This window comes from Mesorhizobium sp. B4-1-3, from assembly GCF_006439355.1.
Classification (GTDB): Bacteria; Pseudomonadota; Alphaproteobacteria; order Rhizobiales; family Rhizobiaceae; genus Mesorhizobium.
This window is the reverse complement of sequence record NZ_VFTG01000003.1, coordinates 338,997-396,094: the sequence shown is the minus strand read 5'-3', so window position 1 is coordinate 396,094 and position 57,098 is coordinate 338,997. Positions and strand designations below refer to the sequence as shown.

General features: G+C 64.2%; 51 protein-coding genes and 1 tRNA gene (2 of these 52 cut by a window edge). 31 read left to right on the top strand and 21 right to left on the bottom strand.

What is annotated here, in order from left to right; genetic code table 11:
• The 11 genes from nuoL to FJW06_RS06690 all read left to right on the top strand — a co-directional run.
• On the top strand, nt 1-603 hold the 3' portion of the coding sequence (nuoL, locus tag FJW06_RS06740) for an NADH-quinone oxidoreductase subunit L (RefSeq protein WP_140749754.1). The gene continues 1,371 nt to the left of window position 1, outside the view; the window shows 603 of its 1,974 coding nt (coding positions 1,372-1,974); the start codon falls outside the window, past its left edge; it ends in the stop codon at nt 601-603.
• Entirely contained in the window at nt 603-2,108 is a 1,506-nt protein-coding gene (locus tag FJW06_RS06735; RefSeq protein WP_140749750.1) for an NADH-quinone oxidoreductase subunit M, read from the top strand. Before nuoL ends, FJW06_RS06735 begins: the two co-directional genes overlap by 1 nt.
• A gap of 14 nt (nt 2,109-2,122) precedes the next feature.
• Entirely contained in the window at nt 2,123-3,559 is a 1,437-nt protein-coding gene (nuoN, locus tag FJW06_RS06730) for an NADH-quinone oxidoreductase subunit NuoN (protein WP_140749746.1), read from the top strand.
• A gap of 4 nt (nt 3,560-3,563) precedes the next feature.
• Nucleotides 3,564-4,385: a biotin--[acetyl-CoA-carboxylase] ligase gene (locus FJW06_RS06725; RefSeq protein WP_140749742.1), complete on the top strand. Its 822-nt coding sequence runs from the start codon at nt 3,564-3,566 to the stop codon at nt 4,383-4,385.
• A 96-nt stretch (nt 4,386-4,481) separates the two neighbouring features.
• Nucleotides 4,482-6,152, top strand: coding sequence for a ribonuclease J (locus FJW06_RS06720; RefSeq protein ID WP_140749739.1), 1,671 nt, complete (start codon nt 4,482-4,484; stop codon nt 6,150-6,152).
• Nucleotides 6,153-6,261: 109 nt separating this feature from the next.
• A complete protein-coding gene (gene mce, locus FJW06_RS06715) occupies nt 6,262-6,666 on the top strand; it encodes a methylmalonyl-CoA epimerase (protein ID WP_140749736.1) in 405 nt (134 codons plus the stop codon).
• A complete protein-coding gene (locus tag FJW06_RS06710; RefSeq protein WP_140749733.1) occupies nt 6,663-6,947 on the top strand; it encodes a DUF1467 family protein in 285 nt (94 codons plus the stop codon). Before mce ends, FJW06_RS06710 begins: the two co-directional genes overlap by 4 nt.
• A 573-nt stretch (nt 6,948-7,520) precedes the next feature.
• Nucleotides 7,521-8,849 carry a proline--tRNA ligase gene (proS, locus tag FJW06_RS06705; RefSeq protein ID WP_140749730.1) on the top strand — a complete coding sequence of 443 codons (1,329 nt, stop codon included), beginning with the start codon at nt 7,521-7,523 and terminating at the stop codon, nt 8,847-8,849.
• Entirely contained in the window at nt 8,846-10,132 is a 1,287-nt protein-coding gene (locus tag FJW06_RS06700; protein WP_140749727.1) for a lipoprotein-releasing ABC transporter permease subunit, read from the top strand. Before proS ends, FJW06_RS06700 begins: the two co-directional genes overlap by 4 nt.
• Complete coding sequence (locus tag FJW06_RS06695) at nt 10,129-10,812, top strand: ABC transporter ATP-binding protein (protein ID WP_041007626.1); 684 nt, start codon at nt 10,129-10,131, stop codon at nt 10,810-10,812. Before FJW06_RS06700 ends, FJW06_RS06695 begins: the two co-directional genes overlap by 4 nt.
• Nucleotides 10,813-11,335: 523 nt before the next feature.
• Nucleotides 11,336-12,586 carry a site-2 protease family protein gene (locus tag FJW06_RS06690; RefSeq protein ID WP_140749724.1) on the top strand — a complete coding sequence of 417 codons (1,251 nt, stop codon included), beginning with the start codon at nt 11,336-11,338 and terminating at the stop codon, nt 12,584-12,586.
• Nucleotides 12,587-12,740: 154 nt separating this feature from the next.
• Here the strand turns inward: FJW06_RS06690 and lipB are convergent, their stop codons facing one another.
• Nucleotides 12,741-13,481 (bottom strand): lipoyl(octanoyl) transferase LipB, encoded by a 741-nt coding sequence (lipB, locus tag FJW06_RS06685; RefSeq protein ID WP_140749721.1) that lies wholly within the window; start codon nt 13,479-13,481, stop codon nt 12,741-12,743.
• Between the two features lie 234 nt (nt 13,482-13,715).
• Between lipB and FJW06_RS06680 the strand changes: the two genes are divergently transcribed.
• A tRNA-Leu gene (locus tag FJW06_RS06680) sits at nt 13,716-13,800 on the top strand.
• A 147-nt stretch (nt 13,801-13,947) separates the two neighbouring features.
• Here the strand turns inward: FJW06_RS06680 and sucD are convergent.
• The 5 genes from sucD to FJW06_RS06655 all read right to left on the bottom strand — a co-directional run bounded on the left by sucD (nt 13,948) and on the right by FJW06_RS06655 (nt 18,976).
• Entirely contained in the window at nt 13,948-14,847 is a 900-nt protein-coding gene (gene sucD, locus FJW06_RS06675) for a succinate--CoA ligase subunit alpha (RefSeq protein WP_140749718.1), read from the bottom strand.
• A gap of 13 nt (nt 14,848-14,860) precedes the next feature.
• Complete coding sequence (locus tag FJW06_RS06670; protein WP_140749715.1) at nt 14,861-16,048, bottom strand: malate--CoA ligase subunit beta; 1,188 nt, start codon at nt 16,046-16,048, stop codon at nt 14,861-14,863.
• A 19-nt stretch (nt 16,049-16,067) separates the two neighbouring features.
• Complete coding sequence (locus FJW06_RS06665) at nt 16,068-17,030, bottom strand: CoA ester lyase (RefSeq protein ID WP_140749712.1); 963 nt, start codon at nt 17,028-17,030, stop codon at nt 16,068-16,070.
• Nucleotides 17,031-17,040: 10 nt separating this feature from the next.
• Complete coding sequence (locus tag FJW06_RS06660; RefSeq protein WP_140749709.1) at nt 17,041-18,231, bottom strand: aminotransferase class V-fold PLP-dependent enzyme; 1,191 nt, start codon at nt 18,229-18,231, stop codon at nt 17,041-17,043.
• A gap of 121 nt (nt 18,232-18,352) precedes the next feature.
• Complete coding sequence (locus FJW06_RS06655; protein ID WP_140749899.1) at nt 18,353-18,976, bottom strand: response regulator transcription factor; 624 nt, start codon at nt 18,974-18,976, stop codon at nt 18,353-18,355.
• Nucleotides 18,977-19,384: 408 nt separating this feature from the next.
• On the opposite strand from FJW06_RS06655, the gene mgtE reads away from it, so the two are divergent.
• Both mgtE and FJW06_RS06645 read left to right on the top strand, forming a co-directional pair.
• On the top strand, nt 19,385-20,803 hold the full coding sequence (mgtE, locus tag FJW06_RS06650) for a magnesium transporter (protein ID WP_140749706.1): 1,419 nt from the start codon (nt 19,385-19,387) through the stop codon (nt 20,801-20,803).
• A gap of 143 nt (nt 20,804-20,946) precedes the next feature.
• The gene (locus FJW06_RS06645) at nt 20,947-21,333 is read left to right on the top strand and encodes a MerR family DNA-binding transcriptional regulator (RefSeq protein WP_027168973.1); all 387 of its coding nucleotides are present in this window, start codon (nt 20,947-20,949) and stop codon (nt 21,331-21,333) included.
• 12 nt (nt 21,334-21,345) lie between these two features.
• On the opposite strand, the gene FJW06_RS06640 is transcribed toward FJW06_RS06645, so the two are convergent.
• A complete protein-coding gene (locus tag FJW06_RS06640; protein WP_140749703.1) occupies nt 21,346-21,825 on the bottom strand; it encodes an isoprenylcysteine carboxylmethyltransferase family protein in 480 nt (159 codons plus the stop codon).
• A complete protein-coding gene (locus FJW06_RS06635; RefSeq protein WP_140749700.1) occupies nt 21,822-22,823 on the bottom strand; it encodes a DUF1624 domain-containing protein in 1,002 nt (333 codons plus the stop codon). Before FJW06_RS06635 ends, FJW06_RS06640 begins: the two co-directional genes overlap by 4 nt.
• Nucleotides 22,824-23,052: 229 nt before the next feature.
• On the opposite strand from FJW06_RS06635, the gene FJW06_RS06630 reads away from it, so the two are divergent.
• Nucleotides 23,053-24,255, top strand: a complete 1,203-nt coding sequence (locus FJW06_RS06630; protein WP_140749697.1) for an MFS transporter — start codon at nt 23,053-23,055, stop codon at nt 24,253-24,255.
• Here the strand turns inward: FJW06_RS06630 and FJW06_RS06625 are convergent.
• Nucleotides 24,224-25,414 carry an aromatic ring-hydroxylating dioxygenase subunit alpha gene (locus tag FJW06_RS06625; protein ID WP_140749694.1) on the bottom strand — a complete coding sequence of 397 codons (1,191 nt, stop codon included), beginning with the start codon at nt 25,412-25,414 and terminating at the stop codon, nt 24,224-24,226. The two genes, FJW06_RS06630 and FJW06_RS06625, sit on opposite strands and share 32 nt — an antisense overlap.
• Nucleotides 25,415-25,517: 103 nt before the next feature.
• Between FJW06_RS06625 and FJW06_RS06620 the strand changes: the two genes are divergently transcribed.
• The 3 genes from FJW06_RS06620 (at nt 25,518) to cobO (ending at nt 27,505) form a co-directional block, all read left to right on the top strand.
• A complete protein-coding gene (locus FJW06_RS06620) occupies nt 25,518-26,204 on the top strand; it encodes a gamma-glutamylcyclotransferase (protein WP_140749691.1) in 687 nt (228 codons plus the stop codon).
• A 124-nt stretch (nt 26,205-26,328) separates the two neighbouring features.
• Nucleotides 26,329-26,874, top strand: coding sequence for a bifunctional adenosylcobinamide kinase/adenosylcobinamide-phosphate guanylyltransferase (gene cobU, locus FJW06_RS06615; protein ID WP_140749688.1), 546 nt, complete (start codon nt 26,329-26,331; stop codon nt 26,872-26,874).
• Nucleotide 26,875: 1 nt separating this feature from the next.
• The gene (gene cobO, locus FJW06_RS06610) at nt 26,876-27,505 is read left to right on the top strand and encodes a cob(I)yrinic acid a,c-diamide adenosyltransferase (RefSeq protein ID WP_140749685.1); all 630 of its coding nucleotides are present in this window, start codon (nt 26,876-26,878) and stop codon (nt 27,503-27,505) included.
• Here cobO and cbiB read toward each other — a convergent pair.
• Nucleotides 27,502-28,491, bottom strand: a complete 990-nt coding sequence (cbiB, locus tag FJW06_RS06605) for an adenosylcobinamide-phosphate synthase CbiB (RefSeq protein ID WP_140749682.1) — start codon at nt 28,489-28,491, stop codon at nt 27,502-27,504. The two genes, cobO and cbiB, sit on opposite strands and share 4 nt — an antisense overlap.
• On the opposite strand from cbiB, the gene cobD reads away from it, so the two are divergent.
• Together cobD and FJW06_RS06595 are read left to right on the top strand one after the other, a co-directional pair.
• Nucleotides 28,490-29,530, top strand: a complete 1,041-nt coding sequence (gene cobD / locus FJW06_RS06600; protein WP_140749679.1) for a threonine-phosphate decarboxylase CobD — start codon at nt 28,490-28,492, stop codon at nt 29,528-29,530. The genes cbiB and cobD overlap by 2 nt on opposite strands.
• Nucleotides 29,531-29,604: 74 nt before the next feature.
• Nucleotides 29,605-30,114 (top strand): tyrosine phosphatase family protein, encoded by a 510-nt coding sequence (locus FJW06_RS06595; RefSeq protein ID WP_140749676.1) that lies wholly within the window; start codon nt 29,605-29,607, stop codon nt 30,112-30,114.
• A gap of 18 nt (nt 30,115-30,132) precedes the next feature.
• Here FJW06_RS06595 and FJW06_RS06590 read toward each other — a convergent pair whose 3' ends face one another.
• Both FJW06_RS06590 and FJW06_RS06585 read right to left on the bottom strand, forming a co-directional pair.
• Entirely contained in the window at nt 30,133-30,930 is a 798-nt protein-coding gene (locus FJW06_RS06590) for a creatininase family protein (protein ID WP_140749673.1), read from the bottom strand.
• A 59-nt stretch (nt 30,931-30,989) separates the two neighbouring features.
• Nucleotides 30,990-31,373, bottom strand: a complete 384-nt coding sequence (locus tag FJW06_RS06585; RefSeq protein WP_140749670.1) for a RidA family protein — start codon at nt 31,371-31,373, stop codon at nt 30,990-30,992.
• Between the two features lie 252 nt (nt 31,374-31,625).
• Here FJW06_RS06585 and FJW06_RS06580 point away from each other — a divergent pair, with 252 nt between their 5' ends.
• Genes FJW06_RS06580 through FJW06_RS06550 form a run of 7 tightly spaced genes read left to right on the top strand, consistent with a single transcriptional unit; the run spans nt 31,626 to nt 38,213 of the window.
• Nucleotides 31,626-32,630, top strand: coding sequence for an ABC transporter substrate-binding protein (locus tag FJW06_RS06580; RefSeq protein ID WP_140749667.1), 1,005 nt, complete (start codon nt 31,626-31,628; stop codon nt 32,628-32,630).
• 14 nt (nt 32,631-32,644) lie between these two features.
• The gene (locus FJW06_RS06575; protein WP_140749664.1) at nt 32,645-33,466 is read left to right on the top strand and encodes an ABC transporter ATP-binding protein; all 822 of its coding nucleotides are present in this window, start codon (nt 32,645-32,647) and stop codon (nt 33,464-33,466) included.
• Nucleotides 33,453-34,304, top strand: coding sequence for an ABC transporter permease (locus FJW06_RS06570; RefSeq protein ID WP_140749661.1), 852 nt, complete (start codon nt 33,453-33,455; stop codon nt 34,302-34,304). Before FJW06_RS06575 ends, FJW06_RS06570 begins: the two co-directional genes overlap by 14 nt.
• A 36-nt stretch (nt 34,305-34,340) precedes the next feature.
• Nucleotides 34,341-35,642, top strand: a complete 1,302-nt coding sequence (locus FJW06_RS06565; RefSeq protein WP_140749658.1) for a cytosine deaminase — start codon at nt 34,341-34,343, stop codon at nt 35,640-35,642.
• Nucleotides 35,642-37,045 (top strand): FAD-binding oxidoreductase, encoded by a 1,404-nt coding sequence (locus FJW06_RS06560; protein WP_140749896.1) that lies wholly within the window; start codon nt 35,642-35,644, stop codon nt 37,043-37,045. The genes FJW06_RS06565 and FJW06_RS06560 overlap by 1 nt, the downstream gene beginning before the upstream one ends.
• A complete protein-coding gene (locus FJW06_RS06555; protein ID WP_181178162.1) occupies nt 37,045-37,626 on the top strand; it encodes an NAD(P)H-dependent oxidoreductase in 582 nt (193 codons plus the stop codon). The genes FJW06_RS06560 and FJW06_RS06555 overlap by 1 nt, the downstream gene beginning before the upstream one ends.
• Nucleotides 37,626-38,213, top strand: coding sequence for an NAD(P)H-dependent oxidoreductase (locus FJW06_RS06550; protein WP_140749652.1), 588 nt, complete (start codon nt 37,626-37,628; stop codon nt 38,211-38,213). Before FJW06_RS06555 ends, FJW06_RS06550 begins: the two co-directional genes overlap by 1 nt.
• 144 nt (nt 38,214-38,357) lie before the next feature.
• Here FJW06_RS06550 and FJW06_RS06545 read toward each other — a convergent pair whose 3' ends face one another.
• The 4 genes from FJW06_RS06545 to FJW06_RS06530 form a co-directional block, all read right to left on the bottom strand.
• On the bottom strand, nt 38,358-40,805 hold the full coding sequence (locus tag FJW06_RS06545) for an FAD-dependent oxidoreductase (RefSeq protein ID WP_140749649.1): 2,448 nt from the start codon (nt 40,803-40,805) through the stop codon (nt 38,358-38,360).
• Nucleotides 40,802-41,983 (bottom strand): pyridoxal phosphate-dependent aminotransferase, encoded by a 1,182-nt coding sequence (locus FJW06_RS06540; protein ID WP_140749646.1) that lies wholly within the window; start codon nt 41,981-41,983, stop codon nt 40,802-40,804. The genes FJW06_RS06545 and FJW06_RS06540 overlap by 4 nt, the downstream gene beginning before the upstream one ends.
• Nucleotides 41,983-44,436 (bottom strand): FAD-dependent oxidoreductase, encoded by a 2,454-nt coding sequence (locus tag FJW06_RS06535; RefSeq protein WP_140749643.1) that lies wholly within the window; start codon nt 44,434-44,436, stop codon nt 41,983-41,985. The genes FJW06_RS06540 and FJW06_RS06535 overlap by 1 nt, the downstream gene beginning before the upstream one ends.
• Nucleotides 44,437-44,536: 100 nt before the next feature.
• Nucleotides 44,537-45,124: an XRE family transcriptional regulator gene (locus FJW06_RS06530; protein ID WP_246674545.1), complete on the bottom strand. Its 588-nt coding sequence runs from the start codon at nt 45,122-45,124 to the stop codon at nt 44,537-44,539.
• Between the two features lie 235 nt (nt 45,125-45,359).
• On the opposite strand from FJW06_RS06530, the gene FJW06_RS06525 reads away from it, so the two are divergent.
• The gene (locus FJW06_RS06525; protein ID WP_140749640.1) at nt 45,360-46,064 is read left to right on the top strand and encodes a nitroreductase; all 705 of its coding nucleotides are present in this window, start codon (nt 45,360-45,362) and stop codon (nt 46,062-46,064) included.
• 27 nt (nt 46,065-46,091) lie between these two features.
• On the opposite strand, the gene FJW06_RS06520 is transcribed toward FJW06_RS06525, so the two are convergent.
• From FJW06_RS06520 to FJW06_RS06500, 5 genes are all read right to left on the bottom strand, one after another.
• A complete protein-coding gene (locus tag FJW06_RS06520; RefSeq protein ID WP_246674544.1) occupies nt 46,092-47,513 on the bottom strand; it encodes an MFS transporter in 1,422 nt (473 codons plus the stop codon).
• A gap of 183 nt (nt 47,514-47,696) precedes the next feature.
• Nucleotides 47,697-48,284 carry a sarcosine oxidase subunit gamma gene (locus FJW06_RS06515; protein WP_140749890.1) on the bottom strand — a complete coding sequence of 196 codons (588 nt, stop codon included), beginning with the start codon at nt 48,282-48,284 and terminating at the stop codon, nt 47,697-47,699.
• A 7-nt stretch (nt 48,285-48,291) separates the two neighbouring features.
• Nucleotides 48,292-51,285 (bottom strand): sarcosine oxidase subunit alpha, encoded by a 2,994-nt coding sequence (locus FJW06_RS06510; protein ID WP_140749634.1) that lies wholly within the window; start codon nt 51,283-51,285, stop codon nt 48,292-48,294.
• On the bottom strand, nt 51,282-51,575 hold the full coding sequence (locus FJW06_RS06505; protein WP_140749631.1) for a sarcosine oxidase subunit delta: 294 nt from the start codon (nt 51,573-51,575) through the stop codon (nt 51,282-51,284). Before FJW06_RS06505 ends, FJW06_RS06510 begins: the two co-directional genes overlap by 4 nt.
• A 71-nt stretch (nt 51,576-51,646) precedes the next feature.
• Nucleotides 51,647-52,906, bottom strand: coding sequence for a sarcosine oxidase subunit beta (locus tag FJW06_RS06500; RefSeq protein ID WP_140749628.1), 1,260 nt, complete (start codon nt 52,904-52,906; stop codon nt 51,647-51,649).
• 193 nt (nt 52,907-53,099) lie between these two features.
• Here FJW06_RS06500 and FJW06_RS06495 point away from each other — a divergent pair, with 193 nt between their 5' ends.
• The 3 genes from FJW06_RS06495 to FJW06_RS06485 all read left to right on the top strand — a co-directional run.
• Entirely contained in the window at nt 53,100-55,589 is a 2,490-nt protein-coding gene (locus FJW06_RS06495; RefSeq protein ID WP_140749626.1) for a mechanosensitive ion channel family protein, read from the top strand.
• A 187-nt stretch (nt 55,590-55,776) separates the two neighbouring features.
• A complete protein-coding gene (locus FJW06_RS06490) occupies nt 55,777-56,040 on the top strand; it encodes a hypothetical protein (protein WP_140749623.1) in 264 nt (87 codons plus the stop codon).
• Between the two features lie 259 nt (nt 56,041-56,299).
• A protein-coding gene (locus FJW06_RS06485) for a UbiA family prenyltransferase (RefSeq protein WP_140749620.1) crosses the window boundary here: on the top strand, nt 56,300-57,098 show its 5' portion. It continues 635 nt past the right edge of the window; 799 of the gene's 1,434 nt are visible here — the first part of the coding sequence; the start codon lies at nt 56,300-56,302; the stop codon falls past the right edge of the window.

The following is a 57,098-nucleotide window of genomic DNA, read 5'->3' as shown; positions in this document are numbered from 1 at the left end:
TTCATGACCTTCCACGGCGAGCCGCGCGCCAGCCACGAAGTCATGCATCATGTCCACGAATCGCCGCCGGTGATGCTGGTGCCGCTCTACGTGCTCGCCGCCGGCGCGCTGTTTGCGGGCGTCATCTTCCACGGCGCCTTCATCGGCGAGGGCTATGCCGAATTCTGGAAGGCGTCGCTGTTCACGCTGCCGGACAACCACATCCTGCACGAGATCCACGAGCTGCCGCTCTGGGTGGAACTGGCGCCCTTCGTCGCCATGGTGATCGGTCTGCTCGTCGCCTGGCAGTTCTATATCCGCAAGCCGGAGATGCCGAAGGAACTGGCGGCGCAGCATCGCGGGCTCTATGCCTTCCTGCTCAACAAGTGGTACTTCGACGAGCTCTACGACTTCCTTTTCGTGCAGCCGGCAAAACGCCTCGGCAGGTTCCTGTGGAAGACCGGTGACGGCGCCATCATCGACGGCCTCGGCCCGGACGGTATCTCGGCGCGCGTCGTCGACGTCACCAACCGCGTCGTCAAGCTGCAGACCGGTTATCTCTACCACTATGCCTTCGCCATGCTGATCGGCGTGGCCGCTCTCGTCACCTGGATGATGCTCTGATGACCGACTGGCCAATCCTCTCGCTGGTCACCTTCCTGCCGCTGGTTGGTGTTCTGCTCATCCTGTTCATCAGCGACGACAGCGAAAACGCGCGCCGCAACATCCGCGCCATCGCCTTCATCACGACGGCGTTCACTTTCGTCGTCTCGCTGTTCATCTGGACGGGCTTCGACAATTCGCAGGCCGGCTTCCAGTTCGTCGAAAAGCACGCCTGGCTGGATTCCGGCATCTCCTACCATATGGGCGTCGACGGCATCTCGATGCTGTTCGTCATCCTGACGACCTTCCTGATGCCGCTCTGCATCCTCGCCTCGTGGGACGCGATCGAGAAGCGGGTCAAGGCCTATATGATCGCCTTCCTGATCCTCGAGACGCTGATGATCGGCGTGTTCTGCGCGCTCGACATCGTCTTGTTCTATGTCTTCTTCGAGGCCGGCCTGATCCCGATGTTCATCATCATCGGCGTCTGGGGCGGCAAGCGGCGCGTCTATGCCTCGTTCAAGTTCTTCCTCTATACGCTCGCCGGCTCGGTGCTGATGCTGCTCGCCATCATGGCGATGTTCTTCCAGTCGGGCACCACCGACATCACGACGCTGCTGACGCATCACTTCCCGGCCAACATGCAAACCTGGCTGTGGCTCGCCTTCTTCGCCTCCTTCGCGGTGAAGATGCCGATGTGGCCGGTGCACACCTGGCTGCCCGACGCGCACGTCGAGGCGCCGACCGCGGGCTCCGTCATCCTGGCCGGCATCCTGCTGAAGATGGGCGGGTACGGCTTTCTGCGCTTCTCGCTGCCGATGTTCCCGGAAGCGTCGGCGATGTTCGCGCCGCTGGTGTTCACGCTCTCCGTCGTTGCCATCATCTACACCTCGCTGGTGGCGCTGATGCAGGAGGACATGAAGAAGCTGATCGCCTATTCGTCGGTCGCCCATATGGGCTTCGTCACCATGGGCATCTTCGCGATGAACCAGGAAGGCGTGCAGGGCGCGATCTTCCAGATGCTCAGCCACGGCCTGGTCTCGGGCGCACTGTTCCTGTGCGTCGGCGTCATCTACGACCGCATGCACACGCGCGAGATCGACGCCTATGGCGGGCTGGTCAACAACATGCCGAAATACGCCACCGTGTTCATGATCTTCACCATGGCCAATGTCGGCCTTCCAGGCACCAGCGGCTTCATCGGCGAATTCCTGACCATGCTCGGCGTCTTCCGGGTCAACACATGGGTGGCGTTCTTCGCCGCAACCGGCGTCATCCTGTCGGCGGCTTACGCGCTGTGGCTCTATCGCCGTGTGATCTTCGGCGCGCTGACCAAGGACAGCCTGAAGAATCTGTTGGATCTGTCGCCGCGCGAGAAGGCGATCATTTACCCGCTGGTGGTGCTGGTCATCTTCTTCGGCGTCTACCCTGCGCCGGTGTTCGATGCGACGGCCCAATCGGTCAAGACGCTCGTCACCAACGTGACCGCATCCATCAATTCCGCGCAGACCGCGGCGGCGAACTGACTGGGGAATAGACTATGACGCCGGACCTTCTCTCCAGCCTTTCGCTCTCGACGCCGGAGCTTATCCTCGCCGTGGGCGCGCTGGTGCTCCTGATGATCGGGGCCTATTCGCGCTCGAACAGCACCATGACCGTGGCCGGCCTTGCCGTCCTCGTGCTGGTGGTGGCCGGCCTGTGGCTTGCCTTCTCCGGCGGGCAGGGCGCTGCCTATGGCGGCGCCTTCGTGCAGGATTCCTTCGGCGCCTTCATGAAGATGCTGGCGCTGATCGGCTCGGCGGTGACGCTGATCATGTCGATGCGCTTTGCGCGCCAAGAACATTTCGACAAGTTCGAGTTCCCGGTGCTTATCCTGCTCTGCACGCTCGGCATGATGCTGATGATCTCGGCCAACGGCATGATCGGACTCTATCTCGGGCTCGAGCTGCAGTCGCTGGCGATCTACGTGCTGGCGGCCATCAACCGCGACAATCTGCGCTCGACCGAGGCGGGCCTGAAATATTTTGTCCTCGGCGCGCTGTCGTCGGGTATGCTGCTCTACGGCATCAGCCTCGTCTACGGCTACACCGGCAACACCGGTTTCCAAGAGATCGCGACGGCGCTTGGCAGCGGCGAGCGCCAGCTCGGCCTCATCTTCGGCTTGGTGTTCGTGCTCGCAGGCCTCGCCTTCAAGATCTCGGCCGTGCCGTTCCACATGTGGACGCCGGATGTCTATGAAGGCGCGCCGACGCCGATCACGGCCTTCCTGGCCGCCGCGCCGAAAATGGCGGCGATGGCGCTGATCGTGCGCGTCACCATGGGCGCCTTCAAGCCGGTCTCCTCGGACTGGCAGCAGATCATCGTCTTCATCTCGATCGCCTCGATGGCGCTGGGCTCGTTCGCCGCAATCGGGCAGACCAACATCAAGCGGCTGATGGCCTATTCCTCGATCGGCCATATGGGCTACGCGCTGGTCGGCCTTGCCGCCAACAGCCAGGCCGGCGTGCGCGGCGTCGTCATCTACATGCTGATCTATCTGGTGATGACGCTCGGCACCTTCGCCTTCATCCTCGCCATGCGGCGCAAGGAAGGCAATGTCGAGCAGATCAGCGATCTTGCCGGCCTGGCCTCGACCAATCCGATCATGGCCACCATCCTCACCATCCTGATGTTCTCGCTGGCCGGCATTCCGCCGCTCGCCGGCTTCTGGGGGAAGTGGTACGTGTTCCTCGCCGCCATCAACGCGCATCTCTATGCGCTGGCGATCATCGGCGTTCTGGCTTCGGTGGTGGGCGCCTATTATTACCTGCGCATCATCAAGATCATGTGGTTCGACGAGCCGGTCGGCGGCTTCGTGCCGATGGCGAGCGAGTTGCGCCTGGTGCTCGGCGTCAGCGGCGCCTTCGTGCTGTTCTACGTGCTGATCGGCGGACCGATCGGCAATTATGCCGAAGCCGCCGCCAAGACCTTCTTCTGACGGGATGGCGTTTCGACTGGCTCCAACCGCGGCGTCGGAGGGGTTCCGGCTCGAGGCGCATGACAGCGTCGGTTCCACCAACGCGCTGGCCTTGGAGCACGCGCGCGCCGGAGATCCCGGCAAGCTCTGGGTCGTATCGAAAAAGCAGGAAAGCGGCCGCGGCCGGCGTGGCCGTGCCTGGGCCACACCCGAAGGCAATCTCGCGGCGACGCTGCTCCTGGTTCCCGGCGGCGAACTGCGGCTCGCCGCGACGCTCGGCTTCGTCGCGGGGCTGGCGCTGGCCGATGCGCTCGACGCCGTCGTGCCGAAGGGCCGGATCGCCGTCGCCTTGGACGGCGCGAGCCAGGGCCGCAACCGCTTCGAATTGAAATGGCCGAATGACGTGCTGGCGTCGGGCGCCAAGCTTGCCGGCATCCTGTTGGAGTCGACGATGCTCGAAGGCAGCCGCTTTGCCGTCGCCATCGGCATCGGGGTCAATGTCGTGGCTTATCCTGAGGATTTGCCTTATCCGGCGACGTCGCTGCAGGCGCTGGGCGCCACTTGCGATGCCGCAACGCTGTTCCTGGCGCTCTCGGACGCCTGGAGCGAGAATGCCCGGATGTGGGATGATGGGCGCGGGCTCGATGCCGTCAGAAAGCGCTGGCTTGACCGCGCGGCGGGGCTCGGCGGCGAGGTTGCTGTCAGAATTGACGGCAATGTGGTGCGCGGCGTCTTCGAAACCATTGACGAGGACTGCCGTTTTGTGATCCGCGACGATCAGGGATCGGTTTTGACGATTGCGGCCGGCGACGTGCATTTCGGCGCGGTCGCCTCGGCCCGGGCATAATTTTGTTTTTGTGCAATTCCGGACGGAAAGCGGTGACACGCTTTTCCCGGAATTGCGCCAACGGCTTGGCCAAAGCGGCCAGGAAGGAAAGAATTGATGGCGAATAGAGAAAACGCCGAGCTCGTCTTCGCGCCGCTGGGCGGCGTCGGCGAGATCGGCATGAACTTCGCCCTTTACGGCTATGGGCCCGCCGACGCACGCGAATGGATCATCGTCGATGTAGGCGTGACCTTCCCCGACAGCGCACATCCCGGCGTCGATCTGATCCTGCCCGATACGCGCTTCATCGAGGAGAATATCGACGGGCTGCGCGGCATCGTCATCACCCACGCGCATGAGGACCATTACGGCGCGCTGCTCGACATCTGGCCGAAGCTCAAAGCGCCGGTCTGGATGACGCCTTTCACCGCCGGCCTGCTCGAGGCCAAGCGGCAGGGCGAACAGGGCGCGCCGAAGATCCCGGCGTCGATCTACCGGGCCGGCGAGAAATTCACCATCGGACCTTTCGAGATCGAGGCCATTCCGGTGGCGCATTCGATTCCCGAGCCGATGTCACTGGCGATCACCACGCCCGCCGGCACCGTCATCCACACCGGCGACTGGAAAATAGACCCGGCGCCGACAGTCGGCCCGAAGACCGACGAGGCACGCTTCCGCGCCTATGGCGACAAGGGCGTGCTGGCGCTGATCTGCGATTCCACCAACGCGCTGAGGGAAGGGGAGTCGCCGTCGGAAGTCGCTGTCGGCGAGGGCCTCAAGGACGTCATCGAGAGCGCGAAGGGACGCGTCGCGGTCACCACCTTCTCCTCCAATGTCGGGCGCATCGTCTCGATCGCCAGGGCGGCGCGCGATGCCGGCCGGCAATGCCTCGTGCTCGGCCGTTCGTTGAAGCGTGTCATCGATGTGGCGGGCGAACTCGGCTACATGGACGGCCTGCCAGAGTTCATCGCCGAGGAAGATTATGGCTATATCCCGCGCGAGAACCTGGTGATCATCTGCACCGGCAGCCAGGGCGAGCCGCTGGCCGCACTTGCAAAGCTTTCACGCGACGAGATGAAGTCGGTGGCGCTGACGGCCGGCGATACGGTGGTGTTTTCCTCGCGCACCATTCCCGGCAACGAAAAGGGAATTCTCGAGATCAAGAACCGGCTGATCGATCTCGGCATGAAGATCATCGAGGACGGCGACGCGCTGGTGCATGTCTCCGGCCACCCGCGCCGCAGCGAATTGCGCAAGATGTATGAATGGGTCCGGCCGCAAATCGGCGTTCCCGTGCATGGCGAGGCGGCGCATCTGGTGGCGCAGGGCTCGCTGATGTCGATGTCGGGCATCGGCCAGGTGGCGCAGGTGCGCGACGGCGATATGCTGAGGCTGTGGCCCGGCCCGGCGACGATCATCGATCAGGTGCCATTCGGCCGGCTCTACAAGGACGGCCTGTTGATCGGCACCGACCAGGCGATGGGCATACGCGACCGCCGCAAGCTTTCCTTCGCCGGCCATGTCGCGGTCAATGTCGTGCTCGACGACAAATATGAGCTTGCCGGCGACCCTGATCTGGTGGCGATCGGCGTCGCCGAAGCGGACGCCCGCGGCGAGACGCTGGAGGACCTGATGCTCGATGCCGCAATCGGCGCGGTGGACTCCATTCCGCGCCAGCGCCGAAAAGACCTCGACCTGGTGCAGGAAGCGGTGCGCCGCGCCGTGCGCGCCGCCGCCAACGAAGCCTGGGGCAAGAAGCCGCTGGTGACGGTGTTCGTCACGCGGTGACGAATGAGGGAATAGGGGAGTAAGGCAGCAGGGGAGTAGGGAAGAACGAGCAGTTGCCTGTTTTTCCTCTATTCCCCTACTCCCTTACTCCCCTAAAGCGGAGCGCTTGATGCTTGGACGCCTGAACCATGTCGCGCTTGCCGTGCCGGATCTGGCCGCGGCGGCGGCGGCCTATCGCGATACGCTGGGCGCGCGAGTGGGCGAGCCGCAGGCGTTGCCGGAACATGGCGTGACCGTGGTGTTCGTCGATGTCGGCAACACCAAGATCGAGTTGCTGGAGCCGCTGGGCGACACGTCGCCCATCGCCGCGTTCCTCGAGAAGAACCCTTCGGGCGGCATGCATCACGTCTGCTATGAGGTCGACGATATTCTGGCTGCCCGCGATCATTTAAAGCAAAGCGGCGCGCGCGTGCTTGGCGACGGCAATCCGAAGATCGGCGCGCATGGCAAGCCCGTGTTGTTCCTGCATCCGAAGGATTTCTTCGGCACGCTGGTTGAACTGGAGCAGGTATGAACTGGATCCTGTTCGCGGCGCTGTTCTTCGTCACCTGGTGGCTGGTGCTGTTCGTTGTTCTGCCGTTCAGCCTGCGCACGCAAGACGACGACCAGGATGTCACGCTGGGCACCGTTTCCAGCGCGCCGCGCGGCCCACATATGCTGCGCGCTTTCATCCGCGCGACAATCGTGACGGTGGTCGTGATGGGCATTCTCTACAGTCTGACGATGGGGCTGGGATTCAGCTTCGACGATATCATGCGGATCATGCCGGACTTTAGTCCGAATACCCATCACTGACGCTGAAGATACAGTCTCGGCAAGTATTGAGCCCCACACGCGCGCCAAAGTTGAATTCGGAAGCCGGCTTCCGAATTCGGCCGCTATCCATGGCTGAAGCTGTTCGGCAGATGGTTGCGCTAAGCAGATGATTGCACAAAAAAAATGCAAGGCACGAGGCCTTGCAATTTAAACGCGTCCGATCCGTTTCCGGTGTCCGGCGGCAGCGAGTTACCGCGCCTAGATCGCATCCTCCCAAGACTTTGACCGCGTAGGAGAGCAGATTTTTCTCCGCCCTCTCGGTTATCGGCGCACACTAGACCAAGGCAGGTGAAAATGTCACGAAGAATTTTGCCTCGAAACAGGCAATATCGTGCTGCACTGCACAATAGTGCGGCAGGGCTTGCTTGTGAATCGATCAAAAAGCCATTTGCGGCACTTTGCAGCCAAAATCGCCTTTTTGGTAAGGTGCAGAAGGCCCGATACTTTGGGGCACTCGGGTTTCCATTCGGCCATGAAATGGCTATGAAGCCCGGGCAAGCAGCCTGAGGCGCGCCGATTCCCGCGCCGCCATCTTCATTCACGGACCAGTCCATGCGTTTGTCGCGCTACTTCCTGCCCATTCTCAAAGAAAATCCCCGCGAGGCCGAGATCGTCTCGCACCGGCTGATGCTGCGCGCCGGCATGATCCGCCAGCAGGGGCAGGGCAGCTTCTCGTGGCTGCCATTGGGCAAACGCGTGCTGGACAAGGTCTGCCAGATCATCCGCGAGGAGCAGAACCGCGCCGGCGCGCTGGAAATCCTGATGCCCACCATCCAGTCGGCGGATCTGTGGCGCGAGAGCGGCCGTTACAACGACTACGGCAAGGAGATGCTGCGTATCAAGGACCGCCAGGACCGCGACATGCTCTATGGCCCGACCAACGAAGAGATGGTCACCGAGATCTTCCGCGCTTACGTCAAGTCCTACAAGGACCTGCCGCTCAACCTCTACCACATCCAGTGGAAGTTCCGCGACGAGGTGCGTCCACGCTTCGGCGTCATGCGCTCACGCGAATTCCTGATGAAGGACGCCTATTCCTTCGATCTCGATTTCGAGGGCGCGAAGGCCGCCTACAATCGCATGTTCGTCTCCTATCTCAGGACGTTCACGCGCATGGGCCTGCAGGCCATTCCAATGCGCGCCGACACCGGTCCGATCGGTGGCGATCTCAGCCATGAGTTCATCATCCTGGCCGAAACCGGCGAGAGCCAGGTGTTCTGCGACCGCGCCTATCTTACGCTCGACGTGCCGGGCGCGGACACCAACTTCTCCAACGATGCCGAAATCGGCGACATCGTGAAGACGTGGACGACGCCTTACGCCGCCACCGACGAAATGCATGACGAAGCGGCCTGGGAGAAAGTCGCCGAAGGCGACCGGCTCTCGGCTCGCGGCATCGAAGTCGGCCATATCTTCCATTTCGGCGAGAAGTACTCCAAGCCGATGAACGCCAAGGTGACCGGTCCCGACGGCAAGGACCATTATGCATCCGGCGGCTCCTACGGCATCGGCCCGTCGCGCCTGGTCGCGGCAATCATCGAGGCGAGCCATGACGAGAACGGCATCATCTGGCCGGAAGCGGTGGCGCCTTTCGATATCGGCCTGATCAACATGAAGGTCGGCGACGGCGAATGCGACCGCGTCTGCGCCGAGCTCTATGCGGCGCTCAACGCAGCCGGCAAGGACGTGCTCTATGACGACACCGACCAGCGTCCCGGCGGCAAATTCGCCACCGCCGATCTGATCGGCCTGCCTTGGCAGGTGATCGTCGGTCCGCGCGGCGTGGCCGCCGGCGAGGTCGAGATCAAGAACCGCAAATCGGGCGAGCGCACGACGCTGCCGATCGCCGAGGCCAAGAAGCGGCTGGGTATCGCCGCATGAGCGAGGCGGTGGCAGCGGCCAGATCAGCGGCGGGCGCTTTCTCTGGCTTCGAGCGCATGGTGGCGTGGCGCTATCTGCGCTCGCGCCGCAAGGAGACGGTGATCTCGGTCATCGCCTCGATCTCCTTTCTCGGCATCATGCTGGGCGTCGCGACGCTGATCGTCGTCATGGCCGTGATGAACGGGTTCCGCGCCGAGTTGCTCACCCGCATCCTCGGCGTCAACGGCCACCTCATCGTGCAGCCGCTCGATTCGCCACTGGAGGACTACGCCCAGGTCGCGAGCAGGATCAACGGCGTCGCGGGCGTCAAATACGCTATTCCGCTGATCGACGGCCAGGTGCTGGCGCAAGGCAATGTCGGCGGCGGCACGGGCGCCTTGGTGCGCGGCATCCGCGGCGAGGACCTCGGCAAGATTTCGATCGTCGCCAGCAACATCAAGCAGGGCACGCTTGACGGTTTCGACACCGGCGAGGGTGTGGCGATCGGCAAGCGCATGGCCGAAAGCCTCGGGCTGGGGCTCGGCGACACCATCACGCTGATCTCGCCGGACGGCGACGTGACGCCGCTCGGCACCACGCCACGCATGAAGGGGTACAAAGTGGCGGCGATCTTCGAGGTCGGCATGTCGGAATATGACAGCTCGATCGTCTATATGCCGTTTTCGGAAGCGCAGCTCTATTTCAATATGGACGGTCGCGCGCAGACCATCGAGATCTATGTCGACAATCCCGACAATGTCGACGCGCTGAAGCCGCTGGTCGAGCAGGCGGCGCAGCGGCCGGTCGATCTCGTCGACTGGCGCCAGCGCAACGAGACCTTCTTCTCGGCGCTGCAGGTCGAGCGCAACGTCATGTTCATGATCCTGACGCTGATCGTACTGGTGGCGGCGCTCAACATCATTTCCGGCCTCATCATGCTGGTGAAGGACAAGGGCCACGACATCGCCATCCTGCGCACGATGGGCGCCTCGCGCGGCGCGATCCTGCGTATCTTCCTGATGACGGGGGCGGCGATCGGCGTCACCGGCACCATCGCCGGCGTGCTGCTCGGCGTCGTCATCTGCATCAACATCGAATCGATCCGCCAGTTCTTCTCCTGGATGACCGGCAGGATTCTGTTCAACCCCGAGCTCTATTTCCTCAGCCAGCTGCCGGCGAAGATGGACCCGCGCGAGACGACCTATGTCGTCATCATGGCGCTGGCTCTGTCGTTCCTCGCGACGGTGTTCCCGGCCTGGCGGGCCGCCCGGCTCGATCCCGTCGAAGCCTTGAGGTACGAATGATGGCCGAGGCCATTATCGAGTTGAAGGGCGTCGAGCGGCACTATGTCCAGGGGCCGCGCAAGCTCACCATTCTGAACGGCGCCGACTTTTCGCTCAGGCGCGGCGAGATGGTGGCGCTGGTGGCGCCGTCGGGCACCGGCAAGTCCACTCTTTTGCACACAGCCGGCCTCCTGGAGCGGCCCGATGCGGGCGACGTGATCCTCGCCGGCCGTGCCTGCGGGCGGCTATCGGACGAGGAGCGCACGGCGATCCGTCGCAACGATGTCGGCTTCGTCTATCAGTTCCATCATTTGCTGCCGGAGTTCTCGGCGCTCGAAAACATCATGATGCCGCAGCTGATCAAGGGGCTTCCTCCCAAGGAAGCATCCGAGCGCGCGGCGCAGCTTCTCGACTACATGCAGATCGGCAAGCGCGCGCAGCACCGGCCGGCCGAGCTTTCCGGCGGCGAGCAGCAGCGTGTCGCGATTGCCCGCGCCGTCGCCAATGCGCCGCTGGTGCTCCTGGCCGACGAGCCGACCGGCAATCTCGATCCAACGACCGCCTCCTATGTGTTCGACGCGCTGGAGGCGCTGGTCAGGCAGTCGGGGCTGGCGGCGCTGATCGCTACCCACAACCATGAGCTGGCCGGGCGCATGGACCGGCGGGTGACGCTGGCTGAAGGCAAGGTGGTGCCGCTGTAGGGCAAGCCGATATTCGGATGAGGCTGGCCTGCGGACGGCAGGTTCTGCGCTTCCGGTACTCACGTACTTTAAGTACGCTCCGTTCCGGTTCTCGGAACCTACCGTCCTCGACTCAGCCTGATCCGAATCTCGGCTTGCCCTGCCTCTGCGCAACGAGCCCAATCCGCCGTCAACCCTTCCTTAACCCTGCCCAAACGCGTCGCAAGGATTCGTTCCGACGGGCCATTTGCGGTCGTTGACATTCGAACAAAATTAGAACAAATTCCGAACATACCAACAACGGAGAGAGTTATGTCTGATCTGGTTCAGGATGTCGTCTCGCTGGTTTGCATGAGCACCTTTCTCGTTTCCATGGCGATCTGGATCGGCGCCATGTGATCGGGCGGCCTCGCCGCCGCTTCTCCGGGCGGGCAAGGGCCCGCCTGACGGGCAAGAACCCGCCCATTGTTGTTAAGTCTTTCTTGGCCGCGCCCACGTAGGGTGCCCCCTCTAGACAGGAGCCCAGACAGGGGAGCCGAGGCAAGTGTCGGTCTTCGTCACGGTCACCCTCGTGGCCGGCAATCTCGGACTGATCTTCCTTTTGATCACCGTACCGCTCGGGCTGCGCACGGCGACGGTGAGCCGCGTGATAAATGCCGACCGCAATCGCCTCTGGCAGGCGCTGTGGCCGCTCGGCGGCGATGCCGGCTGGTCCGGCGAAATCCTTTCCGCCGAGCCCCTGGACGGCGAGCGGACGGCGCTGATCAGGCTCTCCTGGGACGGTCGGGACGGCCGGCCGATCGAGCGCAAGGCGCGGTTCGAGGACGTCAGCGGGGGCAGCCGCTTCTCGATGACCGTCATCGAGGACACGGCGCTCGATCCCTCGTTTTGGGCGCACTATCGTGAGACCGCCGAGCTCGTGCCGGAGGGAGATGGCACGCGGGTCACGCTTACCCAGACCGACCGCTATCGCGGCGTTGCCTTCCTGATCTTCCGCTTCTTTGCCATGCGCCGCGAATTGCGGAAGCTCGACGTCTGGGCGGTGACTGGCACCTATCGCAGGGGCGGCTGGTTCGAGCATCCGCTCAGCCAGATCGGCTTTGCCGTGCTTTCGGCCCTGATCCTGTGGCCATTCTTCGGCCTCAATATCGGCGGTTTCGCGCTGGCGGCGATCCTGACCTCCGTGGTCGCCCTGCACGAGCTCGGCCATATGGCCGCCTTCCGGCTGAACGGGCATCGCCGGGCGCGGATGATCTTCATCCCGCTGCTTGGCGGCATTGCCATCGGCGGCAGGCCCTATGACAGCCGCTTCGAGGTGGCGTTCGTGGCGCTGATGGGCGCCGGCTTCTCCGCTTTCCTGGTGCCGGTGCTGATCGCCGCCAGCGGCTTCGCCGACGGCGAAGGCCATCGCCTGGCGGCCATGCTTTTGGCCACCCTTGCCGGCTGCGCGTCGCTGTTCAACATCGCCAATCTGGTGCCGGTGTGGAAATTCGACGGCGGCCAGGTGCTGCGCCAGATCTGCCCGGGACCGGTCGCACTTGCGCTGGCGTCCTTCCTGCTCTTGTCGGCGCTTCTGGCGCTCGGCTGGCGGGCCGGTTTCTCGCCGAGCTTCCTGCTGATTGCCGGCGCGGTCTTCGCGATCCTGAGCCTAATCACCGTGGGCAGCGGCGTGAAGCCGCGTCACGAGCTGAAGCCGATCAAGACCTTCGACCGGCTGGCCATGGCCGGCGCGCTGCTCGCCGTCTTTGCCATTCATGGCTACGGCATGCTGTGGGCCTCCGCGCAACTGATGTAGGGTGTGCTGATATTCAGTGAGGCCGGCCTGCAAACGCCGGCTTCCTGCGCTTCCGGTGCTCACGTACTTAAGTACGCTCCGCTCCGGTTCTCGGAATCCAGTATTTTCGACTCGGCCTGACCTGAATCTCAACACACCCTGGGCCGGTGACAGTTCAGCCGACCTTGCGAGCAGGCTCCGCAGTCGGAATGGCAGGCCCGAACACATCCTCGAAAGCGGATTTCAGCGACAGGTCGAGGTCGGCCATGGTGACCGGGAGGCCAAGATCGACGAGGCTGGTCACGCCATGATCCGAGACGCCGCAGGGCACGATGCCGCTGAAATGGGCGAGATCCGGCTCGACATTGATGGCGATGCCGTGGAAGCTCACCCAGCGCCGCAGCCGGATGCCGATTGCCGCGATCTTGTCCTCGGCGGGAGAGCCGTCCGGCAGGGCAGGGCGATCCGGCCGCACCACCCAGACGCCGACACGATCCTCGCGGCGTTCGCCGCGCACGTTGAAGGCGGCGAGCGTGGCGATGATCCATTGCTCGAGCGCCGCGACGAAGGCGCGCACATCCTCGCGCCGGCGCTTCAGGTCGAGCATGACATAGGCTACGCGCTGGCCGGGGCCGTGATAGGTGTATTCGCCGCCGCGGCCCGCGGCAAAGACCGGAAAGCGGTCGGGATCGATCAGGTCTTCGATCCGCGCGCTGGTTCCGGCAGTGTAGAGCGGCGGATGCTCGACCAGCCAGACCATCTCGCCGGCAGCACCGCTGCGGATCGCCTCGGCGCGCGCCTCCATGAAGGCCAGCGCGTCCGGATAGGCGGTCAGGCCGGGTTCGATCACCCATTCCACCGGCGCCGAACCGGGGAGAGGAAGGAACGACGTCGCGATCTGGCTGCGTTCTGTCATGGATTGTTCGTTTATCGGCTATGCATACCGCGATCCCAAATCGCGTTTCACCTTCGGGCGGCATACTTCCCAGCTTATATGGCGGCAATCGGCCGAAACGTCCAGTTCCGGCGGTGCGCGGCCGGCCTGTAGAGGGTTGCGCAGATCAGCGACGAATATTCGCTCAGCGCACTTGTTTCGCCGGAAACGATTTGCTACAGGCCGCGGGCCGGACGGTTCCGGCTCCTACCACGTGCGGTCGTGGCGGAATTGGTAGACGCGCAGCGTTGAGGTCGCTGTGGGGCAACCCGTGGAAGTTCGAGTCTTCTCGACCGCACCAAACCTTCTCCAAAGGCTTTGGAATTAGCGCTGCCAGGCGACTGTTGTCGTTGCTGCTGCAGGGCTCGCTTGCCAAACGAAAAGCGGCGGCGCGACCGCGCCACCGCTTGGTATTCCCAGTTAATCCGAAGCTGTCGGGCTGGACCGACTACGCAGCCTTCTTCGTCCGCGCCAGCGTGTCGGCCACCACTTCGCCGAAGGAGGCGGGGGTCGGCACGATAACTACGCCGGCTTCTTTCAGAATCTCGACCTTTTCCTGCGCCGACTCGCCGAAGGCGGAGATGATCGCGCCGGCGTGCCCCATGCGGCGGCCTTTCGGGGCGGACAGGCCGGCGATGTAGGCGATCAAGGGTTTACGCATGTTGTCGCGCGCCCAGATCGCGGCTTCGGCTTCCTGCGGGCCGCCGATTTCGCCGATCATCACCACGGCGTCGGTGTCGTCGTCGCGCTCGAAGAGCTGCAGGATGTCCTTGAAGGACGAGCCGTTGATCGGATCACCACCGATGCCGACGCTGGTCGACACGCCGATGCCCAGCGCCTTCATCTGCGAGGCGGCCTCGTAGCCCAGCGTGCCGGAACGGCCGACGATGCCGACGCGTCCGGGGAGATAAATGCTGCCCGGCATGATGCCCATCAGCGCTTGTCCGGGCGTAATCACGCCGGCGCAGTTCGGGCCGACCAGCCGCATGCGGTCCTCGAAGCGATACCGGCGCATGTAGCGCTTGACCCGCATCATGTCCTGCGAGGGGATGCCGTCGGTGATGCAGACGCAGAGTTTTATGCCGGCGTCCGCGGCCTCCATGATCGAATCGGCGGCAAAGGGCGGCGGCACGAAGACGATGCTCGCCTCGGCGCGGGTTTCGCGCACCGCGCCCTTGACGGTGTTGAAGACCGGCAGGCCGAGATGCGTCTGGCCGCCCTTGCCGGGCGTGACGCCGCCGACCAGCTTTGTTCCGTAGCGTTTCATGTCCTCGGCATGGAAGCTGCCGATCTTGCCGGTGAAGCCTTGCACGATCACGCGCGTGCTGCGGTTGAGCAGGATTGCCATTTCTCGACCTCCCTCAGGCTGCTTTCTTTTTCTTGGTGGCTTCACGCCAGGCGGCGACGGCCTTTTCGGCGGCTTCGGCCAGCGTGTCGGCGACGATCACCGCCTCGCCGGAATCGGCCAGGATCCTGCGCCCTTCCTCGACCTTGGTGCCGGAAAGGCGCACCACCAGCGGCACATCGACGCCGACCTCGCGGATCGCCTTGATGACGCCCTCGGCTACCCAGTCGCAGCGGTTGATGCCGGCGAAGATGTTGACCAGGATGGTCTCGACATTCTTGTCGCCGAGCACGGCGCGGAAGGATTTCGCCACCCGCTCCGGCGAGGCGCCGCCGCCGATGTCGAGGAAATTGGCCGGCTCGCCGCCGGCGATCTTGATCATGTCCATCGTCGCCATGGCGAGGCCTGCGCCGTTGATGATGCAGCCGATGTTGCCGTCGAGCCCGACATAGGAGAGGCCACGGTCGCTGGCGAAAGTCTCGCGCGGGTCTTCCTGGCTCTTGTCGCGCAGCTCGGAGATTTCCGGACGGCGAAACAGCGCGTTCTCGTCGAACGACATTTTCGCGTCGAGCGCGACGAGGCTGCCGTCACGTGTCACCACCAGCGGATTGATCTCCAGCATCGTGGCGTCATAGTCGCGGAACACCCGGTAGCAGCCGAGGATGGTTTCGGTCGCCTTGCCGATCAAATTGTCTTCGAGCCCGAGCCCGAAGGCGATTTCGCGCGCCTGGAAGCGCTGCATGCCGACCCCCGGATCGACGGTGGCGCGGATGATGGAATCCGGCGCCGTCTCGGCGATCTCCTCGATCTCCATGCCGCCGGCGGCCGACGCCACGATCATGACGCGCTCTTCCTTGCGGTCGAGCACAAAGCCTAGATAGAGCTCCTGCGCGATATCGACGGCCTCCTCGAGATAGAGGCGCGAGATCAGCTTGCCGCGCGGGCCGGTCTGCTGGGTCACCAGCTTGCGCCCGAGCATGGCTTCCGCCGCGTTGGAAATCTCCTCGTCATTGGAGCAGAGTTTTATCCCGCCGGCCTTGCCGCGGGCGCCGGAATGGACCTGCGCCTTCAGCACCCATTTCGAGCCGCCGATCTCGCGCGCCCGGTAGGTCGCCTGTTCGGGGCTATAGGCCAGCCCACCGCGCGGCACATGCACGCCGTGGCGGGCAAGCAGTTCCTTGGCCTGGTATTCGTGGATGTCCATCAAGTCCTCCCGGTAATTTTTAGTGCGTCGCGCCATGCGCCTGGCCGGCGCGTTCGATCGCCTCGTTCACCACCAGCACGTTGCGCGCCATGCGCTCCGACGCCGCGTCGATCATCTTGCCGTCGAGCGCTGCCGCGCCCTTGCCGGCCGCTTCCGCTTCCTTCAGCACTTCGAGGATGCGGCGGGCGCGCGTGACCTCCTTCTCCGGCGGCGAGAACACATCGTTGGCCAAGGCGATCTGCGAAGGATGGATCGCCCATTTGCCTTCGACGCCGAGCGCCGCGGCGCGTCTGGCGGCTGCTGTGTAGCCTTCCGGGTCGGAGAAATCGCCGAACGGTCCGTCGATGGCGCGCAGGCCATAGGCGCGGCAGGCGACCGTCATGCGCGACAGCGCGAAGTGCCACTGGTCGCCGGGATAGTCGGGATTGAGGCCGCCGATGTTGACGGTGCGCGCCTTGTTGCTGGCGGCGTAGTCGGCGACACCGAAATGCATCGCCTCCAGCCGGCCGGGCGTCGCGGCGATCGCCTCGACATTGGCCATGCCGAGCGCGGTCTCGATCAGCGCCTCGAGTCCGACGCGCGTCTTGAAGCCCTTGGCCATCTCGATCTGGTTGACCATGGCTTCGACCATGTAGAGGTCGGCCGGCACGCCGACCTTCGGCACCAGGATCGTGTCCAACCGGTCGCCGGCCTGTTCCATGACATCGACCACGTCGCGGTACATGTAGTGGGTGTCGAGACCGTTGATGCGCACCGATACGGTCTTGCCTTTGGCACGCCAGTCGATGTCGTTCAGCGCCTGGATGATGTTCTTGCGGGCGCGTTCCTTGTCGGGCGGCGCGACCGCATCCTCGATGTCGAGGAAGACGAAGTCGGCGGCGCTGTTCGCCGCCTTGTCGATCATTTCCGGGCTCGAACCCGGCACGGCGAGCTCGCTGCGCTGCAGCCGCAGTTTCTTCAGATGGTTGATGGTGTGGCTCATGGTCCGCTCCTCACGCCGCCTTGGCGACGGGCACGTCGGCCGTGCGGCGGAAATGCTCGATCGCCGCGGCCACGCCGGAGCCCGGCGCCAGGCGCACGCCGCAATCGAGCAGCGCCATTTCGGCCGCCGAGAGCGAGGCGCAGACCATCACTTCGTTCAGCCAGCCGAGATGGCCGATGCGGAAGACTTTTCCGAACACCTTGTTGAGGCCGCCGCCAAGCGAGGTCCGATAGGCCTGGTAGGCGCGCTTGACGACGTCGCCGCTGTCGATCCCTTCAGGCACCAGGATGGCGCTGACCGTGTCGGAATGCCATTTCGGCGCCCTGGCGCAGAGCTTCAGGCCCCAGGCGTCGACCGCCTTGCGCACGCCTTCGGCAAGGCGATGGTGGCGGGCGAAGATGTTGTCCAGCCCTTCCTCCTCGATCAGGTCGAGCGAGGCGCGCAGGCCGCGCAGCAGCTGTGTCGCCGGCGTGTAGGGGAAATAGCCGGCATCATTGGCGCGGATCATGTCCTCGAAGGAGAAGTAGCAGCGCCGGTGCGTCGAAAGGCGCGAGGCGGCCAGCGCCTTCTTGCTGACCGACAGGAAGCCGAGGCCGGCCGGCAGCATGAAGCCTTTCTGGGAGCCAGAGACGGCGCAGTCGACCCCCCATTCCTCCTGGCGGAAGTCGATCGAGCCGATCGAGGAGACGCCGTCGACGAAGAGAAGGGCAGGGTGGTTGGCGGCATCGAGCGCGGCGCGGCAGCCGGCGACGTCGCTGGTGACGCCCGTCGCGGTCTCGTTCTGCGTGCAGAAGACCGCCTTGATGAGGTGCGCCTTGTCGGCTTTCAGCCGCTCCGCATAGATTTCGAGCGGAACGCCGGTGCCCCATTCGCAGTCGATGACGTCGACCTCGAAGCCGAGGCGCTCGGCCATGTCGACCCACAGATGCGAGAACTGGCCGAAGCGCGACATCAGCACCTTGTCGCCCGGGCTGAGCACGTTGGTCATCGCAGCTTCCCAGGCGCCGGTGCCCGAGGAGGGGTAGATGAAGACGCGGCCGGTCTCGTTCTTGAACACACGCTTGATGTCCTCGAACAGCGGCAAGGTCAGGTCGGGGAAGGAGGCGGCGCGCATATCCTCCATCGGCAGGTTCATGGCCTGCCGGACTTGCTCCGGAATGTTGGTGGGCCCCGGGATGAAAAGATGCGTGAACCCAGCCATGCGCGAAACTCCTCCGATCGTTGGGATTGTGGAGGCAGTTTCGTTTCGATGGGGCCTTGCAACAACACCTTGCCGGGTAAGTTGTTGGCCCTTGCGGGTGGGATGATCCTACCCGATTGGCCTACCCGATAGGCGATTTGGAGGTGCGGCGTTTCTCGCTCGAATAGAGCGCGACGGCCATGGCGCGGTTGCGGACGTCCAGCTTATCGTAGAGATTCTTCAGGTGATACTTCACCGTGTTTTCGGAAATCCCGGTCCGCGTTGCGATCTGCAAATTGGTCCAGCCGTCGGAGAGCACCGCCAGCAATTCGCGCTCGCGCACGGTGAGCCGGGACAGCGGCGTATCGTTGACCTTGTTAATGTCGATATAGGGAATGCAGATGCGGCCGTGGGCGACCGCCAGGATCGTCTCGAAGATGACGGGCGGATCGTCGAACTGGAAGCAGTAGCCTTGAGCGCCGAGGCGTACGCATTGCTTCAGGATGCCGATGTCGTGGTCGTTGGAAAAGATCGTGATGCGCACGCCAAGCTCGCGGCTCTGAACTTCCGTGAGCAGGTCGGCGCCATCCATGTCGGCGAGCTTCCAGCCGACGACGGCGACGTCGAATGTCGTGGCAGAGGCCAGTTCCAGGAATTGCGCGCCGCTGTGCACGACACCGAGCAAATCGAAACGGCCGTCGCATTCCAGCATCTCGCGCAGCGCCGATACGACGAAAGGATTGCGTTCGGCGACGACCACGCGCACGCGCCGCTCGGCATTTTCTTCGCTCGTCTTTCCAGACTTGATGTTCAAGGGCAGCGTTTGTCCTCGGAGCGTTTGGCGATGCGCTGATCCTGCTGGATCATGCATCATGACAATTCTGCCTCAATGGGGAAGGGGTGCTCTTTCCCCAGCGACATGCGCTGTCGCGCCGGCTGAAGCGATTGTCGCATCTGCGGCGCGGGCGCCGCGCGCTGCTTCCGAGACGTTGCGGGGCGAAGGCGACCGTCACATTTCCTTGGCTATTCCGCGCGCTAGCGCGACGTCTTTCCAAGACGAATCCTGTTGCCGCGCTATCTCCCGCTCAGGTTTGGGTTTACCGAAAAGCGGTTTCCACTTTCCGGGATCATGCACTAGACCTCATTTCGGGATTCCTCGTTGCGGGAGGCGCTGGTGGAAAGCCAGGACAGACAGACGACCGGCGCCGCGCCCGCCGAGGAGCACCACGCCGACATCTATGGCGAGGACGGCGCCGTGCGCGCCTCCTTCCTTGCCCAGATTGGCGCGGCGATTGCCGACCGCGACACGATCACCCTCAAGCGCGAAGTCGACGACCTGCACCAGTCGGAGCTCGGCGACGTGCTGGAGGCGCTTCATCCTGAACAGCGCCGCGCTTTGGTCGAACTGCTCGGCTCCGATTTCGACTTCTCCGCGCTGACCGAGGTCGACGAGGCGATCCGCCTCGACATCGTCGACAATTTGCCCAATGCGCAGATCGCCCAGGCGGTGCAGGAGCTCGATTCCGACGACGCGGTCTACATTCTCGAGGACCTCGAGAAGGAAGACCAGGACGAGATCCTGTCGCAGCTGCCGTTCACCGAGCGAATCCGGCTGCGCCGTGCGCTGGACTATCCGGAGGAGACCGCCGGGCGGCGCATGCAGACCGAGTTCGTCGCCGTGCCGCCATTCTGGACGATCGGCCAGACGATCGACTACATGCGCGAGGACAAGAACCTGCCCGAGCGCTTCAGCCAGATCTTCGTCATCGATCCGAGTTTCAAGCTGCTCGGCGCCATCGATCTCGACCAGATCCTGCGCAGCAAGCGCGCGGTCAAGGTCGAGGAGGTCATGCATGAGACCCTGCACGCGATCCCGGCCACGATGGACCAGGAAGAGGCGGCGCGCGAGTTCGAGCAGTACAACCTGCTCTCCGCCGCCGTGGTCGACGAGAACGGGCGGCTGGTCGGCGTGCTGACCATCGACGACGTGGTCGACGTCATCCAGGAAGAGGCGGAAGAGGATCTTCTGCGCATGGGCGGCGTCGGCGACGAAGAACTGTCCGACACGGTGCTCGCCACCTCGCGCTCGCGCGTGCCCTGGCTGCTGGTCAATCTATTGACCGCTTTCCTCGCCGCCTCGGTCATCGGGCTGTTCGACCGCACGATCGAACATATCGTGGCGCTTGCCGTGCTGATGCCGATCGTCGCCGGCATGGGCGGCAATGCCGGCTCGCAGACCATGACGGTCACCGTGCGCGCGCTGGCGACCAGGGATCTCGACATCTACAACGCCGCCCGCATCATCCGTCGCGAGGTGGGTGTCGGCTTCATCAATGGCCTAGTGTTCGCGGTGCTGATCGGCATGGTCGCCGGCTTCTGGTTCCGCGATCCCAATCTGGGCGGCATTATCGCCGCGGCGATGATTATCAACATGTTCGCCGCCGCCTTGGCCGGGATTCTCATCCCGCTGCTGCTTGACCGTTTCAAGATCGATCCGGCCGTGGCCTCCGCCGTCTTCGTCACCACTGTCACCGATGTCGTCGGCTTCTTTGCCTTCTTGGGGCTGGCGACGTGGTGGTTTAGAGTGCCCTAAATCAACGGGCCGGCGTTAATTGACTTTTACGTAAATGCCGTGCGAGGTTGCCGCGGGGTCACGTGCCGATTCCGGCGCTGGATGGGTATCATCGGAGGGAAGGGCGACGCTTGAAGCGGCGATGCCCGGGCTTGGGAGCGGGAATGCGGGAATATTACACGATCACCGAGCTGACACGCGAGTTCGACGTGTCGACGCGGACTCTGCGTTTTTACGAGGACGAGGGGCTGGTGCAGCCGGTGAGGCGCGGCCGCACCCGGCTGTTCAGGCCTTCCGACCGGCATCTCATCCGCCAGATCATGCGGGGCAAAAGGCTCGGCTTCTCGATCAACGAGATCCGCGAGATCATCCAGATGTACAAGGAGCCGCCGGGCGAGGTCGGCCAGCTCAAGCTGATGATCAAGCGTATCGAGGAGAAGCGCGAGGACCTGCGCCAGAAGCGGCGCGACCTGGAAGAGACGCTGGCCGAGTTGGACCAAGCGGAAGAATCCTGCGTGGAGCGGCTGGCCGAGCTCGGTGTCAACACTTAAGCAGCGCTGGCCTCATATCCAGCGCCGCACCCTTTTTGCGTAGTCGCGATATTTCTTGCCGAATTTCGCCGCGAGGATCTTTTCCTCCTTCTCGATCGCCAGCTTCTGCGTCGCGAAGGCGGCGAGGAAGGCAAAGAGCAGGAACCAGCCGATGCCGGTGATGAAGGCGACGCCGATCAAGAGCAGCGTGTTTGCGAGATACATCGGGTTGCGAGTGATGCCGAAGGGGCCGGATGTCACCAGACGATCGGGCTCGGCATTCGGGTCGAGCGTCGTCTTGGCCCTGAACATGGCGCGGATGGCCGTGATCCAGAGCATGGCGACGCCGAACAGCGCCACCCATCCGACACCGAACAGGAGATCGCCGAAGATGTCCCCGATCCAGGGCAGCGGGTAGAGCATGCCGAGGACGACGCTCGCCGCAATCGCCACGACATAGATCACCGGCGGCCAGGGAATGATCCCGTGTCTGGGCTTTGCAATGCCCGTCATTGCTGTCCTCCCTCCATCTGGTCCTCCGTCGCAGCGGTGCAGGTCTCCGCAAGGTCGGCCAGATGCGATTTCCAGACGCTGGACTGGTCGTTGGCGTAGAGCTTGTCGAGAGACCCTTCGCCCTTCAGCGTGTCCAGCATGCAGCCACAATAGCTCGTACAGAACTTGCTGTCCCGCTGCTGTTCGCACTGCGCCTGGCAGGCCGGCAGGAAGCCGGCTTCCTTGTCCTGCGGGGCGGCGGGCATGACCTGCGAGAAGAGCCACACCGAGCCGAACAGAAGCGGCTGGTGGATGAGGTAGAAGGCGAGGCTGTGACGGCCGATGAAGGTCAGCGGGTTCGACCAGCGGCCGGGCAGCCAAGTCCCCAGACGGGCGAGCAGGCCCGTGGCGGAAGCGAGCTTGACCGCGGCAATGCCCGCAAGCACCGCGCCGAACCACGGGAAAAGCGGCACATAGTCGTTGGAACGCGGGTTGGTTGCGGAAAGGCCGACCCACCACAGCGCCGGATGGTCGAAGAGCTCCGAGCGCAGATAGTAAGGGGCTGCAATGACGGCCGCGGCAATGATTGCCGTCAGCAGCCAGGGCAGCCTGAGAAAGGCGAGGCCGAGCAGGCTGACGAGCGCAATCTCGTGGAGGATGCCGAAGAAGATGAAGCCATCCGGCGTGACGACGTAGGTAACGACCGAGATGGCGGCCGCGGCGACTGCGACCATGGCGAAGCGCTTCCAGAAGCCCGGCCAGCGGATTTGCTTGCCATGGGCGAGGAAGAGGCTGACGCCGACCAGGAACAGGAAGGTCGAGGCAATGCAGCGCGCGTAGAACTTCCACCAGCCAAAAGCGGTGAGGGCGGGCGTAGTATAGCCGAAGTTTTCCAGATCCCAGGTGAAGTGGTAGCTCGCCATCGCGATCAGCGCGATGCCGCGCAGGATGTCGATGGCCCGGATGCGACCCTGCTTGGGGGTGTCCTGAACGGGTTCGCCGGTCTTTTGAAGGCTCATTGATCTCGCAATCCGATTCAGTCCTGCCAAACGACTATCACGGTTCAAGCCGACGACAGAAGCAGGCCGCCATCAATGCGGTTCATGGCAGCCATGAAATTCGCTTTAGGCCAGCGCCGGAAAGCCTTTGGCAGGCTTCGCTTTTCGGCCTGCGAGGGTCGGTTTCCTGCTACTGGCCGGCGGCTGGTCCGGCCAGATTCGGCAAAGCGATTCACGTCTCGGAGGGCAGATGTCCACCCATGTGCGCCATCCGATCTGGCTTCCGGCCCTGCGGCCGGCGGACGCGCGCACCTTCGCCTCGCTTTATGCGGTGGAATCCTTCGCCCGCGCCACCATCTCCAGCGTGATCCCGATCCAGGCCTACGAGATCTTGCACAATGAGCGGATCGTCTCGATCCTCTACACCATCGTGTCGCTGATGGGCCTTTCGGTCACGCTGTTCATGCCGATGCTCATCCGCCGCTTCGCGCGGCGCTGGGTCTACACGGCCGGCTGCGTGCTGCTGGCGATCGGCTCCGCCTTCTTCGTCACCCATACGCTGCCTGGGCAGATTGCCGGCATGCTGTGCCGCGTCATGGGGGCGAGCGCGCTGTCGATCACGCTCAACCTCTACATCATGGACCACATCCGCAAGACCGACTTCATGCAGGCGGAATCTCTGCGCATGGCCTGGTCGATGTTCGCCTGGACGGGCGGGCCGACGCTCGGCATCTTCCTCTACACGCATTTCGGCATCTATGCCGCGCATGGCGCGGTCGTTGTGTTTGCGTTCGCGCTGCTTTGCCTGTTCTGGTTCTATCGGCTAAGCGATAACCAGTCGATCCGGCCTGGCGGCAAGACGCGCCCTGCCAATCCGCTCGCCAATATCGGCCGCTTCGTCAAACAGCCAAGGCTCAGGCTCGCCTGGCTGATCGCCTTCGGCCGCTCCTGTTTCTGGACGACGTTCTTCGTCTATGGCCCGCTGTTCATGGTGATCACCGGCCAGGGCGAGCTTGCCGGCGGATTGCTGGTTTCGGCCGGCAACGCGCTTCTGTTCGTGGCTATCTTCTGGGGCAGGGCCGGCAAGCGCTTCGGCGGAAGGCGCGTCATGACCTTCGCCTATTTCGCCATGTCGGCCCTTCTGTTCGCGGCAGGCGGCATCGGGGAGGCCGCGCCGCTGCTCACGGCCGCGCTGCTGTTCTTCGGCGCGCTCTTCACCATCGCCCTCGACGCGCTCGGCTCGACCGCCTTCATGCGCTCGGTGCGCTCATACGAGAAGGCGCAGATGGCGGCGGTCTACCGCACCTATCTCGATTTCTCCGAACTGACGCCGCCGCTCGTCTATTCGGTTGTGCTCACCTTCTTCGGCCTCGGCTCGGTGTTCGTCACGCTCGGCCTCCTGGCCGCCTTCTGCGGCTTCGTCACCTGGCGCTATCTGCCGAAGGCGTTTTGAAGGCTGCATGACGGCCGCGCACCCAGTCGTGGAAGCGGTGCAGATCATACTCCTCCGGCATCAGCACGCCGGCCTGATGGCGCATCGAGTGGAGTCCCTTCTGGTTCACCTCGCAGATCGCGGCGTCTTCCTCCAGCACCTGGGTGCCGAAGGCGACGATGTTGTCTATGTCGGTCTTTCCCAGCGCATCCGGCGCGAACAGCCATTCGGCGGTCAGCTCGGTCTGCTCCGGGCCGAGCGGGGCGAGGCGCACGGTGCGCATGTAATCGACATGGCCGACGATGAACATCGAGGGCAGCGATGTGGCGTAGGTCTGGCCGGCGGCGCGTTCGGCCGGCGTCAGGCCGGAAAAGACGGGACCATGGACATGGCCATCCCGCGACCATGTCTCGGCGCCGGCGCGCAGGCGGCCGGAGAATTCCGGATCGTCATTGTCGGCGTGGCGCACCCATTCGGGATCGTCATGCCTTGCCATCAGGCCGCGGCCGTAGATCGGCACCAGCCGCGACAGGTCCTTGTGCACGCCCGGGCAGTGAAGGCATTCGTTGAAATTCTCCCAGAAGATCTTCCAGTTGCAGTTCATCACCTTGGTGAGCCGATGGCCGGTGACGAGGCTCTCCAGCGGCCAGTTGGAAAGATCGCCGGAGGCCCGATCGAAGGAGCTTTCCGCCGAGCCGTCGGGGTCTTCGGCGAGGTTGATGAAGACGAGACCACGCCAGACCGAGAGCGCTACACGATAGAGCGGATAATCGGCCTTGTCGAAGCCCTCGGGCAGCGATTTCGACGGCACGCGCACGAGATCGCCGCGCAGCGAATAAGACCAGGCGTGATAGGGGCAGGTGAGCAGCCTGGCTTTCAGCCGCCCGGCGCTTTCCCGGCAAAGCTGCGAGCCGCGATGCCGGCAGGTGTTGTGGAAGGCGCGCAAGGCGCCGGTCTCGTCGCGCAGCACGACGATCTCCTGGCTGCCGATGCGCACCGTGCGGAAGGCGAGGGGTTCGGCGATGTCGGCCTCGCGACAAACCATCAGCCAGCTTCGGTACCAGATGGCGTCGAGATCGCGCCGGTATGCATCGGCACCCCAATAGGCGGCCGACGGCAAGGCCGGCTGGAGGCTGGTCAGGCCGTTGTAAGGCGCGCGTTCGCTCGGATTGGGCTGCATCGGCTTCTCCTTGGCCGACGACCAGCCGACACCCCGGCAAAGCTGTTGTCAATTGCCGGCCTGCGGATTGTAGCGCCGGCGCTGGAACCTTAAGGTCGCGCCCATGCTGCCAAGAACCATGTCGCTCACCGAGGAATTGGTCGCCCGCTGCTTTCGCATTGTAGAGGACAGCGGGCCCGATCCCGACGCCGCGCATCTGGATGATGCAGATTATGACGCAATGGCGCGTATGCTGGAGGCTCAGCTTCCCGCCAACGAACCGCTCTGGCTGTTTGGCTACGGTTCCCTGATCTGGAAACCCGAGATCGAGCATGTCGAAGAACGGGTGGCCCTGCTGCGCGGCTGGCACAGATCCTTTTGCATGAAGATGACGCGCTGGCGCGGCACCAAGGAAAGCCCAGGCCTGATGATGGCGCTGGACCGCGGCGGACAGTGCAAGGGCGTCGCCTTTCGGCTCGGGGATGGCGATCGGCGCGAGCAACTCGACAAGCTCTTGCGGCGCGAGGTGACGCTGAAGCCGACCAGCTATCATCCGCGCCTGCTCAATATGACGAGCGATGGCGGTCCGCTGCGGGCGCTGGCCTTCGTCATCAACCGACATGGGACCACCTATGCCGGCCCGTTGAGCGAGGAGGCCGTTGTCGAAAGGCTGACGACATCCTGCGGCCATTGGGGCTCGGGCGCCGACTATCTCTATAACACGGTGAAAAACCTGGAGCAGCGCGGCATCCACGATACGCATCTGTGGCGATTGCAGCAGCTGGTCGCCGCTCGGATCGCCGGCTCGTAGCGGTCGTGCCGCAATCGCGCCGAGCGGTGGCGGAATTTGGTTTGCCGGCAGGAGGGCTTCTGCCTAAAGTCGCGCCGTCGGCCTGATGGCCACGACAATGTTTCATCCAAAGGTGAAGGCAGGAATGACCGGCGCGACAGCCGCGAGCGGCGATAGAGCTTCCGATGGGAAGCTGACCTTCATCCTGGGCGGTGCCCGTTCGGGCAAGAGTTCGCATGCCGAGAGCCTGACGACCGCTAACCCGTCGCCCTGGACCTACATTGCCACAGCACATGCCTATGACGACGAGATGCGCGAGCGCATTGCGCTGCATCGGTCGCGGCGCGGCGAAGGCTGGGTGACCGTCGATGCGCCGCTCGACTTGGTCGGCGCAATCGAGGCCTTGCCAAATCACGAACCTGTGCTGATCGACTGCCTGACTTTGTGGCTCACCAATCACATGCTGGCCGACCACGATGTCGAGGCCGAATGCCAGCGGCTCAAGGATGCGCTGTCGCGGCCGCGCGGCCCGTGGTTCGTGGTTTCCAACGAAGTCGGGCTGGGCATCGTGCCAGATAATGCGCTGGCGCGTCGCTTCCGCGATGCTGCGGGCAGGCTCAACCAGCAGGTCGCGGCGACAGCCGACAGCGTTCTCATGATGGTGGCGGGGCTGCCGCTCAAGGTGAAATGACATGGCCGAAATCGAGGACAAGATGATTAGCGAGGGGGACGCCGAGCGCCATCGCGCCAAGATGGCCAAGCGGAAGGCCGTGCAAGATGCCGAGGTGGCCGGCAAGACGATCGAGAAAGGGCTGCTGATCGTTAACACCGGACCGGGCAAGGGCAAGACCACCGCCGCGTTCGGACTGGCTCTGAGGATGCTGGGCTACGGCAAGCGCGTTGGCGTCGTCCAGTTCATCAAAGGCAAGTGGCATACCGGCGAAAAGGACGCTTTCGCCGCCTTTGGCGATCGCGTCGTCTGGCATGCGATGGGCGAGGGTTTTACCTGGGAGACGCAGGACCTCAAGCGCGATATCGCCGCCGCCGAGGCCGCCTGGGCCAAGGCGCAGGAGCTGATGGCCGATCCGTCGATCAGCCTCGTGGTGCTCGACGAGCTCAACATCGCGCTGCGCTACGATTATCTCGACCTGGAAAAGGTGGTCGCGGCGTTGAAGGCGCGCCGGGACGATCTGCATGTGATCGTCACCGGCCGCAACGCCAAGCCGCTGCTCGTCGAGGCGGCCGATCTCGTCACCGAAATGGGGCTGACGAAGCACCATTTCGCCGCCGGCGTGAAGGCGCAGCAGGGAATTGAGTTTTAGCCGCTGATAAAGATGGTCAGGTAGATCACCATCGCCGAGACGACCGCGAACAGGCTAAGCAGCAGCCAGTCCGCCATGCGATAGAGCTTCAAGGCCTGGCGGATGTCGGTGCTCTCGGCCTCGCGGCGGCCGCCTTCGCCCATCAAGGCGTCCTCGACGACCTCGCCGCCATAGCTGCGCGGTCCGGCGAGCGAAAGCCCCAGCGCGCCGGCCATCGCCGCCTCCGGCCAGCCGGCATTGGGCGAACGATGCTTCCTGGCGTCGCGGCGCATGACATGCCAGGCGGCGCGTGGATCGGCTCCCGGGACCAGAAAGGCCGCCAGCACGATAAGCAGGCCGGTCAGCCGCGATGCGGGCAGGTTGATCAGGTCGTCGAAGCGGGCGGCCGCACGGCCGAAGGCTTCGTATTTCGGCGTCTTGTGGCCGATCATCGAATCGGCGGTGTTGGCCGCCTTGTAGGCAGCACCTCCGCCAAGGCCGCCGATGCCGGTCCAGAAGGCGGGCGCGACGATGCCGTCCGAAAAATTCTCGGCCAGGCTTTCGATCGCAGCGCGGGCGACACCTGCCTTGTCCAGCTTTTCCGGATCGCGGCCGACGATGCGCGAAACGGCGATGCGGCCGAGCGTCAGGCCGCCGGTCTCCAGCGCGTCGGCGACATCCTCGACATGCTCGGCAAGGCTTTTCTGCGACAGCAGCGCGGAGCCGAGGATGGCAGCGAACACGAGGCCGGTGGGAAAGATCATCCACAGCACGACGTGCAGCGCCAGACCGATGAGGCCCGGCACCAGCAGAATGACAAGCAAGGCCTGAACGCCGCGGCGGCGACGTATTTCGTCGGAATCGGTGGCGCGATTGAGTCGGCGATCGAGAAAGGATATCAGCCTGCCGATCCAGGTTACCGGATGGCCGATGGCGCTGAACAGCCAGTCCGGATAGCCGAGGGCGCGTTCGACAGCGAGTGACAGGAAAGCGATCAGGACAGACATGAAGCTTCTAGGCGGCGCGATCGCAGCGGTTGATCATGGGGGCAGCCTTGGCCGGGCAAGCGCGCTCTTTCCTCATGCGCCACAACCTTTCGTGGACCTCTCGACAGGTATCAACCCGCACTCCTATCCGCTTTTCGAACTGCCCGCCACCGCCCTGACCCGATTGCCCGAGGCAGGACAACTGCGCGAATTAGCCGAAATTGCGGCTGGAGCCTATGGCGCGCCGTCGGCGGCGCATGTGGCGGCGGCGCCCGGCACGCAGATTCTGCTTCCGCGGGTCGCTTCGCTGGTGCGGCCTGGCAAGGCGCTGGTGCTCGGCCCGACCTATGCCGAACACGCCCGCGCCGCGGCCATCGCCGGCCATGCGGTCGCGGAGATCAGCGATTTCGATGCACTGGCCGAGGCGGACCTTGCGGTGCTGGTCAATCCTAACAATCCGGACGGGCGGGTGATCGAAAAGGCGCGCCTGCTCAAGCTCGCCGCGCGACTTCGCGCCAAGGGCGGGCTGCTCGTCGTCGACGAAGCCTTCATGGATGTCGGCCCGATCGAACACAGCCTGGCGGAGGATGTTGGGGAGGGCGGCATTGTCGTGCTGCGCTCGTTCGGCAAGTTCTTCGGCCTTGCGGGCGTTCGGCTCGGCTTCGCGCTCGCCGATCCACTTACGGCCGAGCGGCTGGATGCGCAGCTCGGCCCCTGGGCGGTGGCCGGCCCGGCGCTCGAATACGGCATCCGCGCCCTGTCGGACACGGCGTGGCAGAACGATATGCGACAGCGCCTGGCGCAAGATGCCGGGCGGCTCGACGCGCTGCTTCGCCGATTCGATGTCCCGGTCGCCGGCGGCATCAGCCTGTTCCGCTATTTGTCGTTTGCCGAGGCCTCAAGCCTGTTTTCGGCGCTGGGCTCGAACGGCGTGCTGGTCCGCCATTTTGCGGAGCGGCCGCAGGTCTTGCGCGTCGGTCTGCCGGGCGACGAAGCGGACTGGCAGCGCCTCGACGACGCCCTTGCCGCGTGGGCCCAAAATCAAAGAGAAAGAGCATGATGTCACCCGAAAACCGCTTCACACTTTTCGGCATCATGCTCTAGGCGCGAAGATGCGCCGAAGGAGGCCCGACGATGATCCATGTCTGTTCGCTGTCGAAAGTCGACGAAACCGTCGCCAGGACCGGTGCCGAGCGCTTGCTGTCCCTGCTTGCCGCCGGTACGGAGGTGACCCGGCCGGCCTCGATCCTGGCGGAAAACCACCTGCACCTCGTCATGCACGACATCGCCGTGGCGCAGGAAGGCATGACGATGCCCGGCGAGGAGCATGTGCGGGCTTTGCTCGATTTCGCCTATCGCTGGGATCGGGCAAAGCCGCTGGTCGTGCATTGCTATGCCGGCGTCAGCCGCTCGACGGCGTCGGCTTACATCATCGCGGCGGCGCTGGCGCCCAAGCGCGACGAGATGGAACTCGCCCGGACGCTGCGTTTCCTGTCGCCAACCGCGACGCCCAATCCTCGGCTGATCGCCGTCGCAGACATGCTGCTCCAGCGGGACGGCCGGATGATCGCGGCGATCGAGGCGATCGGGCGCGGCGCCGACGCGTTCGAGGGGATACCCTTCGAACTGGGGATCGAAGCCTAAGTCAAAGCGGACTAACCGCTACGACAGCCACTCCGCAAGCTTCGCCTTGCGCACGTCCCTCACCAGGTTGATAAAACCGTCGGCTTGCATTTCCGCCGTCAGGCGACCCTTCTCGGCCGTTGCGATCGAGGCGTCGCCGACCACGCCGTTGGGGTTGAGGTCGCTGGCGATCCAGGCAAAGGCATGCGTGCCGGTGTGGCGCAGCAGGGCGAACTCCTTTTCGGCGCGGCCGACATTGGAGACGAAATTGTCGGCCTTGCTCATGTCGACGAGGTCGGGCCGGAAGTGCAGCATCAGCGAGGTCTCGACATCGCCGCCGTGGATGCCGTGACGATCCTCGAGCTCGGTATACATGCCGGCCGGGCGGCCGAAACGCTGCCAGCTTGTCTTCACCGACAGCATTTTGGCGCGCACGCGCAATTCACGCGAAATGATGCCCATGATCTCTTCATTGCCGCCATGCGAATTGACGATGATCAGCTTTCTCACCCCGGCACGGGCGACCGACAGGCCGAGCTCGGTCCAGGCGTCCACCAAGGTTGTGGCGGGCAAGGTGAGCGTTCCCGGCGCATGCAGGTGCTCGTTCGACTTGCCGACCGCCTGGACCGGCAGGATGCGGATGTCGAGATCGTCGGGCAGACGTGCGATCACCGTCTCCAGCATGCCCATCATGATCGAGGTGTCGGTCGAGACCGGCAGATGCGGGCCATGCTGCTCGATAGCGGCCACCGGCAGCACGGCGATGGTCGCTTCGGCGTCGATGGAGGCATATTCGGTCGTCCGGTAGTCGCCCCACCACACACGTCTTTTCGTCACTTTTCGTCTCCTGATTGGTCTGCCTTCCGGCCAGATCTAAAAACTGTACGCGGCAACAGCTAGCCTGCCGCCAGCACCTCGACCTCGACCTTGAACTCCGGACGGGCGAAGCCGGAAACGATCATCAGTGTCGATGCCGGCGCGGGATCGGAAAAGAGCCGGTTGCGGACATCCATATACGCCTGCAGGTGCTCGCGGCCGGTGACGAAGGCGTTGATGCGCACGGTGTCGTTCAAGGTCAGGCCGGCCTCGCTCAGAATCGCGGCGATGTTCTTGAAGCAGAGCTCCGTCTGCGCGCCCGCATCATCCGGTACGGCATCGTCGGGACCGATGCCCAATTGGCCCGAGCACAGCACCAGCCGTTTTCCGGTGGGTATTTCGACGCCGTGGCTGTAGCGGGCGAAAGGCGGCTTGATCGTCTTGGGGGCGAGGTATTTCAGCATGGCATTCTCCTGTGCGCCTGCAGACTAAGGCTCGATTCATGAAACCTTCAAGATGCGGTGCATGCCGCCGGGGCGATTATGGACAGGCGTCCAAAAAATGGGCACGATGCCTTTCGTACAGCATGACCCTTCCGGTCTCGGCAATGACTGCCGCGCAAGCGGGCGGCCCGGGTGGTGGCATGTGTCTTGCTTCTTGAGTCAATGGTGTCGAGCCCAGCGCGTTGCGCGCCGGAGCCAAGAGAGGGTGAGTTTATGATCGGAAATAGGAAGATCCTGGCGGGCTCGATCGCGTTGCTGGCGGCGGGCACGCTGAGCGCTGCCGCGAACGAGAAAGTTACGTTCGGCACCAACTGGCTGGCCGAGCCGGAACATGGCGGCTATTACCAGGCGGTTGCCGACGGCACCTACGCCGCCTGTGGCCTCGACGTCACCATCATGCAGGGCGGTCCGCAGGTCAGCGGCCGGCCGATGCTGCTTGCCGGCAAGATCGATTTCTACATGGGCGGCAACCTGCTCTCGGCCTTCGATGCGGTGCAGCAAGGGATTCCGATGCGCGTCGTCGCGTCCGACTTCCAGAAGGATCCGCAGGTCATCATGTCCCATCCGGGGGAGGGGCTGGACAAGTGGGAAGACCTCAAGAACGCCGACCAGTACATCATGGGTGACGAGGGCGCGCAGACCTTCTTCCAGTGGATGGTCACCGATCTCGGATTCGACGCCGCCAAGCGTGTGCCTTACACGTTCAACCCGGCGCCGTTCATCGCCAACAAGAAGTCGATCCAGCAGGGCTATGTGACCTCCGAGCCTTTTGCGGTGCAGAAGCAGGGCGGCTTTACGCCGAACCAGTTCCTGCTTGCCGATAATGGCTGGGATACCTATGCGACGACCATCGAGGTGATGCAGGACACGATCGACAAGCGACCGGAGGTTGTGCAGTGTTTCGTCGATGGCTCGGCCAAGGGCTGGTACAAGTACCTCTACGGCGACAACAAGGCCGCAAACGACATGATCAAGAAGGACAATCCCGACATGACGGATGAGCAGATCGCCTTCTCGATCGAGCAGTTGAAGAAGTTCGGCATTGTCGATTCGGGCGATTCGGAAAAGCTCGGCATCGGCACGATGAACGAAGCCCGCATCCAGAGTTTCTACGACAAGATGGTCAAGGCCAAGGTCGCGCAGCCAGGCCTCGACATCAAGAAGGCCTATACGCTGGCCTTCATCAACAAGGGCGTCGGGCTGGAGCTGAAGAAATAGGCGGCCGGCCTGAGATGATCCAAGAGAAATTGGCTGAGACGCCGGCGGCACCGGGCGCGGTCCCGATGCTGCTTGCGTTGCGCAATGTCGGCAAGGTCTTTTCCAACGGCGTGACGGCGCTGAGCAAGGTCGACCTGGCGATCCGGGAAGGCGATTTCCTGAGCTTGCTCGGCCCTTCCGGCTGCGGCAAGTCGACGGCGCTGCGGCTGATCGCGGGTCTCTCGACCCCGACCTCCGGCCAGCTCGACTGGCGCGGCTCGATCGACCGCTCGAACACCGGCTTCGTCTTCCAGGAGCCGACGCTGCTGCCCTGGGCCAGCGTCTTCGACAATGTCTGGCTGCCGTTGAGGCTGAAGGGCGTGTCGCGTGCCAAGGCGGAGCCGGCCGTAATGGAGATGCTGTCGCGGGTCCATCTCACCGGCTTCGAGAACGCCGTGCCGCGCGAGCTTTCCGGCGGCATGAAGATGCGCGTCTCGATCGCGCGGGCCATGGTGACCAAGCCGCGCATCCTGCTGATGGACGAGCCCTTCGCGGCGCTCGACGAGATCACCCGCTTCAAGCTCAACAACGATCTTCTGGAGCTGTGGCAGGACGAACGCTTCACCGTAGTCTTCGTCACCCACAGCGTTTTCGAGAGCGTCTTCCTGTCCAGCCGCGTCGTCGTCATGGCCGCGCGGCCGGGCCGCGTCCATGGCGAACTCCCGATCAACGCGCCTTATCCGCGCGACGAGGCGTTCCGCACCTCGCCGGACTATGCCGCGCTTTGCAGGCAGGCCTCGGACGTGCTGGTCGACGCCATCAACTCAACCGCCGGATCGCATCATGACGGCCATTGAAGACGCCACGCTGAAGCTCGATCCGGAAGAGGCGCGCCGCGCCCGACAGGAGCGGCTGGAGCGCATCGGCAAATGGGTGCTGCCGCTGGCGATCATGGTGCTAGCGATCGTCCTGTGGGACCGTATCTGCGTCTGGAACGAGATCCCGCAATATATCCTGCCGCGTCCCGGCGTGGTGCTGCAGACGCTGCACAATGACGCCGGCCTGTTGTTCTCATCACTGTTGGTGACGCTTCGGATCACCTTTTTCAGCCTGTTGCTCGCCGTCATCGGCGGCGTCGGTCTGGCGGTGCTGTTCGCGCAGTCGAAATGGGTGGAGATGTCGTTCTTCCCCTTCGCCATAGTGCTGCAGGTGACCCCGATCGTGGCGATCTTCCCGCTGATCAACATCTATGTGAACAACCAGACGGTCAAACTGCTGCTCTGCGCCTGGATCGTCGCCTTCTTTCCGATCCTGTCTAACACGACGCTTGGCTTGAACTCGGTCGACCGCAATTTGCGCGACCTGTTCAAGCTCAACGGCGCGACGCGCTGGCAGCAATTGCGTTATCTGCGGCTGCCGGCGGCGATGCCCTATTTCCTCGGCGGGCTGAAGATCGCCGGCGGCCTGTCGCTGATCGGCGCCGTGGTGGCGGAATTCGTCGCCGGCGCGCAGGGGCAGTCGTCCGGGCTCGCGTCCCGCATCATCGAGGCAGGCTACCGGCTCAACGCGCCGCGGCTGTTCGCGGCGCTGATCCTGATCTCGCTCACCGGCATCCTGATCTTCCTTGTGCTGTCGCTGGTGTCGCATCTCATCCTGCGCCGCTGGCACGAGAGCGCGCTGAAACAGGAGCGCTAGGGTGGTAGCAGGGAAAATCGCGAAGAGGACCAGACCTTGATACCTGCCTCTGGTTCCTACCGGCTTGCCAATGCCCATGTTCATCGGTCGCTGACGCCCGAGCTTGCCGCGTCGTTTGACGCGGAGGGTTTCGCGCTGGCCGAACTGACCGTTGCCGGCGGCAAGATCGTGAGCATCGTCGCCCATGCCAAGCCGAATGCAGAAGCCAACGCAATCGACCTCGCCGGCCGGATCGTGCTGCCGTGCTTCGTCGATTGCCACACCCACATCGACAAGGGCCATATCTGGCCGCGAAAGCCCAATCCTGACGGGACCTTCATGGGCGCGCTCAATGCCACCGGCGCCGACCGCGCCGCACGCTGGAGCGCCGAGGACGTCGCGCGGCGCATGGATTTTTCGCTGCGCTCGGCCTACGCGCATGGCACCAAGGCCGTACGCACGCATCTCGACAGCGTGCCGCCGCAGGAGGAGATCTCCTGGCCGGTGTTCGAGGCGATGCGCAAGAAGTGGCGCGGGCGCATCGACCTGCAGGCGGCCTGCCTGCTCGGCATCGAAGGCGTGCGCGACAAGACGTGGTTCGAGCGGCTGGCCAAGCGCGTCGCCGCGGCCAAGGGCGTGCTCGGCGTCGTCACCTATATGGTGCCCGACCTCGAGGAACTGCTCGACAAGGTATTCGCTGAAGCCATCAAGCACGGGCTCGATCTCGATTTCCATGCCGACGAGACCGACGACGTCGCAGCCATCTCGCTGAAGAAGATCGCCGAGGCGTCGCTGTGGAACGGCTTCGAGGGCAATATCCTGGTCGGCCATTGCTGCTCGCTGGCGCGCCAGCCGGACCTCGAGGTGTTGGACACGCTGGACAAGGTGGCGAAGGCGCGGCTCGCCGTGGTGTCGCTGCCGATGTGCAATCTCTATCTGCAGGACCGGCGCAACAACGGTACCACCCCGCGCTGGCGCGGCGTGACACTGCTGCACGAGATGAAGGCGCGCGGCATCAAGGTGGCGGTCGCCTCCGACAACACGCGCGATCCGTTCTATGCCTATGGCGATCTCGATATGCTGGAGGTCTACCGCATGGCGACGCGCATCCTGCATTTCGACCATCCGGTGGGCGACTGGCCGAGGGCTGTAGCGGCGACACCGGCCGAGGTGATGCGGCTTGAAGACGCCGGCATGCTTGCGGTCGGTGGCAGTGCCGACTTCATCGTCTTCAAGGGACGCAGTTGGACCGAATTGCTGTCGCGGCCCGAATCGGATCGCATCGTGGTGCGCGAGGGCAGGGCGATCGAACGCCAACTGCCCGATTATTCCGAACTCGACGAATTGATGGTGGGATGATGGATATCGCAGTGCTGAAGCGCGATCTCGACGGGATCAAGATCGACGACCATCCAGCCATCGTCCAGCAGAAGAGCCGCGACTTCTACTGGTACAGCCCGGTGTTGAAGGCGCAACTCGATCACATCAAGGGCGACCTGATCGTTACCCCGAAGAATGAGGATGAGGTGATCCGCGTGCTTGCCGCGTGCCACCGGCACGGCGTCCCGGTGACGCCGCGAGGCAGCGGCACCGGCAATTATGGACAGGCGATGCCGCTGTCGGGCGGCGTGGTGCTGAATCTCGCCGAGATGAACGCGATCAAGACGATCGCACCGGGGCGGGTGGTGACCGGGCCGGGCGCAATCCTTGCCGACATCGACAAGGCGACGCGGGCGCATTCCGGACAAGAGCTCAGGCTCTCGCCCTCGACCTACAACACTGCTTCGATCGGCGGCTTCATCGCCGGCGGTTCGGGGGGCGTCGGCTCGATCAATTTCGGCGGTTTGCGCGATTTCGGCAATGTGCTGCGGCTTCGTGTCGTCACCATGGAGGCCGAGCCGAAGTCGCTTGAGCTCACCGGCGAGGACCTGCACAAGGTCACGCATGCCTACGGCACCAACGGCATCATCACCGAGGTCGAGATGCCGCTGACCGCCGCCTATGAATGGATCGATGTCATTGTCGGCTTCGACAGCTTCATGGGCGCCGCTCGCTACGGCAACGCGTTGGCCTGCCAGGACGGCATCCTGACCAAGCTGATCACGCCGATCGCCGCACCCGTGCCGCAGTTCTATTTCAAGCGCCACCAGAAATTCCTGCGCGAGGGGCAGAGCATCTGCGTCGTCATGGTGGCGCGGCACGGGCTCGACGCCTTCCTTGCCTTCACGAGGCGCGCCGGCGGCGCGGTCATCTTCAACGCGGCAACCGCCACGGACGAGGACAAGAAGGGCCTGCCGCCTGCCTATGAGCTCGCCTGGAACCACACGACGCTGAGGGCGCTGCGCGTCGACCCGACGATCACCTATCTGCAGTCGCTCTATCCGTTTCCCAACCAGCTGGCGCTGGTCGAGAAGATGGACGCGATGTTCCCGGGCGAGGTGTTCTCGCATCTGGAATTCGTGCGGCTCGACGGCAACATCACCTGCTTCGGCCTGCCGCTGGTCAAGTTCACCACCGAGGCGCGGTTGGACGAGATCATCCGCCTGCACGAGGAGAATGGCTGCCCGGTCTTCAACCCGCATCGATACACGCTGGAGGAAGGCGGCATGAAGCAGACCGACGAGATCCAGCTCGCCTTCAAGCGTGAGACCGATCCGCAAGGCCTGCTCAACCCCGGCAAGATGATCGCCTGGGAAAACCCGGATTACGACTACCGCTCCGGCCGGACGTTCCTGTTCAAGGGCTTGCAAAAGGCGAGCTGATGAACATCCTCGTGCTTTACGCCCATCCGGTGGAGACCAGCTTCAATGCCGGCCTGCACCGGACGATCGTCGAGCGCCTCTCTGCGGCCGGCCATGCGGTCGACGATTGCGACCTCTACGCAGAGGATTTCGATCCGCGGCTGACGCGCGCCGAGCGGCTCGGCTACCACGATCCGCGCGGGCCGGACGACGCGGTCGCCGGCTATGTCGAAAGGCTGAAGAACGCCGAGGCGCTGGTGCTGTCTTTCCCGGTCTGGAACTATGGTTATCCGGCGATCTTGAAAGGATTTTTCGACCGCGTCTTCCTGCCCGGCGTGTCGTTCAAGCTGGTCGACGGCAAGGTGCGGCCGACACTGCACAACATCCGCAAGACGGCGGCCGTCACCACCTATGGCGGCAGCCGTTTTCGCGCCATGCTGATGGGCGACCCGCCGCGCAAGATCGTCAAGCGCATGCTGCGGGCCACGATCAGACCCGGCGCTCCCGTCTCCTATCTCGCGCATTATTCGATGAACCTCTCCACCGACGAGACGCGCAACGCCTTCATGGCGAAGGTCGCGGCGACAATGGACGCCTTCTGATGCGCGTGCTGGTGGTCTACTGCCATCCGGTGCCGGAAAGCTATTGCGCCGCGATCCGTGACGCGGCGGTGGAGGCCTTGACGCGGAGAGGCTGGGACGTGCGGCTGCTCGACCTCTACGCCGAGAATTTCGATCCGGTGATGAGCTGTGAGGAGCGGCGCTCCTATAACGACCGTGCGCCCGAGGATCCGGCACTCGAACCGCATTTCGAGCATCTGCAATGGGCCGAGGCGATCCTGTTCATCTATCCGACCTGGTGGTACGGCTTGCCGGCGATGCTGAAAGGCTGGTTCGACCGGGTCTGGGCGACCGACATCGCCTTCAAGCTGCCGGCCGGCAAGGGGCGGATCACGTCGCTGATGCGGCATGTCACCAAGGTCGGCGTCATCACCACCTGCGGCGCGCCAACCTGGTGGAGCGTGGTCGTCGGCCAGCCGGGCCGGAAGACGATCCTGCGCGGCATGCGGGCGCTGTGCGCCACGCGCTGCAAGACGTTCTTCCTGGCGCACTATCTGATGGATTCGTCGACACCGAAGAGCCGGGCGGCGTTTTTGGGCAAGGTCAGGGCGAGGCTGGAGCGGTTTTGAGGTTAGCTTTCTTCTCCCCGTTCAACGGGGAGAAGATGCCGGCAGGCAGATGAGGGGCGGCGCGAACTCACGTTAATTTGGGGCTGCCCCTCATCCGGCCCTTCGGGCCACCTTCTCCCCGTGGAACGGGGAGAAGGAAATGCGCTACCTCCTCACCCGTTCCGCCTTAGGATCATACATCGGCTTCAGCGACGCTTCCGCCGCAAATCGCTCTCCCGCGATCTCGACCTCGTATGATGAGCCCAGCACATCCGCCTCGCTCTCGCCCTGGCACGGCACATAGCCAAGCCCGATCGCGCCGCCGAGGTGGTGGCCGTAATTGCCTGATGTGATCGGGCCGACAATCCGGCCGTCGCGCAGGATGGCCTCGTTGTGGAAGAGAAGGGGCTGAGGGTCCTTGAGACGGAACTGTACCAGCCGGCGTGACAGGCCGGCCTCCTTCTTCCTGAGCACCGCGTCGCGACCGATGAACCCGGCCTTGCTCGTCTTCACCGCAAAGCCCAGGCCCGCCTCCAACACATTGTCCTCGTCGGTGATGTCGTGGCCGAAATGGCGGAAGGCCTTTTCGATGCGGCAGGAATCGAGCGTATGCAGGCCGCAAAGCTTCAGGCCGACATCGGCGCCGGCTTCGGCGATCGCCTCGAAGACATGGGCCGCCTGCTCGGTCGAGACGTAGAGTTCCCAGCCGAGCTCGCCGACATAGGTGACGCGGTGGGCGCGGGCCAGCCCCATGCCGATCTCGATCTCCTGGAACGTGCCGAATGGATTGGCCTCGTTGGAAAAATCGTTCGGGCTGACCTTCTGGATCAGTTTTCGCGCCTCCGGACCCATGACGCAGATCACCGCTTCGGCGGCGGTGACGTCGGTGATAACGACGAACTCGTCGGCGACATGCTTGCGCACCCAGGCAAGATCGCGCTGCAGCGTGGCGCCCGGCACGACGAGGAAATAGGCGGTTTCCGAAAGCCGCGTCACGGTGAGGTCGCTCTCGATGCCGCCGCGCTGGTTGAGCATCTGCGTGTAGACGATCTTGCCCGGCGCAACGTCCATGTCGTTGGCGCAGAGCCGTTGCAGGAAGGCACAGGCATCGCGGCCTTCGACCCGGATCTTGCCGAAGGAGGTCATGTCGAACAGGCCGACGCCGTTGCGGACGGCAAGGTGCTCGTCGCGCTGGTTGTCGAACCAGTTCTGCCGCTTCCAGGAATAGCGGTATTCGCGCTCCTGGCCGTCACGCGCGAACCAGTTGGCGCGCTCCCAGCCGGCGACCTCGCCAAAGACGGCGCCGCGCGCCCTGAGATGCTCGTGCAAAGGCGAGCGGCGCACGCCGCGCGAGGTCGCCATCTGGCGATAGGGAAAATGGTCGGCATAGAGCAGGCCGAGCGTTTCGGAGACGCGCTCCTTGAGATAGCGGCGGTTCTTCTGGAACGGCTGGGCGCGGCGGATATCGACTTCCCACAGGTCGAAGGGCGCCTCGCCGTCGTTGATCCACTGCGCCAGCGCCATGCCGGCGCCGCCGGACGAGACGATGCCGATCGAATTGTAGCCGGTCGCCATCCAGTAGCCGGAAAGCTCGGGCGCTTCGCCGAGATAGTAGCGGTCGTCGGGCGTGAAGCTCTCCGGGCCGTTGAAGAAGGTATGGATGCCGGCGGTGCCCAGCATCGGCATGCGGTTGACGCCCATCTCGAGAATCGGCTCGAAATGGTCCATGTCCTCGGGCAACTGGTCGAAGCAGAAATCCTCGCGGATTCCCTCCATGCCCCACGGCTTCGCCACCGGCTCGAAGGCGCCGAGCATCATCTTGCCGGCGTCCTCCTTGTAGTAGGCGCATTCGTCCGGTACGCGCAGCACCGGCAGGCGGGAGAGGCCCGGGATCGGCTCGGTGACCAGATAGAAATGCTCGCAGGCGTGCAGGGGGATGGTGACGCCGTTCTGCCGCCCAAGCTCGCGCGCCCACATGCCGGCGCAGTTGACGACGATGTCGGTCTCGATCGTGCCTTGTTCGTCGCCCTGCGTCCAGGAGACGCCGGAGACGCGACCGTTCTTGGTGTGGACCTTGGTGACCTTGACGTTCTCGATGATCGCGGCACCGCGCTGGCGCGCGCCCTTGGCCAGGGCCATTGCGATGTTGGCGGGATCGCACTGGCCGTCGAGTGGCAGATGCACCGCGCCGACCACATCCGAGACGTTGAGATGCGGGTACATCTCCTTGACCTCGCGCGGCGAAATCTCGCGCACGTCGACGTCGAAGGCGCGGGCGAGCGATGCCTGCCGATAGATCTCGTGCTTGCGCTCCTCGGTCAGCGCCACGGTGATCGAGCCGACCTGGCGCATGCCGGTGCCGACGTCGGTCTCGGCCTCCAGCTTGACGTAGAGGTCGGCCGAGTATTTCGCCAGCCGCGTCATGTTCTGCGAGCCGCGCAACTGGCCGATCAAGCCGGCCGCGTGCCAGGTGGTGCCTGAGGTGAGTTGCTTGCGTTCGAGCAGCACGATGTCGGTCCAGCCGAGCTTCGCCAGGTGATAGGCGACCGAGCAGCCGGAGACCCCGCCGCCGATGATGACGGCGCGGGCTTTGGTCGGGATGGTCCTGGTCATGCGGCCTCGCGGCGATAGTTGGAAGCGAAGCGGCGCACGCGAAGCGCTGCTTCCTTCAGGATGGGTTCGGGCTGGCAGAGGCTGATGCGGATGTGCCCGGCGGCGGCCTCGCCGAAGCTCGACCCGGGCATGACCCCGACCTTTTCCTTATCGAGCAGGGCCCAGGCGAATTTCTCGTCATCCGGCTCGACGGCCGAGATGTCGAGCATGACATACATGCCGCCGTCGGAGCCGCGCACGGTGACTTCATTGGTGCCGCGTATGGCGTCAAGAAAGACGGCGCGTCGCGCGGCGTAACGCTCGGCGATGTCCTTCACGCCGTAGTGGTTCTCCAGCGCCTCGGCACAGGCGATCGAGATGAAGGCCGGCAGGCCGTAGGTCGTGACCAGATTGAGGTCGATCATCAGCGCGATCATCGCTTTCGGCCCGGTCAGCCAGCCCATGCGCCAGCCGGTCATGCCGTGGCTTTTCGACATCGAGTTGATCACCAGCGTGCGCTCGGCCATGCCGGGCAACGAACGCGGCGAGATATGCTCGCCGCCGCCAAGCGTCCAGTAGACCTCGTCCGAGAGCAGCCAGAGATCGTGCTCCTTGCAGATTTCGGCCAGTTTTTCGAGCCGTTCGCGCGAATAGACGGCGCCCGTGGGGTTGTTCGGCGTGTTGATCAGGATGGCGCGCGTGTTGGGCTGGAGCGCGGCGCGGATCATGTCCGCGCGTGGCTGAAAGCCGTCCTCGGACGGCGTCTCGATCACGGTGAAGCTGGCGCCCGCGGCGCTGAAGGTGTTGGGGTAGGTGGCGTAATACGGCGCGACGACGATGGCATGGTCGCCCGGGTCGAGCACGCCCTGTACGGCTGCATAGAGCGCTCCCTGGCCACCGGCCGTGGCGATCACCTCGTCGGGTTCAGTCGGGATGCCGCCGCAGGCAGTGGAGGCCGCCGCCATCGCCTTGCGCAAGCGCGGCAGGCCCGGGAGCGGTGTATAGTGATGGTTGCTCTCGCGCACGGCGGCCACGCAGGCCTCGATCGTCTCCGACGGCGTGTCGAAGTCGTGATCGCCGACCGAGAGAACGATGATGTCCTCGCCGGCCTGCTTGCGGGTCCAGGCAGCGAAGTGGACTTCCCAGCCATCCTTGCCCGAAGGCACGATGGCGGTGATGCGCTTGGATGGTCTTGGCATCAGGCTCTCAACCTCTCATTCTTCGGATCCCACAGCGGCTCGTCCTTCTGGACGACGGCCTTGAAGCGATCGCCAAAAATTTCGACCTCGACCGCTGTGCCCGGCTCGGTGAGGTCGGCGCGCAGCATGCCAAGCGCGATCGACTTTCCGACGCGATGGCCCCAGCCGCCGGACGTCGTCTCGCCGACGATCCTGCCGTCGTGCCAGAGCGTGGACATATAGGGCGCGTCGCAGTCGCCGGGGTTTTCGACCACCAGCGTGACGAAGCGCTTCTTCACGCCCTGCTGCTTCTCATTGAGCAAAGCAGCCTTGCCGCGGAAATCGGGCTTGTCCCATTTGACGAAGCGCTCCAGCCCGCCCTGCAGGATCGAATAGTCGGTCGAAAGATCGCCCTTCCAAGTGCGGTAGCCTTTTTCGAGACGAAGCGAATCCAGCGCATACATGCCGAAAGGCTTCAGACCGTGCTTCTGGCCGGCGGCCCAGACGGCGTCGAAGACCGCCAGCGTATCGGCAACCCTGGTGTGGATTTCCCAGCCGAGTTCTCCGGCGAAGGAGACACGCACCAGCTTCGCCCAACGTCCGGCGATGGTCGTTTCCTGATGCGTCAGCCAGGGTAGCGTCAAATCGGCCTCGCAGACTTCGGCCAGGATTTTGCGCGAATTCGGTCCGGCGAGGATTTGGGTCGAGTATTCTTCGGTCCGGTCGGTCAGCGTAAAGGCAGCATCGGCCGGCATGCGCGACTTCAGCCATTCGAAATCGTGCCATTGCGCCACCGCCGCGGTGATCAGCGTCATCTGGTCCTCGCCATCGCGAGCCACCGACATTTCGGTGACGATGCGGCCCTTGTCGTCCGAGAAATAGACGAGGCCGATGCGGCCGGGCTTCGGCACGAGGCCGGTGACCTGGAGCGACAGCCAGTCGGCCGCGCCCGGGCCTTCGAGGTTGAAGCGCGAGAAGCCGGGCAAATCAAGGATGCCGGCGGCGTCGCGCACGGCAAGGCATTCCTCGCGCACACGCTGCTGCCAAGGCCCGTCGCGGCGGAAGGTCAGCGTCGCTTCCTCGGAGGTATCGTCGCTGGGCTTCGCATACCAGGTGGCGCGCTCCCAGCCATTATAGGCGTCGAACTGGCCGCCCAGCGCCTTGATGCGCTCATGCAGCGGCGACAGCTTGCGGTTGCGCCCCTCCGGCCAGGTATGGCGCGGGAACTGGATGGCGTATTCGTTGCCGTAGATCTCCATGCCCTTGGCGACGCAATAATCGGGCGCTGAGGCGAAGCTGGTGAAACGGCGCGGGTCGCAGGACCACATGTCCCATTCGGTCTGGCCCTCCGTCACCCATTCGGCCAGCACCTTGCCGGCACCACCGCCCTGGGCAATGCCGAAGGTGAAGACGCAGGCCTCGAAGGCGTTCGGCACGCCGGGCATCGGCCCGATCAGTGGGTTGCCGTCCGGCGCGTAAGGGATCGGCCCGTTGATCACCTTGGAAAGGCCGGCGGTGCCGAGGATCGGCACGCGGGCGACCGCGTCGGCCAGGTAATGCTCGAGACGGTCGAGGTCGTCGGGGAAAAGCTGGAAGGAAAAATCCTCCGGCATCGGATCGTTGTGGGTCGCCCAATGCGCGCGGCAATTGCGCTCATAAGGGCCGAGATTCATGCCGCTCTTTTCCTGGCGCAGGTAATAGGACGTGTCGACGTCGCGCAGCAGTGGCAGCTTGTGGCCCTGCTCCTTCGTCCAGGCGGCGAGCTCGGGGATCTCCTCGAACAATATGTACTGGTGGCTCATCACCATCATCGGCACGTCTCGGCCGAACATCTTTCCGACTTCGGCGGCGCGGTAGCCGGCGGCGTTGATGACGACCTCGCAGCGGATCTCGCCCTGCGGTGTTTCGACCACCCATTCGCCGTTCTCGCGGCGAACGCCGGTGACCGGGCAGAAGCGGATGATCTTGGCGCCCATGTCGCGCGCGCCCTTGGCGAGTGCCTGCGTCAGCTGCGCCGGGTCGATGTCGCCGTCGCTCGGATCATAGAGCGCGCCCTTCAGATCGTGCGTCTCGATGAAAGGGTAACGGCGCTTGATCTCGTCCAGCCCGACGACGTCGATGTCCATGCCCTGGTAGCGGCCCATGCCCTTGGCGCGCTGGAATTCCTGCATGCGCTCCTTCGTATGGGCGAGCCGGAGCGAGCCGGTGACATGGTAGTTCATCGGATAGTCGACCGCTTCGGCTAGTCCCCGATAAAGCTCGGTCGAGTAGCGCTGCATGTTCATCAGCGACCATGACGAGGAGAAGGTCGGCACGTTGCCGGCGGCATGCCAGGTCGAGCCGGAGGTCAACTCGTTCTTTTCCAGAAGCACGCAGTCGGTCCAACCCGCCTTGCACAGATGATAGAGCGATGAGCAGCCGACGACACCGCCTCCGATGATCACCACGCGCGCCGTGGTCGGCAAACCCGCCATGTTTCTCTCCTCCAATTCAAAGCGCGACATGCCGCGCTTTGCTTACTGTTGATGCATGCCGTCGTCCAAAACCGCTGGGCACTTGGGCGGCATGCAATGTTCAATATACCGGTGGTGAAATCACCCAAATCACGACGGCGGGCTCGGCGCCAGGATTGCGCCAGCGGAACGGCTTGCCCTCGAAGCGGAACGAGTCGCCTTCGTCGAGACGGTGCCAGACGCCGTCGATCTCGATCTCGAACGTGCCCGACGCGACATAGCCCGCTTCTTCCGTCGGACGGCGCGCTTCCGTCTTCAGCTCCGCGCCCGGCGCGAAGACAGAGCGAAGCATCTCGAAGCTACCGCCGAGGTCGGGCGACAGAAGCTCTTCCACAAGGCCGGATTCACTTGTGCCAAGCGAACGGCGGCTGCCGGCGCGTACGATCACGCCGCGTTCCTGCTCGACAGGCACATCATGGCTGAAGAACAGGCTGATCGGAACATCGAAGAGGCTGGCGAATGCCCTGAGGTCGCCGAGCGAGGGGATAGAAAGACCACGCTCGACCTGACTGACCCAACCGACCGAACGGTCTAGCTTAAGCGCAATTTCAGCGAGCGTGAGGCCGCGCGCCTTGCGGAGCGCACGGATGTCGCCGGCCAACAGCCGGTCGCCGTTATCCTGCTCCGATTTGGTCGCGGTCGCGGTCAAAGGCTGCTCGTGAAAAAATCCTGATAAATTTCATGAAGCGGTAAAATCATGAAAAAATCAAGGGGATTTTCATAGGCCACAAGATTTGCTTGCGCGTTTTCGGCCGTTGATGCAAAGGCTCGCGCACGAGCGGCGAGTGGGGCGCCCGGTCGGGGACCAGTTTAGCTTAGAGTCTGCGGATGGTCGTCAGGAAAACCGTGTTTGCGGTTTCCGGCCATGCGCAAAAGGACGGCCCATGCTTGAGAAGAACATCCGGATCGCATCGGAAGCGTCAATCGTCGACGAGGCGATCACCTCGCGCCGGTCGGTGCGCGCTTTCCTGCCCGATATGGTTGACGACGAGACGATCCGTGCGATTCTGGCGGTCGCCGCGCGTGCGCCGTCCGGCACCAACATGCAGCCCTGGCGCGTCTATGTGACCAAGGGCGAGGTCAAGCAGCGCATCAGCGACGCCATCCTCAATTCCGGCATTCGCGCCGAAAAGGCGGAGTGGGACGAATATCGTTATTATCCCGACCAGTTCTTCGAGCCGTACCTGACCCGTCGACGCGCCAACGGCTTTGGGCTTTACGGCGCGCTGGGCATCGGCCGGCGCGAGGTCGACAAGATGCGGGCGCAGCACGACCGCAACTTCATCTTCTTCGACGCGCCGGTCGGCATGATCTTCACGATCGACCGGAGGCTGAACCAGGGCTCCTGGATCGACTACGGCATGTTCCTGCAGAACATCATGGTCGCGGCGCGGGGCCGGGGCTTGCATACCTGTCCCCAGGCTGCCTTCGCGCCCTATCACCGGCAGATCCGGCCGGTGCTCGATATTCCCGACGAGGAGGTCGTCGTCTGCGGAATGGCGCTCGGCTATGAGGACACGTCGAAGCCGGAGAACGAGTTCCGCACCGACCGCGCGCCGCTCGAGGACTGGGTGACGTTCGCGGAATAGTATCGGCGCGGGGCCGCGGTCCGGCTGTCAGTCGGTGCTCATATGCGCACCGTGTCCGCTGACATGCGCGCCGTCCAGCGGCGTCAGCCTGAGATAGGCCGACAGCGCGCAAAGCGTGATCAGGCCTTCGATGACGAACAGGATGCGATAGTCATTGACGCTGGCCTTGCCGCTGCCGGCAAGCAGCGAGAGCAGCGCCGACGCGAGGCCGACGCTGATCGCCACCGCAAGCTGCCACAGGATGTAATAGAGCGCGCTGAAGCGGGCGAGCTGCTCCGGCGCGATGTCCGAATAGGAAAGATTGCCGGTCGAGGCCCATTGCACCGAGCGGAAGACGCCGAAGGTGAAGATGTAGGCCAAAACGATCCAGGCCGGCAGGCTTTCCTGCATCAGCGCGAAGCCTGCGACCAGCAGTGCGACGATCGGCGTGTTGGTGACCAGCACGCGCTTGAAGCCGAAACGGTTCAAAAGGCGCGGCATGAAGAAGCGCATCAGCAATGACCCGATCGCGGCGACGAAAGTCAGCGATCCTGCTTGCACCGCGCTCATGCCGAAGCCGAGCTGGAACATCAGCGGCAGAAGGAAAACCACGGAGCTCAGGCCGATCGTGTCGAGGCCACCGCCGGTGAGGAAGGAGATGCGGAAAGTGCGGATGCGCAGCAGGTTGAGGTCGAGCAGCGGATTGCGGGCGCGCAGGCAATAGAAGGCGGCGACCGTCAGGATGACCATCGCCAGGCCGAGCTCGATGCCGATGAGGCTGCTTGCGGCATCCTTGGCGGCAAGCGAGTCCATGCCGAAGACCAGCAGCCCCATGCCGCTGCCGACGAGCAGGAAGCCCGGAAGGTCGAAAGGCGTGCGCACCGGCTTGGTCGTCGTCGGAAACAGCGAGGCAGCCAGAAGCGCCGCGGTCAGCGCGATCGGAATGTTGATGTAGAAGATCCAGCGCCAGGACACGTAAGTGGTCAGCGCGCCGCCGGCGAGCGGTCCGACCAGCGGCCCTGACTGTCCGGCGAGCGAAATATACATGTTGATCTTCAGCGTACGGTCGCGCGGGAAGCTCGACAGGATGACGACCTGGCCGAGCGTGCCCATCAGCGCGCCGCCGCACCCCTGCAAGGCGCGCGAGCCGATCAGCATCCAGATATTTTCCGAAAGGCCGCACAGCGCCGAGGCGCTGGCGAAGACGAGCAGGGCGAAGCAATAGACGTTGCGCAGGCCGAAGCGGTCGGCCAGCCATCCGCCGACCGGCATGGTGACGATGAGGCTCGCGACATAAACGGTGATCAAAAGGCCAAGCTGGCTTGGCGGGCGGTCTAGGCTCTCGCCGATGCCGGGCAGCGCGGTGACCACGACGTTCTGGTCCAGGCTCGTCATGAACACGCCACAAGCGACGGTTGCCGGCAACAGCATCGACGGCCCCCCCGCCGGAGCAAAGCGGGTCGTGGCCATCGCCGAAGTCTCAACAGTCATGGAAGGGTATGGTCGAACTGGTTGCCTGAACGGACGTTCGCTTTGGCAAACGCCCGTGATTCCTTACCTATCGCGCCTGCTGGCTCAACGCTCAAGCAGCAGTTGTAGCCGTCGATAATGCCAGATAGCGCCTGGACCAATGCTGAGCCAGCAACGCCGAGCCTATTGCACCTCGTAGCCGACTTCCTCGCTGGCGTAGCACAAGGCCTTCCAGAACGACCGCGCGAAAGAGCGGAAGACGTAGATGTCGAACTGGTCGGCGCCTGTGCGCTGGATCTGGGCGAAGATGTCGTGGTGATTGGTCGAACGGCCAGCGCCGAGCGGGAAGGCGGGCAAGGCGAAGTCGATGGCGAAGAACTTCGCCATCACCCACTCGGCCTTCGGGCCGGCGATGCGGATCGTGGTGCGGCCATGCGAGAGATCGGTGAGCGTGCCGATGGCCGGCGTCATGGCGTCGGCGAAGGCCTGAGCAAGCCCCTCTGCCTCGTCGAGCACGGTGAACTTCCCCGGCGCGAAGCCGAAAGCGGCGCTGCCGCCGCTGCTCACGCCGCCGCCGGCGCCGTCGGGCAGAGCGAGACCAGTGACCTTGCGGATAATCTCGATCAGCCGGCTCTCTTCGCCCGGCCATGCGGCGAGCTGCAGGATCGAGCCTGGCCGGGTTTCGGACAGGATGACATCGACGCCATGTTCGAAATTGCCATGCGAACCAGGATGATAATCCGGCTCGAGCGGCGATTGGCGTTCGGGCAAATGCTGCTCAGCCATGCATGCGGCTCCCGTCCGGATCGTAGAAATGGTTGGAGACGATCTCGACCGGCCCGAACCGGTTGCGCAGCGGGTCCGAGACGAAAGCGCGGGTCCCGTGGCGCGCCTCGCCGCCCTTGACCAAAGCCAGCGCGATATGTTTGCCCAGCGCCGGCGAATAGCAGCAGGCGGTGATGTGACCGAGCGAGGCGTGCGGATTGGCCTCGTCCAGTTCCTCGACAATATGTCCGCCGCCGTTGAGCGGCCGGTTGTCGAGGGCGATAAGCCCGACCAGCTCGAGCCGGTCAGGGGCGATAAGGCCTTCGCGGTCCATCATGGCCGAGCCGATAAAGGGCTTCTTCTTCGACAGCATCCAGTCGAGATGGAGGTCGCGCGCCGTGGTGCGGCCATCGATCTCGGCGCCGGTGACATGGCCCTTCTCGATGCGCATGGTGCCGAGCGCCTCAAGCCCGTAGGTGACAAGGCCGAAGGGCTTGCCGGCCTCGATCAGGGCTTCCCAGACGCGGGTGCCGTAGCCGGCGCCGGAATAGACCTCGAAGGCCATCTCGCCGGAGAAGGACAGCCGGCAGATCATCACCGGGACGCCTGCAATCTGGCCATGGACGATGCCCATGAAGGGCAGGGTGGCGTTGTCGACGGCGGTGCCGGTGACGCAGGAAGCGAGGATGGCCCGCGCGTTCGGCCCGCCGATCGCAGCACCCGCCCATTCGTCGGTGACCGAGGTGACCGTGACCTTCAGCTCCGGCCAGATAACGTCGAGGAAATATTCCAGATGCTGCATCACCTTGCCGGCATTGGCGGTGGTGGTGGTCATCAGGAATTCCTGCTCGCCGAGCCGCCAGGTGGTGCCGTCGTCGAAGGCAAGCCCGTCCTCGCGCAGCATCAGGCCGTAGCGCGCCTTGCCGACCGCGAGCGTCGAAAACATGTTGGTGTAGACGCGGTCGAGGAACTCGGCCGCATCGGGCCCCTGCACCGCGATCTTGCCCAGCGTCGAGACGTCGACGATGCCGGCGCTCTCGCGGGTTGCCCTGGCCTCACGGACATAGGCCTGCTCGACCGTCTCGCCTGGAAGGCCGTAGATCATCGGGCGATACCACAGGCCGGCCGAATACATTCTCGCGCCGTTGGTGATGTGCCAGTCATGCATCGGCGTCAGCCGCTCGGGCTTGAGGTCGCCGAAGCGTTCGGCCGCAAGCGAGCCGATCGACACGGCCGTATAGGGCGGGCGAAAGCGCGTCGTGCCGACTTCGGGGATGGGCTTGCCCAGGGCCTCGGCCATGATGGCGAGGCCCGGCACATTGGAGTTCTTGCCCTGGTCCGTCGCCATGCCGAGCGTGGTGTAGCGCTTCAGATGCTCGACCGAGATAAAGCCTTCGCGATGCGCCAGCCGCACGTCCTCAGCGGTGACATCGTGCTGGAAGTCGACGAAACTCTTGCCCTTGGCCTTGATCTCGAAGACCGGGGCCGGATCGGGATCGCCCGGAGCCGCCTCGACGACGGGCAGGGGAGCGGATGATGCTGCACCTCCGGCCGCCTGAAGGCCGGCCGCGCGGCCTTCGGCAATGGCTTCGGCAGTCGAGAAACTGCCGGTGAAAGCGCCGGCGCCGGTCCAGCGTTGCGTCGGCTTGGGTGGCAGGAAGGCTTGTCTCGCCGGATCCCACTCGGCCTTCGCGCCGGCCTGGCTGGCGAGATGGATGGTCGGCGACCAGCCGCCCGACATCAGAAGGCTGTCGGCATGGATGCTGCGTTCGTCGCCGCTCAGCACACCGCTCGTGGCGTCGAAGCGCTGCACCTTGAGGCCGGTGAGGGCCTTGCCGCCTTCGGTGGCAATGACGGCGTGACCGGCAAGCAGCTCGGCCTCCGCATCGCTCGCCAGCCGGCGCATCTCGTTCGAGACGTCGCCACGGACATCGACGATGGCAACCACCGCGGCGCCGGCCTTCTTCAAGGCGACGGCGGAGCGGTAGGCGCTGTCGTTGTTGGTGAAGAGCGCGATGCGCTGTCCCGGCAGCACGCCGTATTCGTTGGCATAGCGTTCGGCCGCATGCGCCAGCATGACGCCGGGACGATCGTTGCCCGGGAACACCAGCGGCCGCTCGAAGGAGCCGGTGGCGAGCACCACCGTGCCCGCGCGGATCGCCCAATAGCGCTGGCGCGGCTCGCCCTTGGCGGCCACTTCCTTGTGGTCGGTCACGCGCTCGAGGGCGGCCAGCGTGTTGCCGTCATAATAGCCCCACACCGTCGTGCGCGGCAAAAGCCGCACATTGTCGTTGCCTGCGAGCTGCGCAGCCAGACGCTGGGCCCAGTCGGCGGCTGGCATGCCGTCGATGGTTTCGCCCGACCAGTTGGCGGAGCCGCCAAGGTTGGCTTCGAGGTCCGCGAGAATGACGCGGGCGCCCTGGTCGGCCGCGGCCTTCGCCGCCATCAGGCCGGCCGGACCGGAGCCGACGACCAGCACGTCGCAAAATGCGTTCATGCGCTCGTAGCGAGCCGGGTCGGGAGCCGTGCCGGCCTTGCCGAGGCCGGCGGCGCGGCGGATGAAATGCTCGCAGAACATCCAGAAGCGCGTGCCCTTCAGCGGACCGATCACCGGCCCCATGAAGGTCTTGTAATAGAAGCCGGCCGACAGGATCTTGCCGCCGAGCTGGTTGATGGCGCCGATGTCCCAGGCGAGCGAAGGCGTGCGGTTCTGGCTGACGGCGACGAGCCCGTCATAGATCTCGACCATGGTGGCCGGGATGTTCGGCTCACGCACCTCGCCGCGCAGCACCGTCACCAGCGCGTTCGGCTCCTCGACGCCGGCTGCGAGCAGGCCGCGCGGGCGATGGTACTTGAAGGAGCGGCCGAACAGCGTCACGCCGTTGGCAAGCAGCGCCGAGGCCAACGTGTCGCCGGCATAGCCGGTGTAGGGCGCGCCGTCGAAGGTGAAGCGGATGGTGCGCAGCCGGTCGATCCGGCCGCCGGTCTCGGCGCGGCGGGGGCTCACGAGCGGCCCTCCGCCCTGCTGTCGGTGGATTTGTGGCCGCCACGCGCGAATTCGGTGCTCAGGATCTCATGCGTGATGGTGTTGCGCACGACCCTCAGATGCGCGCGGCAACCGCCGGAATGCTGCCAGATCTCATTGTGATCACCGGCCGGATTCAGCCGGTCGTAGACATAGGCATTCCAGGCGTCGAGGTTCTGCGAGGCGGGCTGCGGCCGCTCGCGGTTGCCGTCGCCCTGGTAGGTGAATTCGATAACGTCGCGCGGCCCGCAATAGGGACAGGTGATCAGCATTTTCTTGTATCTTCTTGTTCAACCATGATCTTTTCCAAAAGCCGGTTCCCACGTTTTGGGATCATGGTTCCCTAATGCAGCCGCGGATTCGCGCCTTGGCCTTTGTCGTCGATGATGAGGCCACGATAGAAACGGTCGAGGGTGAAGGGCGCGTTGAACTCGTGCGGCTCGTCCTTGGCAATGGTGTAGGCAAAGCACCAGCCCGAGGCGGGCGTCGCCTTGAAGCCGCCGTAGCACCAGCCGCAATTGAGATACATGCCCGGCAGGGGACCGGTGGTGATGATAGGCGAGCCGTCCATCGTCATGTCGCACAGCCCGCCCCAGGAGCGCAGCATACGCACACGGGCCAGGCCGGGGAACAGCGCCAGCATCTCGCTCATCACCTCGTCGACGACTGGCAGGCTGCCGCGCTGGGCGTAGCTGTTGTAGCCGTCAAGGTCGCCGCCATAGACGAGGCCGCCCTTGTCGGACTGCGAGATGTAGAAATGGCCCATGCCGAAGGTGAGAACGGTGTCGACGATGGGTTTCAGCGATTCCGAGACGAAGGCCTGCAGCACATGGCTTTCGATCGGCATATGCGAAATGCCGGCAAGCTGCATGACTTGACCGGTGCTGCCGGCAACCGCAAGCGCCACCTTCTTGGCGCGGATCTCGCCGCGCGTCGTCGAAACGCCGGTGATGCGCCCGCCATCGCGCAGGAAGCCGGTCACCTCGCAATTCTCGACGATGTCGACGCCGCGCCGGTCGGCGCCGCGCGCATAGCCCCAGGCGACCGCGTCGTGCCGGGCGGTGCCGGCGCGCGGCTGCATCAGCCCGCCAAGCACCGGGAAGCGCGCCGAACCCGAGACATCCAGCGCCGGCACAAGCCGCTTTATTCGGTCGACGCTCCACAGTTCGGCATCGACCCCGAGATGGCGCATGGCGTTGCCGCGCCGCGCATAATCGTCGAGTTGGGCAGGGGTGTGCGCGAGGTTCAGGCAGCCGCGCTGCGAGAACATGACGTTGTAGTTGAGGTCGTGCGAGAGGTTTTCCCACAGCTTCATCGAATGCTCGTAGAAGCGCGTGTTCTGCGGCAAGAGATAGTTGGAACGCACCGCCGTGGTGTTGCGGCCGACATTGCCGGAGCCGAGCCAGCCCTTTTCCAGCACCGCGACATTGGTGATGCCGTGTTCCTTGGCAAGGTAATAGGCGGTCGAAAGACCGTGGCCGCCGCCGCCGATGACGATCACGTCATAGGAAGCCTTGGGGTCCGGCTTGCGCCAGGCGGGCTTCCAATCCTTATTGCCGGTCAGCGCGTTCTTGAGCAGCGAAAAGGCTGAATATTCCGCCATTCTTTCCATCGTCCTTTTGATGCGAGGCGGCAGACTATAGAGCAGGCGGGAAGCGCAAAGCCAAGATTGCGCCATCGCTTTTCGCCAGGCCGACTCCCGCCGATGCGGTCGGGACGGCTTGCCGCCCGATATGCCGGTCTTTATCAAAGGCGGAAATTCCGAGGTTTTTCGGCCGCGAGTCGCCAACACAGTCATGTTCTTCCGCCTGCTGCGCCTGATCCTGATCGTCATCGTCGCTGCCTTCGGGCAGCCGGCGCTCGAGGCGTCGGCGCAGGCGATCGGCCATGGTTCCTCGCAGCTCATCGGCGATCAGACCAAGGTCATCCAGGATCTGACGACCAAGACAGACGGCCTGGAAAAGAGATTGAGCGACCCCGACCAGGACGATGCAGGGCTGGTCGATATCCGGCTGCAGTTGGAGGATATTTCGCGCGCGGCGCTGAACAGCGCGCTGGCATTCCGGCAGCGCCTCAACGACATCAACAACCGCATCCAAGTGCTCGGCGCGCCGCCGGCGGAGGGACAGCCTCCCGAGCCGGAGGTCGTCAGCAACGAGCGCAGCGCGCTTGCCACCGAGAAAGCCGAGATCAACGCCGTCGTCGCCGGCGCGCAAAACCTGTCGATCCGCGTCAACGGGCTGGTCGACAAGATCGCCGCTATGCGCAGCGAGATTTTTCGCAGCGTCATCACCAAGCACTATGACCTGACCGAGGCGCTGAGCCCGCAGGCCTTTTCCGACGCGCATGACCAGTTCTCGGGCCTCTACAAAGCAGTGTCGTCGTGGGCGAGCTTCGCCGTCAGGTTCAAATTCCAGGCGATCCTCGCGGCGACGCTCATGGCGCTGGCGCTGGCGGCCGTCCTGCTGATCGGCGGCAGGCGCCTGTTCGGCCGCATATTCGAGGCGGACCCGACTGTCGAGGATCCTTCCTATCTCAGCCGACTGTCGGTGGCTTTCTGGTCGACGCTGCTGCCGACGCTAGCGCTCGGCGTCTTCTTCGCCTCGGCCGTGTTCTTCTTCAACTATTACAATGTGCTGCGTGGCGATATAGGCACGTTCCTCAATGCCTTGCTGACGGTGATCGGCATGGTGTTCTGCGTCAACCGGCTGACCAACGCGGCGCTCGAGCCGCGCCTGCCCAATTGGCGCCTGATCCCGGTCGAGACCGGTCCGGCACGCTGGCTGGTCGGCTTGACGACCGCCATGGCGCTGGTGCTCGGCTTCAATTACTTCCTGGCGGTCGTCAACGAGAAGATGGGTTCGCCGCTGTCGCTGACGATCGCCAGGGGCTTTGTCGCCACCATTATCGTCGGCGTCATCCTGATTCTGATGGGACTGCTGCGGCCTTTCAGGGCGGCTGACGGCTCATGGCGCCCCTGGCCGGCATGGCTTCGCTTCCTTGCCATCGGGCTCGGCCTGTTTACCATTGCGGCGGCGCTGCTCGGCTATATCGGCCTGGCGCTTTTCGTCTCGTTCCAGGTCGTAGTGACCGGCACGGTGCTGGTGACGGCCTATATCGGCTTCCTCTCGGCTCGCGCAATCGGCGAGGAGGGCGGCTTCGCCGATACTTCGGTCGGGCGATGGCTTTCGGAAAACTCGAGCTACGAGGATACCGCCCTCGACCAGCTCGGCCTGGTCGTCAGCATCGCCACCAATCTGATGATCGTGGTGGTGTTCCTGCCGCTGATCCTGTTGATGTGGGGCTTCCAGCCCGGCGACATCGAGGCCTGGGCCTATAAGCTCGCGACCGGGGTCACGATCGGTTCGGTGACCATCTCCTTCCTCGGCATCCTCAGCGGCATCGTCGTCTTCGTCATCGGCTATTTCCTGACGCGCTGGTTCCAGGGCTGGCTGGACGGTTCGGTGATGGCGCGCGGCAAGGTCGATGCCGGCGTGCGCAACTCGATCCGGTTGGGTGTCGGCTATGCCGGTGTGGCGGTCGCGGCACTGGTCGGCATCTCGGCCGCTGGCATCGATCTTTCCAATCTGGCGCTGGTCGCCGGCGCGCTGTCGCTGGGTATCGGCTTCGGCCTGCAGAACGTCGTGTCGAATTTCGTCTCGGGCCTCATCCTGCTTGCCGAGCGGCCGTTCAAGGTCGGCGACTGGATCGTCGCGGGTGACGTCAGCGGTACGGTGCGCAAGATCAGCGTGCGCGCGACCGAGATAGAGACCTTCCAGCGCCAGTCGGTGATCCTGCCCAACTCGAACCTCATCAACAATGCGGTCGGCAACTGGACGCATCGCAACAAGCTCGGGCGCATCGACATCAAGGTCGGCGTCGCCTATGGCAGCGACGTCAAGCGCGTCCATGCCATCCTGACGGACATTGCGCGCGCCCATCCGATGGTGCTGAAGAATCCTGAGCCATTCGTCCTCTTCGCCAATTTCGGTTCGGCCGCGCTCGAATTCGAGATCCGGGTGTTCGTCGCCGACATCATGAATGGCAGCGTCGTTCAGAACGAGATCCGCTTCGCCATCTTCGATATCTTCGAGGAGGAGCAGATCGAGATACCATCGACGCCGCGCGCTGTGGTCGAGAGCAAGAAGCACGAAGCCTGGCCGATCGACGACGACAAGATCGAAGCCGAATTCGCCGAACGCCAGAGGCTGGAAGCGGAAGCCGCGGCCGAGCGGGAGCGGCTGGCCAAGATGAAGCGGAGAGGCCGCAAGCCCGACCCGAGCTGAGATGCATCGATATTCGGGGTGAGGCCGGTCTGCAAATGACGGCACGCCGCGGCCACCCGAAACCGATTGTGGCATGAATGCGGCATTCAGTTGCGGTTCAGGTAACATCTCATATAAGCTTCGATGCAAAGGGCGAGAATGCCTTGCAAATTCGAACAGAGGCGGTGTGCAAAACACCGAAAATGCAATGTGGAAGTCTGTCGTTACCGCCATCGCTTTCTTGGCCCTGGGCGGTTCGGCTTTCGCCGCCAGCGCGATCAACAGGGACGCTCAGACGCGGACCCTGGTCGTGACCGAAGGCGGCGCCAAGAGCGAGCTGACGCTTGCCGCCGGCGAGACGGTGGAGTTCTGCTCGAACGGCTGCTTCGTCACCCTGCCCAATGGTGACCTCGAAGCCCTGACCGGCTCGGAAACGGTCGAAATTTCGGGCGGGGCGGCCCGCATCAAGTAACTCTTGCCGCGGATTGGCCCCGCAAGATTGGCAAAGGCCGGACCGATGTCCGGCCTTTTATCGTTTCGGGTAGCCGGCGCTTAACGATGATGCCCGAAAAACCGGTATGACTACGCGTTGCAACCGGACGTTTAACGTTCGCTGCGTCATCCCCGGCTATATCTGACCCCCGAGGACGCCGGCACACGGCGTGGGTTGAATTGGCGCGTGATCCTTCCGAGATCGGAGTTTCGGGATCCCGCTCGATCGGGGCAGGACAATGGACGCGAGGTCGGACAGGAACGCAATCCCGCTTGCGGTCGATCTCGACGGCACGCTGATTGCGACCGACCTTCTGTGGGAAGGACTGTTCATCCTCCTCAAGAAAAACCCGCTCTATGTCTTTCTTCTGCCGCTCTGGCTGACCGGCGGACCTGCCCGGCTGAAGCAGGAAATCGCCCGGCGCGCCGACATTGACCCGGCCTCGCTGCCCTACCGCCAGGATCTGCTCGGCCGGTTGCGCGCCGAGCACCGGGAGGGACGCAAGATCGTGCTGGCGACGGGAACGCCGCGCAAATTCGCGGAGGCGATCGCGGCGCATCTCGGCATTTTCGATCTTGTGCTGGCGAGCGACGGGCCGCACAACATGACCTCCGGCAGGAAATGCGCGGCCCTGGTCGCCGCCTATGGCGATGGGGGCTTCGACTACGCCGGCAACAGCCGTCATGACCTCAAGGTCTTCGACGCCGCGCGCAACGCACTGGTCGTGGCGCCCGACCGCAGCGCCCGACGCTGGCGGGCGGCGCATCAGGCCGAAGCCATGCCCGCGCCCAAGCCGACGCTCAGGACCTACATCAAGATGCTGCGCATGCATCAGTGGCTGAAGAACGCGCTGATCGCCGTGCCGATGGTGCTCTCGCACGAATATTTTAATCCCAACATGATCTGGGAATGTCTGCTGGCGTTCGTCTCCTTCAGCGCCGTGGCGTCCGCGATCTATATCCTCAACGATTTCTTCGACCTCGCGCTCGACCGCAAGCATCCGACCAAGCGCAACCGGCCTTTCGCCAGCGGCGCAT

Excerpts from the sequence above, each read along its gene's own strand:
- FJW06_RS06735 (WP_140749750.1), top strand. The coding sequence starts at position 603 with ATGACCGACTGGCCAATCCTCTCGCTGGTCACCTTCCTGCCGCTGGTT.
- nuoN (WP_140749746.1), top strand. The coding sequence starts at position 2,123 with ATGACGCCGGACCTTCTCTCCAGCCTTTCGCTCTCGACGCCGGAGCTT.
- FJW06_RS06725 (WP_140749742.1), top strand. The coding sequence starts at position 3,564 with ATGGCGTTTCGACTGGCTCCAACCGCGGCGTCGGAGGGGTTCCGGCTC.
- FJW06_RS06720 (WP_140749739.1), top strand. The coding sequence starts at position 4,482 with ATGGCGAATAGAGAAAACGCCGAGCTCGTCTTCGCGCCGCTGGGCGGC.
- mce (WP_140749736.1), top strand. The coding sequence starts at position 6,262 with ATGCTTGGACGCCTGAACCATGTCGCGCTTGCCGTGCCGGATCTGGCC.
- FJW06_RS06710 (WP_140749733.1), top strand. The coding sequence starts at position 6,663 with ATGAACTGGATCCTGTTCGCGGCGCTGTTCTTCGTCACCTGGTGGCTG.
- proS (WP_140749730.1), top strand. The coding sequence starts at position 7,521 with ATGCGTTTGTCGCGCTACTTCCTGCCCATTCTCAAAGAAAATCCCCGC.
- FJW06_RS06700 (WP_140749727.1), top strand. The coding sequence starts at position 8,846 with ATGAGCGAGGCGGTGGCAGCGGCCAGATCAGCGGCGGGCGCTTTCTCT.
- FJW06_RS06695 (WP_041007626.1), top strand. The coding sequence starts at position 10,129 with ATGATGGCCGAGGCCATTATCGAGTTGAAGGGCGTCGAGCGGCACTAT.
- lipB (WP_140749721.1), bottom strand. The coding sequence starts at position 13,481 with ATGACAGAACGCAGCCAGATCGCGACGTCGTTCCTTCCTCTCCCCGGT.
- sucD (WP_140749718.1), bottom strand. The coding sequence starts at position 14,847 with ATGGCAATCCTGCTCAACCGCAGCACGCGCGTGATCGTGCAAGGCTTC.
- FJW06_RS06670 (WP_140749715.1), bottom strand. The coding sequence starts at position 16,048 with ATGGACATCCACGAATACCAGGCCAAGGAACTGCTTGCCCGCCACGGC.
- FJW06_RS06665 (WP_140749712.1), bottom strand. The coding sequence starts at position 17,030 with ATGAGCCACACCATCAACCATCTGAAGAAACTGCGGCTGCAGCGCAGC.
- FJW06_RS06660 (WP_140749709.1), bottom strand. The coding sequence starts at position 18,231 with ATGGCTGGGTTCACGCATCTTTTCATCCCGGGGCCCACCAACATTCCG.
- FJW06_RS06645 (WP_027168973.1), top strand. The coding sequence starts at position 20,947 with ATGCGGGAATATTACACGATCACCGAGCTGACACGCGAGTTCGACGTG.
- FJW06_RS06640 (WP_140749703.1), bottom strand. The coding sequence starts at position 21,825 with ATGACGGGCATTGCAAAGCCCAGACACGGGATCATTCCCTGGCCGCCG.
- FJW06_RS06635 (WP_140749700.1), bottom strand. The coding sequence starts at position 22,823 with ATGAGCCTTCAAAAGACCGGCGAACCCGTTCAGGACACCCCCAAGCAG.
- FJW06_RS06630 (WP_140749697.1), top strand. The coding sequence starts at position 23,053 with ATGTCCACCCATGTGCGCCATCCGATCTGGCTTCCGGCCCTGCGGCCG.
- FJW06_RS06625 (WP_140749694.1), bottom strand. The coding sequence starts at position 25,414 with ATGCAGCCCAATCCGAGCGAACGCGCGCCTTACAACGGCCTGACCAGC.
- FJW06_RS06620 (WP_140749691.1), top strand. The coding sequence starts at position 25,518 with ATGCTGCCAAGAACCATGTCGCTCACCGAGGAATTGGTCGCCCGCTGC.
- cobU (WP_140749688.1), top strand. The coding sequence starts at position 26,329 with ATGACCGGCGCGACAGCCGCGAGCGGCGATAGAGCTTCCGATGGGAAG.
- cobO (WP_140749685.1), top strand. The coding sequence starts at position 26,876 with ATGGCCGAAATCGAGGACAAGATGATTAGCGAGGGGGACGCCGAGCGC.
- cobD (WP_140749679.1), top strand. The coding sequence starts at position 28,490 with ATGAAGCTTCTAGGCGGCGCGATCGCAGCGGTTGATCATGGGGGCAGC.
- cbiB (WP_140749682.1), bottom strand. The coding sequence starts at position 28,491 with ATGTCTGTCCTGATCGCTTTCCTGTCACTCGCTGTCGAACGCGCCCTC.
- FJW06_RS06595 (WP_140749676.1), top strand. The coding sequence starts at position 29,605 with ATGATCCATGTCTGTTCGCTGTCGAAAGTCGACGAAACCGTCGCCAGG.
- FJW06_RS06585 (WP_140749670.1), bottom strand. The coding sequence starts at position 31,373 with ATGCTGAAATACCTCGCCCCCAAGACGATCAAGCCGCCTTTCGCCCGC.
- FJW06_RS06580 (WP_140749667.1), top strand. The coding sequence starts at position 31,626 with ATGATCGGAAATAGGAAGATCCTGGCGGGCTCGATCGCGTTGCTGGCG.
- FJW06_RS06575 (WP_140749664.1), top strand. The coding sequence starts at position 32,645 with ATGATCCAAGAGAAATTGGCTGAGACGCCGGCGGCACCGGGCGCGGTC.
- FJW06_RS06570 (WP_140749661.1), top strand. The coding sequence starts at position 33,453 with ATGACGGCCATTGAAGACGCCACGCTGAAGCTCGATCCGGAAGAGGCG.
- FJW06_RS06560 (WP_140749896.1), top strand. The coding sequence starts at position 35,642 with ATGGATATCGCAGTGCTGAAGCGCGATCTCGACGGGATCAAGATCGAC.
- FJW06_RS06555 (WP_181178162.1), top strand. The coding sequence starts at position 37,045 with ATGAACATCCTCGTGCTTTACGCCCATCCGGTGGAGACCAGCTTCAAT.
- FJW06_RS06550 (WP_140749652.1), top strand. The coding sequence starts at position 37,626 with ATGCGCGTGCTGGTGGTCTACTGCCATCCGGTGCCGGAAAGCTATTGC.
- FJW06_RS06545 (WP_140749649.1), bottom strand. The coding sequence starts at position 40,805 with ATGACCAGGACCATCCCGACCAAAGCCCGCGCCGTCATCATCGGCGGC.
- FJW06_RS06540 (WP_140749646.1), bottom strand. The coding sequence starts at position 41,983 with ATGCCAAGACCATCCAAGCGCATCACCGCCATCGTGCCTTCGGGCAAG.
- FJW06_RS06535 (WP_140749643.1), bottom strand. The coding sequence starts at position 44,436 with ATGGCGGGTTTGCCGACCACGGCGCGCGTGGTGATCATCGGAGGCGGT.
- FJW06_RS06525 (WP_140749640.1), top strand. The coding sequence starts at position 45,360 with ATGCTTGAGAAGAACATCCGGATCGCATCGGAAGCGTCAATCGTCGAC.
- FJW06_RS06520 (WP_246674544.1), bottom strand. The coding sequence starts at position 47,513 with ATGGCCACGACCCGCTTTGCTCCGGCGGGGGGGCCGTCGATGCTGTTG.
- FJW06_RS06505 (WP_140749631.1), bottom strand. The coding sequence starts at position 51,575 with ATGCTGATCACCTGTCCCTATTGCGGGCCGCGCGACGTTATCGAATTC.
- FJW06_RS06500 (WP_140749628.1), bottom strand. The coding sequence starts at position 52,906 with ATGGCGGAATATTCAGCCTTTTCGCTGCTCAAGAACGCGCTGACCGGC.
- FJW06_RS06495 (WP_140749626.1), top strand. The coding sequence starts at position 53,100 with ATGTTCTTCCGCCTGCTGCGCCTGATCCTGATCGTCATCGTCGCTGCC.
- FJW06_RS06490 (WP_140749623.1), top strand. The coding sequence starts at position 55,777 with ATGTGGAAGTCTGTCGTTACCGCCATCGCTTTCTTGGCCCTGGGCGGT.